Source organism: Aporhodopirellula rubra (assembly GCF_014192335.1).
GTDB classification, from domain to species: Bacteria; Planctomycetota; Planctomycetia; order Pirellulales; family Pirellulaceae; genus Rhodopirellula; species Rhodopirellula rubra.
Window position 1 is genome coordinate 57672 of record NZ_JACHXU010000005.1, and the last position, 57671, is coordinate 115342.

General features: G+C 57.1%; 40 protein-coding genes (2 of these 40 cut by a window edge). 25 read left to right on the forward strand and 15 right to left on the reverse strand.

The annotated features are described in order from the left end of the window. On the reverse strand, positions 1-1027 hold the 5' portion of the coding sequence (locus tag FHS27_RS08320) for a LamG-like jellyroll fold domain-containing protein (RefSeq protein ID WP_184304075.1). The gene continues 677 nt to the left of window position 1, outside the view; the window shows 1027 of its 1704 coding nt (coding positions 1-1027); its start codon is at positions 1025-1027; the stop codon falls past the left edge of the window. Continuing rightward, positions 1017-1586, reverse strand: a complete 570-nt coding sequence (locus FHS27_RS08325; RefSeq protein WP_184304077.1) for a sigma-70 family RNA polymerase sigma factor — start codon at positions 1584-1586, stop codon at positions 1017-1019. Before FHS27_RS08325 ends, FHS27_RS08320 begins: the two co-directional genes overlap by 11 nt. Before the next feature lie 429 nt (positions 1587-2015). Here FHS27_RS08325 and FHS27_RS08330 point away from each other — a divergent pair, with 429 nt between their 5' ends. Both FHS27_RS08330 and FHS27_RS08335 read left to right on the forward strand, forming a co-directional pair. Continuing rightward, a complete protein-coding gene (locus FHS27_RS08330) occupies positions 2016-5075 on the forward strand; it encodes a DUF1553 domain-containing protein (RefSeq protein WP_246419290.1) in 3060 nt (1019 codons plus the stop codon). 40 nt (positions 5076-5115) lie between these two features. Next, positions 5116-6498 (forward strand): DUF1501 domain-containing protein, encoded by a 1383-nt coding sequence (locus FHS27_RS08335; RefSeq protein ID WP_184304517.1) that lies wholly within the window; start codon positions 5116-5118, stop codon positions 6496-6498. Between the two features lie 330 nt (positions 6499-6828). On the opposite strand, the gene FHS27_RS08340 is transcribed toward FHS27_RS08335, so the two are convergent. The 3 genes from FHS27_RS08340 to FHS27_RS08350 all read right to left on the reverse strand — a co-directional run bounded on the left by FHS27_RS08340 (position 6829) and on the right by FHS27_RS08350 (position 10984). After that, positions 6829-8331 (reverse strand): mannitol dehydrogenase family protein, encoded by a 1503-nt coding sequence (locus tag FHS27_RS08340; protein ID WP_184304081.1) that lies wholly within the window; start codon positions 8329-8331, stop codon positions 6829-6831. 93 nt (positions 8332-8424) lie between these two features. Further along, a complete protein-coding gene (locus FHS27_RS08345) occupies positions 8425-10143 on the reverse strand; it encodes a purine-cytosine permease family protein (protein WP_184304083.1) in 1719 nt (572 codons plus the stop codon). Between the two features lie 277 nt (positions 10144-10420). Next, entirely contained in the window at positions 10421-10984 is a 564-nt protein-coding gene (locus FHS27_RS08350; RefSeq protein ID WP_315854498.1) for a carbohydrate porin, read from the reverse strand. Positions 10985-11529: 545 nt separating this feature from the next. On the opposite strand from FHS27_RS08350, the gene FHS27_RS08355 reads away from it, so the two are divergent. Beyond that, the gene (locus FHS27_RS08355) at positions 11530-12819 is read left to right on the forward strand and encodes a GspE/PulE family protein (protein ID WP_184304085.1); all 1290 of its coding nucleotides are present in this window, start codon (positions 11530-11532) and stop codon (positions 12817-12819) included. A gap of 103 nt (positions 12820-12922) precedes the next feature. Here FHS27_RS08355 and FHS27_RS08360 read toward each other — a convergent pair whose 3' ends face one another. Both FHS27_RS08360 and FHS27_RS08365 read right to left on the reverse strand, forming a co-directional pair. Then, complete coding sequence (locus FHS27_RS08360; protein ID WP_044250780.1) at positions 12923-13759, reverse strand: EcsC family protein; 837 nt, start codon at positions 13757-13759, stop codon at positions 12923-12925. A 151-nt stretch (positions 13760-13910) separates the two neighbouring features. After that, on the reverse strand, positions 13911-14915 hold the full coding sequence (locus tag FHS27_RS08365) for a rhomboid family intramembrane serine protease (protein ID WP_184304096.1): 1005 nt from the start codon (positions 14913-14915) through the stop codon (positions 13911-13913). 24 nt (positions 14916-14939) lie between these two features. Here FHS27_RS08365 and FHS27_RS08370 point away from each other — a divergent pair, with 24 nt between their 5' ends. From FHS27_RS08370 to ccoS, 13 genes are all read left to right on the forward strand, one after another. Beyond that, the gene (locus tag FHS27_RS08370) at positions 14940-18392 is read left to right on the forward strand and encodes a PVC-type heme-binding CxxCH protein (RefSeq protein ID WP_184304098.1); all 3453 of its coding nucleotides are present in this window, start codon (positions 14940-14942) and stop codon (positions 18390-18392) included. A gap of 106 nt (positions 18393-18498) precedes the next feature. Next, positions 18499-19398: a prephenate dehydrogenase gene (locus FHS27_RS08375; protein WP_184304100.1), complete on the forward strand. Its 900-nt coding sequence runs from the start codon at positions 18499-18501 to the stop codon at positions 19396-19398. A gap of 49 nt (positions 19399-19447) precedes the next feature. Further along, entirely contained in the window at positions 19448-22474 is a 3027-nt protein-coding gene (gene purL / locus FHS27_RS08380) for a phosphoribosylformylglycinamidine synthase subunit PurL (RefSeq protein ID WP_184304102.1), read from the forward strand. Positions 22475-22494: 20 nt separating this feature from the next. Then, on the forward strand, positions 22495-23202 hold the full coding sequence (locus tag FHS27_RS08385) for an RsmD family RNA methyltransferase (protein WP_044250662.1): 708 nt from the start codon (positions 22495-22497) through the stop codon (positions 23200-23202). Positions 23203-23268: 66 nt separating this feature from the next. Then, a complete protein-coding gene (locus FHS27_RS08390) occupies positions 23269-23706 on the forward strand; it encodes a hypothetical protein (protein WP_184304104.1) in 438 nt (145 codons plus the stop codon). 572 nt (positions 23707-24278) lie between these two features. Further along, on the forward strand, positions 24279-26648 hold the full coding sequence (ccoN, locus tag FHS27_RS08395) for a cytochrome-c oxidase, cbb3-type subunit I (RefSeq protein WP_184304106.1): 2370 nt from the start codon (positions 24279-24281) through the stop codon (positions 26646-26648). A gap of 59 nt (positions 26649-26707) precedes the next feature. Continuing rightward, a complete protein-coding gene (locus tag FHS27_RS08400) occupies positions 26708-26926 on the forward strand; it encodes a hypothetical protein (RefSeq protein WP_221224997.1) in 219 nt (72 codons plus the stop codon). Beyond that, positions 26923-27567, forward strand: coding sequence for a cbb3-type cytochrome c oxidase N-terminal domain-containing protein (locus tag FHS27_RS08405; RefSeq protein WP_184304110.1), 645 nt, complete (start codon positions 26923-26925; stop codon positions 27565-27567). The genes FHS27_RS08400 and FHS27_RS08405 overlap by 4 nt, the downstream gene beginning before the upstream one ends. A gap of 72 nt (positions 27568-27639) precedes the next feature. After that, positions 27640-29199, forward strand: a complete 1560-nt coding sequence (gene ccoG, locus FHS27_RS08410) for a cytochrome c oxidase accessory protein CcoG (RefSeq protein WP_184304113.1) — start codon at positions 27640-27642, stop codon at positions 29197-29199. Positions 29200-29258: 59 nt separating this feature from the next. Further along, positions 29259-29774 (forward strand): FixH family protein, encoded by a 516-nt coding sequence (locus FHS27_RS08415; RefSeq protein ID WP_246419296.1) that lies wholly within the window; start codon positions 29259-29261, stop codon positions 29772-29774. A gap of 252 nt (positions 29775-30026) precedes the next feature. Beyond that, entirely contained in the window at positions 30027-30980 is a 954-nt protein-coding gene (locus FHS27_RS08420) for a sulfite exporter TauE/SafE family protein (RefSeq protein ID WP_184304114.1), read from the forward strand. Beyond that, positions 30977-33535, forward strand: coding sequence for a heavy metal translocating P-type ATPase (locus FHS27_RS08425; protein ID WP_184304116.1), 2559 nt, complete (start codon positions 30977-30979; stop codon positions 33533-33535). The genes FHS27_RS08420 and FHS27_RS08425 overlap by 4 nt, the downstream gene beginning before the upstream one ends. After that, the gene (gene ccoS, locus FHS27_RS08430; protein WP_184304118.1) at positions 33532-33684 is read left to right on the forward strand and encodes a cbb3-type cytochrome oxidase assembly protein CcoS; all 153 of its coding nucleotides are present in this window, start codon (positions 33532-33534) and stop codon (positions 33682-33684) included. The genes FHS27_RS08425 and ccoS overlap by 4 nt, the downstream gene beginning before the upstream one ends. 10 nt (positions 33685-33694) lie before the next feature. Here the strand turns inward: ccoS and FHS27_RS08435 are convergent, their stop codons facing one another. From FHS27_RS08435 to FHS27_RS08455, 5 genes are all read right to left on the reverse strand, one after another. Then, positions 33695-35272 (reverse strand): protein kinase domain-containing protein, encoded by a 1578-nt coding sequence (locus FHS27_RS08435; protein WP_184304120.1) that lies wholly within the window; start codon positions 35270-35272, stop codon positions 33695-33697. Positions 35273-35519: 247 nt separating this feature from the next. Then, the gene (locus FHS27_RS08440) at positions 35520-35900 is read right to left on the reverse strand and encodes a translation initiation factor (RefSeq protein WP_184304122.1); all 381 of its coding nucleotides are present in this window, start codon (positions 35898-35900) and stop codon (positions 35520-35522) included. Positions 35901-36060: 160 nt separating this feature from the next. Then, positions 36061-36411, reverse strand: coding sequence for a hypothetical protein (locus tag FHS27_RS08445; RefSeq protein WP_184304125.1), 351 nt, complete (start codon positions 36409-36411; stop codon positions 36061-36063). Positions 36412-36422: 11 nt separating this feature from the next. Continuing rightward, positions 36423-39161: a type I DNA topoisomerase gene (gene topA, locus FHS27_RS08450; RefSeq protein ID WP_184304127.1), complete on the reverse strand. Its 2739-nt coding sequence runs from the start codon at positions 39159-39161 to the stop codon at positions 36423-36425. Positions 39162-39360: 199 nt separating this feature from the next. Next, the gene (locus FHS27_RS08455) at positions 39361-40188 is read right to left on the reverse strand and encodes an enoyl-ACP reductase FabI (protein ID WP_184304129.1); all 828 of its coding nucleotides are present in this window, start codon (positions 40186-40188) and stop codon (positions 39361-39363) included. 180 nt (positions 40189-40368) lie between these two features. On the opposite strand from FHS27_RS08455, the gene FHS27_RS08460 reads away from it, so the two are divergent. The 5 genes from FHS27_RS08460 (at position 40369) to FHS27_RS08480 (ending at position 49869) form a co-directional block, all read left to right on the forward strand. Next, the gene (locus FHS27_RS08460) at positions 40369-42408 is read left to right on the forward strand and encodes a sigma-54-dependent Fis family transcriptional regulator (RefSeq protein WP_184304131.1); all 2040 of its coding nucleotides are present in this window, start codon (positions 40369-40371) and stop codon (positions 42406-42408) included. A gap of 45 nt (positions 42409-42453) precedes the next feature. After that, on the forward strand, positions 42454-43227 hold the full coding sequence (locus FHS27_RS08465; protein ID WP_184304133.1) for an alpha/beta hydrolase: 774 nt from the start codon (positions 42454-42456) through the stop codon (positions 43225-43227). Further along, a complete protein-coding gene (locus FHS27_RS08470; protein ID WP_184304135.1) occupies positions 43224-46058 on the forward strand; it encodes a BatA domain-containing protein in 2835 nt (944 codons plus the stop codon). The genes FHS27_RS08465 and FHS27_RS08470 overlap by 4 nt, the downstream gene beginning before the upstream one ends. Further along, the gene (locus FHS27_RS08475; RefSeq protein WP_246419299.1) at positions 46055-48592 is read left to right on the forward strand and encodes a hypothetical protein; all 2538 of its coding nucleotides are present in this window, start codon (positions 46055-46057) and stop codon (positions 48590-48592) included. The genes FHS27_RS08470 and FHS27_RS08475 overlap by 4 nt, the downstream gene beginning before the upstream one ends. An 86-nt stretch (positions 48593-48678) precedes the next feature. Next, entirely contained in the window at positions 48679-49869 is a 1191-nt protein-coding gene (locus FHS27_RS08480; protein WP_184304138.1) for an iron-containing alcohol dehydrogenase, read from the forward strand. A gap of 89 nt (positions 49870-49958) precedes the next feature. Here the strand turns inward: FHS27_RS08480 and pssA are convergent, their stop codons facing one another. Continuing rightward, the gene (gene pssA, locus FHS27_RS08485) at positions 49959-50912 is read right to left on the reverse strand and encodes a CDP-diacylglycerol--serine O-phosphatidyltransferase (protein ID WP_184304140.1); all 954 of its coding nucleotides are present in this window, start codon (positions 50910-50912) and stop codon (positions 49959-49961) included. 5 nt (positions 50913-50917) lie between these two features. After that, positions 50918-51913 (reverse strand): phosphatidylserine decarboxylase family protein, encoded by a 996-nt coding sequence (locus tag FHS27_RS08490; protein WP_246419302.1) that lies wholly within the window; start codon positions 51911-51913, stop codon positions 50918-50920. A gap of 73 nt (positions 51914-51986) precedes the next feature. On the opposite strand from FHS27_RS08490, the gene nadB reads away from it, so the two are divergent. From nadB to FHS27_RS08505, 3 genes are all read left to right on the forward strand, one after another. Continuing rightward, the gene (gene nadB, locus FHS27_RS08495; protein ID WP_009093950.1) at positions 51987-53663 is read left to right on the forward strand and encodes an L-aspartate oxidase; all 1677 of its coding nucleotides are present in this window, start codon (positions 51987-51989) and stop codon (positions 53661-53663) included. 63 nt (positions 53664-53726) lie between these two features. Beyond that, the gene (purQ, locus tag FHS27_RS08500) at positions 53727-54605 is read left to right on the forward strand and encodes a phosphoribosylformylglycinamidine synthase I (protein WP_184304141.1); all 879 of its coding nucleotides are present in this window, start codon (positions 53727-53729) and stop codon (positions 54603-54605) included. Further along, positions 54605-55507, forward strand: a complete 903-nt coding sequence (locus tag FHS27_RS08505; protein ID WP_184304143.1) for a class I SAM-dependent methyltransferase — start codon at positions 54605-54607, stop codon at positions 55505-55507. Before purQ ends, FHS27_RS08505 begins: the two co-directional genes overlap by 1 nt. Before the next feature lie 76 nt (positions 55508-55583). Here the strand turns inward: FHS27_RS08505 and rho are convergent, their stop codons facing one another. Further along, positions 55584-56999: a transcription termination factor Rho gene (gene rho / locus FHS27_RS08510; RefSeq protein ID WP_184304145.1), complete on the reverse strand. Its 1416-nt coding sequence runs from the start codon at positions 56997-56999 to the stop codon at positions 55584-55586. 621 nt (positions 57000-57620) lie between these two features. On the opposite strand from rho, the gene FHS27_RS08515 reads away from it, so the two are divergent. Next, positions 57621-57671: the start of a hypothetical protein gene (locus FHS27_RS08515; protein WP_184304147.1), read on the forward strand. It continues 1182 nt past the right edge of the window; the window shows 51 of its 1233 coding nt (coding positions 1-51); its start codon is at positions 57621-57623; its stop codon lies off the right edge, out of view.

Genomic DNA, 57671 nt, shown 5'->3' on the forward strand with positions numbered 1-57671 from the left:
TATTCGCCGCGTTGCCGACCGCGCGAGCTCTGAGCGTATTTGTGATCGGGTAATACGCGAGCAAACGTTCGTCACGTTCCAATTGTTTCGCATGCACCTGCCATCGCACGAGACGTTGTTGCTCCACATCGTCGCGTCGACGCTGCAACTTTGAAAGATCGCTCGGTTGAGCAAAATCGCGAGTTGAGTTTGCCGTACCGATCCATCGCTGTTCACCGGAAAAGAGATGCTCACCGTCATGTTCACCACCGCGCATCGCAACCTCTCCATCGAGAACTTCGACGCGAGCACTGTTCCCGACAACGTCCATTGAAAACTCCGTTCCCAAATCAACAACCTCGCAATCAGCCGCCTTCACGACGAAGCCACGTGCCGCGGGCGGGACGGTCGCTCGCAGACGTCCCTCGGCGACGGTCACCGACCAGTCTGAGTCGATTTGCAACGAAGCCGGTCCCTCGACGGTGAGAGTCGCGCCGCAGAAAAAGTCGATCTCGGCGAGTCCTTTGTCAAATCGAAGCAAACCTTCGGATATCACATCACCGTCACGATAGTTAAGAGTATTGGCGCTCCATTGGACGTCGACCGAACGCCGCAGCATCGCGTGACCTGCAATCGTCTGTTCCAGTGGTTCGTTTGCGGATTGGTTTGGCGAGTTTTTTTGCGCAACGTCCTCTCCAAGTCCTCCGATCCAATATCCCGATAGGCCGACGACGATCAGAAGACAAGCCGCGATGGCGAGTCCAAACCAGGAAAACCATGGCGACACGGAAGTCCGCACGTTGTCCAACCCACCGACGTCAGCAACCGATTGCTTCACGATCTCACCCGCAAGCGTGTCGACGTAAAGGTCGCCCGGATATATCGCGCACAGAGCCTCATGATTATCGAGTAGCTCGTGATAGCGAGCGACCGCCGCGGGCGATTCCAGCAAGAATCGCTGCAGTTGCTCGGATTCTGATTTCGTCAACGTGCCATCGATCAAAGATGACACGAGCACGTCAAGACGTTCGGTCGATTCAGATGTCATATTCGGGCTCCTGCATGATCCCTTTGCTCACGCACTCGGCAAGTTGTCGCCGGATGCGTGAGAGTTGCATGCCGAGCGCGTCAACCGATTTCGATAACGATTCCGCAATCAGTCCGAGCGAATCGCCGTCGCGGTAACGACGCTGAATGAGCCCTCGATCATGTTCTCTCAAACGATCCAAACATTGTTGCAGTTGCGGAATTCGTTCGTCCACCGACGCGATCTCATCCACCGCCGACCGGTCAATCAGTTCGCAAACTTGGTCCGTGAACACGACTCGACTGCGTCCCTCATTCTTTCGCCACGCCATGACTTGAAATCGAGCAATCGTGAACGCCCACGCGATGAAGCTAGAACCGTGTTGAAAGTCAGCGGATTTTTCACAAAGAACGAGATTGGTTCGCTGCAGAAGCTCGAGAGTCTGCTCGCGGTCCGCCAATCGCTTTAATATAAACCCGTACAACCGAGGCTGAATCGCAGCGATCTCGGCAGCAAACTCTTGGCTGGGTGAAAGATCTCGCATGGGCAAGCGGTCGTTATTCGGTTCGCTGTTCGTCATAGTAGAGATAATAGAACTCGCACGACAAACCTAACAACATTCTTTCGTTTTTCTTGATGCACCCAGAATTCCACCGACATCGCCCTTCGGATCGGTCCGAACGAAATCCACGAGCTTCCTTCTGCCGACCGAACCCAAACCTATAGGCTTGGCATTCTCAACGCACTCCCACATTTGGTCTGTTAGGATAATTGTTCGCGATGGCAACGCGGCCCAACCACTTCGGCCAACGACGACAAAAAGGGATGGACCGAATCGCAGATCAGCAGTTCACTGAACCAGCGGTCGCGATTTCGCCATCCGATCTCTGCCCGCCCCCGCTCGCCTCCCCACCTCATACATCCCCACGTTATCGTGCAGCGTCTTTCCTCACTGCCTCGTCATGTTCTGTTTTGGTGCTGGGTCGTCTTGCAATCGACGAGCGTCAGCATGGCGGACGAATTCCGATTCAACCGAGACATTCGACCGCTGTTTTCAGACACTTGCTTTCAATGCCATGGCCCCGATTCCAACACACGGGAAGCCGGACTGCGACTCGACCAGCGTGATGCCGCGATTGATGATTTGGGAGGATATGCGGCGATCGTCCCTGGCAACGCATCGGCAAGTGAAGTGGTGCAACGGATCAATAGTGAGGATCCCGATCTGCTGATGCCGCCTCCCGAATCAGGATTGGTGCTGAGGGAGAAACAAAAACAGAAACTGGCCGATTGGATCGACCAAGGCGCAGCTTACGAACGTCACTGGGCTTTCGAACCGATCATTCGCCCCGATCTTCCAAAAAGCTCGCGTGCGCACGAACCGATCGACGCGTTCATCCTCGATGCGTTATCAACCGCGAATCTGAAACCACTTGGCCTCGCAACACCTCGAACACAATTGCGGCGAGTATCGCTCGACTTGACAGGCCTGCCACCGACCCTGGAAGAGATGAGCGTTTTCCTGACCGATGTCGATTCCGACGGCATCGAGATCGCTTTCGAAAACGCCGTCGACCGGCTTTTGCAATCGCCACGCTACGGCGAACGCATGGCGTGGCAATGGATGGAAGCGGCACGCTATGCCGACACCGACGGCTACCAGAATGACGGGCCTCGTGAAATGTGGCGTTGGCGAGATTGGGTCATCGACGCCTACAACGCAAATCTCCCGTTTGATGATTTCACAATCCTTCAATTGGCCGGTGACCAGTTTCCCGATCCGAGCGAACAAGACCTCATCGCGACCGGATTCAATCGAAACAACCGATACAATTCAGAAGAGGGAATCCCGATCGATGAATTCCTGCTCGAAAACGCGGTTGATCGTGTCGACACCACCGCCACCGTTTGGATGGGGATCACGGTCGGTTGTGCACGTTGCCATGACCACAAATACGATCCGTTTAGCCAGCGGGAATACTATCAACTGATCGACTATTTCAATGATGTTGCCGAGAGCGGTCGCGCGATCAAACTGGTGAACTCAGAACCGTGGATTAAAACTCCGACAGACGCGCAGCGTACGAAACTCGAAAAGCTCGATCGGCGTGTTGCGACCTGCCTCGACAACATGCACGACGCTGAGGAAGAAATCGCCGAGGCCCAGCAAATTTGGGAAACGCCGTTGGATCCCCCGTCACTGTCTCCCATCATGATCCATGGGCTCGATCACTACTTTCATTTTGACGCGTCCAACGAACGAGTTGCCATTAAGAGGGCGGACGGAATCCATCCGGCCCCGTCCACAAGTCCGTTCGGCAACTCTGCAGTCGTATCTGGAAACGATCACTACAACCTAGGAAAAATTCCTGGACTGATCGGAAACGGCCGGTTCTCGATCGCGTTTTGGATGTCGCCGGGCCAAACCAATACTGGTGTCGTTTTGTCGAACGAACAAGCCAACACGAAGCGTGAGGGAATCTTCATCGAGTTCGTTGACGGGCACCTCCGTTGGAACATCAACAGCCGCTGGATCTCGGGTGTGTCGACGATTCAAACAAAACGAACATTCGAAATCGGAAAATGGATGCACATCGCTCTGACCAATGACGGGACACAGCGAGCTCGCGGCATGAAAATTCATGTCGATGGCGAACCACAAGACGTCGAGGTCATTCGAAACACAAACAGCAACAGGCCCAAACGCAATCACGGCGCGGACATGCTGATTGGTTTCAGCAAACATGTCGGTCATTGGAAAGGTCAACTAGACGAACTCCGCTTCTACTCGAGCCGAACATTGTCAGCGGACGAAGTGGAGCTGATCGCGTGTGCCGAGACTCCGGAATCCATTGCGACCGTACCACCGGCGCAACGCACGGAACGTCAAGCTCGCGTGATGCGTGCGGCCTATCTCGCCAACACCGATAAAGCCGAGCACGAACGTTTGCTCACCGAGTTACAAAACGCCCAAACGGAGCGAACCAAATTCTGGGATTCGCTACCCACCACGATGATCATGCAAGATTTGCCCGAAGGCCGACCGTCCTTTGTTCGAACGCGCGGCGTGTACGATCAATTGGGCGAACCCGCACCCGCAGGCGTACCGGCTGTTTTGACGACGGCACAACCGACCAATCGACTCGAGTTTGCACGATGGTTAGTGGACGGCCAACATCCACTAACGGCCAGAGTGACCGTCAATCGTTATTGGCAGATGTTGTTTGGTCGCGGACTCGTCAATACACCCGAGGACTTCGGTTCCCAAGGTGACCTCCCCACCCATCCGGAAATGCTCGATTGGTTAGCGTCCGACTTCATGGATCGCGGTTGGGACATTAAGGCAACACTTAAACAAATGGTCATGAGCGATGCCTATCGCCGCAGTTCGAACGTCACGAAGTCGCATTTAGAAAGAGATCCTGACAATTTGTTCTACGCTCGCGCGAGCCGAAAGAGATTACCAGGCAACGTCCTGCGTGACCAAGCCCTGATGGTTTCCGGACTGCTGGTGGAAGAGAGAGGTGGACCTAGTGTTAACCCGTACCAGCCTGCGGGATTGTGGAAGGAGGCCAGCAATTTCACTTACAAAGTTGGCAAAGGCGATGAGTTGTATCGGCGCAGTCTCTACACGTATTGGAAACGCACGCTCTCGCCACCGAACATGGCGTTGTTGGATACTGCCGACCGGGAATGGTGTTCGGTCAAACCACGGCAAACCAACACGCCGCTGCAATCGCTGACACTCCTCAATGATGAGACATTCGCAGAAGCGGCACGTAAATTCGGCGAACTGATTCTCTCGAGATCAACAAACGACGATGAACGGATCGCTTACGCGTTTCACCGATTGTTAGGACGAGCCCCCACCGACGATGAGGCGAGTATCTTAACCGACGCGTTTGCAAGTTACCGCGATACGTTCACTCGATCTCCGGAACAGGCCAAAGCGGTTCTCTCGATCGGTCAATCCGAATCCGATGATGATCATTCGGTCGTCGACCGGGCCGCCGCGACCGTGTTAGCCAACGTCCTATTCAATTTGGAAGAGGCGACGACTCGTGACTGATGAACTGATTCCCTCCCCATTGTTCAACCGCCGCGATTTGATGGCGTCCGCTTCGGCAACCCTGGGCGGTGCAACGTTGGCGTCGCTTTTAGACCCGACATCATCGTTCGCCTCAACGCCTGGACCGAACGGCCTGCATTTCACACCACGCGCTAAACGCGTCATCTATCTGTTTCAATCCGGTGGACCTCCTCAGCACGACCTGCTGGATTACAAACCGCACTTGAACACGGTCCACGGCGAAGAAACGCCTGAGTCCGTTTTCAAAGGCCAACGATTGACCGGCATGACGGCGGGGCAATCTTCGTTTCCCGTTGCCAAATCCATCTTCGATTTCAAGCAACATGGCGAAAGCGGCACGTGGGTCAGCGAGGTGCTTCCCCACACGGCCAAAATCGTAGACGACCTTTGCATTATCAAGTCAATGCATACCGAGGCGATTAATCACGATCCCGCAATCACGTTTTTGCAAACAGGCTTTCAAATCGCGGGGCGGCCCAGCATTGGTGCCTGGATGAGCTATGGGTTAGGAAGCGAAAACGAGAACCTACCCGCGTTTGTCGCAATGCTGTCAGGCAACGGAGGACAACCTCTCTACGATCGGTTGTGGGGCAGTGGATTTTTGCCCTCGGTACATCAAGGCGTTCGTTTTCGCAGCGGCAAGTCGCCCGTTTTGTACTTGAACAACCCGCCGGGAATCACCGCTGACGTGCGTCGCGACACGCTCGACCGGCTCTCCGAGTTAAACCATCTTCGTGCCGAGGAAGTCGGCGATCCCGAAATCGTGTCGCGGATCGAGCAGTACGAGATGGCTTATCGGATGCAAACTTCGGTGCCTGAACTGACCGATGTTTCCGATGAGCCCGAGAGCACGTTTGAACTCTACGGCGACGACGCACGCAAGCCGGGCACGTATGCTCACAACGCATTGATCGCACGGCGTCTCAGCGAACGGGGCGTGCGTTTCATTCAATTGTTCCATCGTGGATGGGACACACACAATGGACTGCCCAAACAACTGAAGGCTCGCTGCAAGGAAACCGATCAAGCGACGGCAGCGTTAGTCACCGACTTGAAGAACCGTGGACTACTCGACGACACGTTGGTCGTTTGGGGCGGCGAGTTTGGACGGACGGTATATTGCCAGGGTGATTTGCAGGCGGCGAACTATGGTCGCGATCATCATCCACGTTGTTTCACGATGTGGATGGCAGGTGGCGGCGTCAAACCAGGTGTGTCGCACGGCATCACAGATGAGTACGGATACAACATCGTGGAATCCCCTGTCAGCGTGCACGACTTGCACGCCACGATCCTTCACCAACTCGGCGTCGATCACGAAAAGCTAACGTTCAAATTCCAAGGTCGACGCTATCGATTGACCGATGTGCACGGTGAAGTCGTCCAGTCACTGTTAGCTTAAACGGTTCGGCAGTCCGATTTCGTTGAACGGGCGTGTACCGAGATTGAGAGTGCGCCGATCCACGAGTGTTCCTGTCCAAGCTCGAAAACATTTTCGCAGCCCAGTGCTTTAGTGGCAATGAATCGGAGGACGAGACGGGACTGGTCGAGCACTGCACAAGGGAAGGTTGCCCCCCTCCAATTACCTCATGCTTTGCGGTGATGACCGCGAGCGGTTGCCATGAACCCCGATACGATTGCTGAGCCTCTGAACTCGCTGTTCTTGCCATCACCAGATGGCGTCGACGATTGAAACGTTGTTGCCGGTTCTCAAGTGCCAGGGAAAATCGATTCACGGAGTGATCGGACCGTGCACGATGGCCTGCATGTGTTCCCTGACATCGGGTGTGCCATAAACTCTGTCGATCATTTCAACGTAGACCTTCGTAAATCGCGATTCGCTCGCGAGATCACCGAAAACCTGTTTTATGTTTAGGAACGACAGACGATCTTTGCTGGTCGCTTTCGCCGCCTCGTGCAGTTCGTCTTTCAAAGCGTCCGCCACTTCGAGCGGTTGACCATGGCGATCGGCGTGCTTGTCGCTGTAGTAGCACCACGCCGCGATCACGAGCGCCGCGTAGCGAATGCTGCCACCACTGGCTAGGTTTTTGCGGAGCGTTGGAATCAGGAACACAGGCAATTTGCTGGAACTCTCCAGACAGATTCTGGCCAGATTATCCCGGATACTTGGATTGCCAAACCGCTCGATCAGTGTCGCCTTGTAAGCATCCAGGTCGATCCCTTCCACCGCATCGAGCACGGGTGTTGCCTCGATGTCGAAGAACTTGCGGAGGTATTCACGGAACAGTTCGTCATGCACACACTCGCCGATCGTTTGGTAACCAAACACGCTGCCGAGAATCCCCAGCACGGAGTGACCGGCGTTCAGCAATCGCAGCTTCATTTCTTCGTAGGGCTTCACATCATCGACGAACTGCGCGCCAGAGTTTTGCCAGTCGGGACGTCCCACGCAAAAACTGTCTTCGATCACCCACTGGTGGAACGGTTCGCAGACAGCTGGCCATTGATCATCCAAATTGAATTCGGTACGTAAATATTCGATGTCCGATTCGGAGGTGACGGGGGCGATTCGATCGACCATTGCGTTAGGAAAGCAAACTTCTTTGTCAATCCATTCCGCCAAATCAGCATCCTGCAGGCGTGCAAACGCAACCAGCATCTTCCGGATCAGGTTGCCGTTGTGTTGGACGTTGTCACACGACTGGACCGTAAACGCGGGCAAGCCAGCCTCGCGTCGCTTCTTCAGTGCCGCAGTCAAATACCCGAACACGAGTCGGGGTGTTGAAGGATTTTCGACGTCGTATTGGGCATCGGGATTCGAAATATCGAACTCTCCCGTTTCAACGTCCACGTTGTATCCGCCTTCGGTAATCGTCAACGAAACAATTTTCGTCGCTGGATCGGCCATTCGATCGATGACGGACGCGGGATCGTCGCATCCCAACAGAAAATCGACGATCGATCCGATCACTTTTGTTTCCACGTTGCCATCGGGATGTTTGACGATCAGCGTGTAAAGATAGTCTTGTTCTTTTAGGATCGTTGCCATTCGGCGATCAGCCTCACGCAGGCCAACGCCACAAATCCCCCACTGCGTAACGTCTTCGGACTGAAGGAGTAGATCGGTGTAGAAAGCCTCGTGAGCCCGATGGAACCCACCCACTCCGACGTGGACGATTCCCGTGGTCAATCGACTGCGGTCATAAGTCGGACGCGCGAGGTCGGGAGGGAGTTGCGAAAGGTTGTCTTGGTTTAACTTGATTGGGTTATTCATGAGTGTGTTTGGTTTTCGTACCGCTGCGGAACTCGTCGGGCGTTTGGGTCACGGGAGGAATCGAAAGTCTGAACGACTTCCGCTACATCAAGGTCATACTTGAACTCGGTTGAGTTTCTTGGTGCGTTGCAATGCCCAGTACGAGGAACCGAAATAGACGATCGTCATCACGAATCCCCAAGTGTAGAACACGCCAACATTGCGTTCGTACGCCGCCATATCGCCACTGGCGAACATCACGACCAAGGCCAGCACCAAGGTTACCGTCAATGCGATCCAGGCGATGCCGTGTAGAACCTTCGACATCAGCGAATCGTCGTGAATCGGCTCGCCTTCCGTAACGGCTTGCTTCGATTGAAATTCCTTGATGGCGGCGTTTAATTCATTTTCAGCTGCTTCCTCCACTGGATAACTTTCCGCAGCCCCGAATCGGCTAGCCAGGAACGTGTACAGGACGATCGTGAATGCCCATGTCGGAAGGAAAAGATAGAAGAACGACATGACTTGCAAGTAGTTCAGTCCAAACCCGAACACCAACCCGATGGCCCACGAAGCGATCGCGGGAGTGCTCCACTCAAGTTTGCGATACTTCAACCAATATCGGGTCAGCCCGATCCGAGGAAAGATGAAGTGTTCCGCAAAGACGATTCCGCCGACGGGAACGACCAACAGTCCCGCGTAAGTCAACAGCGGCAGAATCTGCCTGTAGACAAACGGGAAGCAAGCGATCACGACGGTCACGACGCCGACCGCGAAGGTAACTTGTTTTCGCGAATGATTGTGGAAGATGGCTTGGGCGGCTAAACCGGCGCGGTACAGGTTCGCGTTGGCCGTCGTCCATCCGGCAACGATCACAATGACGTAGCCCGACAATCCCAACGCCCGGTAGGCGACATCGCCGGGGTCAAGTTCAACGATCGTTGATTTCAACAACACCGCCGTGCCAGCGCCCATGATGCCCGCGGCGATCCACGCGATGTAGTGGCCGAACAACATACCGGCACTCGTGCAGAGTCCGTAGACCGTTTTACGGGCGTACCGCAGCAATGCCATGTCGATCAGTCCGAAGTGGGTGATCGTGTTGGCGGCCCAAGCGAACCCGATCACTTCCAACAATCCGATCCCCGGCTCGCCTGCGCTATTGACGCCCGTCCAAATGGATTGGTCTCCGATGGTGATGAAATCGGAAAAACTGGTTAGCTGTGTCTGCCCGATGACTGCATTAGCGAGCGCTGGAAACAGAGCAAGAGCACCACTAGTGAACATGACGATTAGCCACGGACCGCATAGCCCCGAGAACTCGGCCACGGCGTTGAACCCGTACATCGCCACCAGCACAACGATCATGCCGACGCCAAGAACGACCAACACAAACAAACTATTGTTGGGATACCACTCCAACTGTGCGGGGATATTGAATAGCAATCGAACCGCCGTACATGACACCGTAATCATCGCGGCGGAAATCACCGTGAAGATCAACACGTTGGCCGCGTTGTACAAATCGCTCATCGTGTCGCCCGCGATCTTGTGCAGGTACGTGTAGAGACTCAAACGAGTTTGCACGGCAATCGGCGTGGTGATTAGAGTCCAGCTCAAGATCGCAAGAATGTTTCCGATCAGCAGCCCCACCAAAATATCGACCGTCGTCGCTCCTAACGCGACAAACGTGGCGCCGATAACGAACTCCGTTGCCGCCACATGTTCCCCCGCATACAACCCCGCGAAGTGCGTCCAGCCGTGCAATTTGTTCTCCGGAATGGGCAACTGTTCCGGATTCATTTCGGCAATCGCAGGCGGGTTGGATTTCATGGATTTCTTCAATTCGCGTTGTGGTTGCTTCGGCGTGGGGTCATCAAGGAACGTCGCACAGTTTCGGCCTATTGTAACCCTCACCTCACTATAAGAGCAGTTTCAATGCCGCTATGCCACAGTCAGTAAGAGGCTCATGATTTTTTTCACTGGTCTCCGCCTCGAGTGCCTAGGCGAAGAAACACACGTGAATCGTTCTTTACTTGACTTGCTTGTATCGTGGATGCTTTCTGCGAACCGCTGCGTTCAAATGCCCCGCTTACCTCTATCAATCACTTTAGAACGGGGCACCGCCCCACGCGCCCAGTACTGTGCGGTTCGCAATATTACCGGTGCCACTTGGATTCACGATGTACCGCAACGCGGGCTGAACGTAGGCGGCAGGAAGGAGTTGGAACCGGTGCCCGCGTTCGTAGACAATTTCGTGGTCGACCTCTTCGCCGATCGAGTCGCCATCGTCATCACTGAGTTCACCATAGGTCGCAAAGCACATCGTGTGGTCATCGGCACGTCCAGGACACATCCCCTTGCCATTGATTCCGCAACTGATCTGCACAAGCGTTTTGACGACTTCATCGTGTTCTGAATTGGAGGCGAAGCAGAAAACTGTCAGATTACGGGCAACTTCGACGTCAACATGCCCGTAAATGCGCAGTACGCGGGGTAGACGAAAACACCTGTTGCCGCGAGGAGTCTGTGTCGGCTCAAGCTCAACGTAATGGACGACATCGCACAAGAGGTTTGGACCGTCCGGGCAAACTGCCAGTCTTGCTGATCTCATCGATTCAGAAGTGGGATTGAGTCGGCAGCATCTGGTGCGTGTCTCCTGTGATCGCGTCATGTTGTTACGACCGTGGCAGCGGTGTTGAGCAACATGGCATCATTGATGAGATGACGACCGACATCATCAAACCGGATCGGTCAACAAGGACGCCCCGTTGGTTTGAACTCTGTCCGTCGCTTTCGGAAGCTTCGCTAACAATGAACGATTGACGAGAATGCAACCCGAGAGGATCAATGGCCCTTACCCAAACGAAGACGTATCGATGCTGAGGGATGACAGACCGAGCGACGGGCAACCGGGCGACGCACCTGAGTTCGGTTGCATCCCAAAAACGACCGTGCATGCGAATCCCAGGCATCCGCTGGCACGCCGCCGCCGGGTGGCCCAGGCACACCCCACGCATTGTTAACGAACAACATTGGTCAGAACAGACCCCGTATCCTATTAGAAGCATCAGCCGTAGCCGGATGAACCGGCTTCACTGACCGATGCTTGCATGCCTGCACTTTTTGGATGCCCGCGTGCAAATCCTTCGCCGTTGGGATTGTGAGTATTACTCTCAATCGAGATCCCAACGCCTCTTATCTCAAAGGTATTTTGCAATGTCTGATCATGATTCAGCCATGGAGCATCAGGATGATGAACCCATCCATTTCATCGACACGGACGAACCTCTTCAGGACGCGATCGAACCCGAACTCAATTCTCCCGAATCGTTCGCACGGGCACTTTTGGAAGTCGCGACGAACCAGAAGGCGAGCGACGTTTTCATCTCCGACGAACAACACTCCACGGTCGTGCGCGTTCGGCGAATGGGACGACTCAAAGTTGTCCGCCGCCTCCAACGCTCGTACGGTCGCCGACTTCTGAATCATTACCGAGCACTCGCGGGCATCGACATTGCTGATCTTTCACGCCCCGCGGACGGACGCGTACGATTCGATCTGGATAACGACCACGAGGTTGACGTTCGTTTTTCGGTCATGCCGACTGCGTTCGGCCAGGACATGGCGATGCGGTTGTTTGATCACAGCATTGGCTTGATCAAAATTGACGACATTGGTTTTCTCGAACAAGAGTCGAAAGTCGTGCGCCGTATGCTGACGTCGCCGAGCGGATTGATTCTGGTCGCGGGCTCCACCGGCAGCGGCAAGACCAACTCCCTGTACGCGTTCTTGAACCATCTCAATAACGGACAGCGAAAGATTCATACGTTGGAAGAACCGATCGAATACACATTGCCTGGGATCTTGCAATCACAAGTGAACGCGCGGGCTGGCTGCGACTTTGCGGATCTGTTGTATGGATGCATGCGGCAAAGCCCCGACGTCATCATGGTCGGTGAAATTCGTGACAAACGAACGGCCGAAACGGCGATCCGTGCCGGGATGAGCGGACACCTGGTGTTAGCAACCGTCCACGCACAAGCCGCAACGACGGCGGTGCAGAACCTGTTGTCGTTCGAAGTCAATCGGCACTTTTTATCCGACGCGTTGATCGGTGTTCTGAATCAAACACTCGTTCGCCAGCTTTGCACGGAATGTCGCGTGCGGGTCGAAATCCCAGAGTCGTCGCAACACTACTACTCGGCGGGACAGTGCGATCAATGTGGCCATGAAGGCTTCACACGAATGACCTGTTTGCCCGAAATCCTAGACGTCACCAAGCGTTTGACGACCTCGATCGCACGAGGTGACTCGGCCGATGAACTCGAGCAGATTGCCATCGAGGATGGCATGATGACTCTCGCGGACGCGGCGCTCAAACGCATCGAGTCAGGCATCATTACCCCCGAAGACGCGGCCATGGTGATGAGCGATCATCGAATTCGCGAACTCGCGACTCACGCAATTGCGGCAGGCGAAGAGTGCGGCCAGGTCAGTGCAGCCTGACGTTGCAGCAAACCACAATTTCATCCTGCAAATGACCGACCGCGTTTGCAGGGACACCGACGAGAAGTATCGCTCGCGATTCGAACCTCGTGAGTTTGAACGGTTAAGCGTCCGCGTCGATGCGTTGGTACGCCTCTTCGACGAGTAGGTGTCCGTATTCACGTTCGAGTCTGCGGACCGTGAAGTGAGCACGGGCGAGGTCTTGATAGTGGTCGATAAAGTAGCTGTTAATCAGAGCCCCGCCGACGGCACCGATTACCGGGATCGCTTGCGCGGCAAGCTTTTCACTGACCACCATTCCGAACCGCTTGCCAATCAGTTGCAGCAGTTTGACCAGCGGCGGGGCAGCCGTTTCGCTGACGCCGTGCTTCATCACGTATTTCGATGCGTCGGCGACCTGTTTGCTCATCGCCGCCCGCACGGCGAAGTAACCGATTTCAGTTTCGTCGTTGATGTCGCCACCTTTTTCGTCGTCGCGTTTCCCCCCATCGATCGCGAAGACTTCCAAACAGGCGAGTTGCGTTTGGACATCGGTAAGATCTTCGCCTTGAGACCGCGCGATGTCGGCAACACTGCGGAGGATCAATACCGTCGAGACCGGCAGTTCGAGAGCCACGGTCGAAAGCCCGAACGCGCCCCCCGCTGCTCCGGACAAACCGGCCATCAATTTGTGGCTGATGAGTTTCGGCTTTCCGCCCTTGGTTTCTTCACCTAGCGTGCGAAGGGCAACTTTCAATGCCGTTTGCAGTGATTTGTCGACCGCGGCGTTGAGAGCATCTTCGGCGATGTTCGGCAACATCCTGATCGATGCGGTGATCGGTGCGCCAATCAATTCAGTCAGCCGATCGGCGAGACCGTGATGTTCGAGTGTCGCCTTTGCTTCACGGAGTTCCGCGACGATGTCTTCGGGAAGTTCACCTTCGATCAGTTCGTTGGACATGGAGAGATCTCGCGAATCGGTGTTGGTTAATAAACGGAAAACAATCTTAAAGTGATGCAGCGAGTCGACGCGGCTAATCGACACCGCCGAGCAGCCTCAACGACAGACGATGGGCGTCGACGACAATCCGTGCGGTTTTGAGATGAAACAACTAGAAGCGTGGGGGAGCGACCGCAGCGACGATCATGCCCGCGATCAGCCCGCCGACGTGTGCTCCGTTCGCGATCCCGGGAATGATGGGGGTGAAACACAGCACGAGAAAGCCGAGCATGAACTTGACGTTAAACGACGGGATTTCGACCGGGTAACTGGCTTGCATTTTGGGGCGGATCCAGACGAACCCGAACACCCCAAACACCGCTCCGGAGGCCCCGATCGCGAGAGGCGGTTCGAGCCAATCGGGCAAGGCGATTTGCGTCGTCGTCGCAATCGCCTGACACGCCAGCAGAAGAAACAAATAGAACCAACTGCCGTGAATGCGTTCCACGACACCGCCGAGGATGTAAAGGTTGATCATGTTGAACGCGAGGTGCATCATGCTGCCGTGAAGCAACATCGGCGAGAACAACCGCCACACCTGGCCGCTCTTGATCGACGCGAACGCGTCGCCCGTCGCGTAGTAGGTCGGGAAGTCGACACAAGTCAGCGCGTTGTAGACCGCCCAATCAGCACCGTCTCTGCTGCCATCTGGATTCATAGGTACACGATTGAAATTCGTCGTGAACTCTGTTGCGAATCCGATGATCGTCGCCAACACGATGACCGCGATCGTGACCGGAATGGTCGCTGGTGTTTGCCCGGGACCGCCCAGGCCTCCCGAGAAACCGCGTCCACCGGTGGCTCGATTGAGACGCATTTGCGATTTTTTCTGAGCGGCAATCTTTTGTGCGATTTGCTCAGATCGCTGCTTCCTCATCCGCGCAGCTTCGGCGGATACGTCATACTCACTCGACGTCGGGTCGGATTGAAACCGCGAAAACAGTTCACGCGCCTTCTCGACGTCCTGTTCGTGACGAATCCAGATATCATGGTCCGTTGTCGCGGGCGGCGCGGATTCATCGCTTGAGCTGCTTTTGGCGTCGATCGATTGAGTTTGTAGGTAGTCGCAGAAGCGGTTTGCTTGCGTCTCGCTCGGTAGGTTGCCGATTCGCCGCATCAGAAAAGTTCCCAATTTCGTCAGATGATTGCTGTTTTGGATATGTTCTACGCACTTCGGGCTCTTGTTGCACGACCGGTTGACGCTCGACGGGTTCACACCGTCACGAAAATGGCGTTCGCCGGCGGCAGGTTTCAGTGGATCAGCGGTGCGTTGATCTGGTTTGCGGTCGCGTCACCTGGGTTCTCAGCCCCGCCTAGTGCGAATTCAACGCCAAATCCGCCCCCAACTCTCCCGGCCGGATCCTCCGATTCAAGGGAGTCGTCGTTTCCGACGCCCGACGACACCGAGCCGTTGGCGGCGACGCATCCGCAGCTTAGCCCCACGGACAGTGCCGCGGCGATCCGTTTGCCAGACGGATTTTCCGCCACCGTGTTCGCGGCCGAACCGGACGTGCAAAACCCGATCGACCTGGCGTGGGACCACCGGGGACGGATGTGGGTTGCCGAAAATTACACGTACGCAAAATCCGGTGTCCGATTTCGCGATGATTTGCGAGACCGCGTTGTGGTTTTCACCGATGCCAATTGCGATGGAGCCCCGGAACAACGAACCGTATTTTTAGACACGCTCTCCCGATTGACGAGCGTCGAAGTCGGCCCGGGGCGAGTATCGGCGTTAGGTTCATCAGCGACACCAAACACCAACAACACACCGGCGAACGTCAATGGCGTGTGGTTGATGTGTCCACCGCAATTGCTGTTCGTTCCTGATGCGAATCACGATCTCGTTCCTGACAGCGGCCCGCGCGTTGTCTTAGATGGATTCGACGTCGCCAAACAGAACTACCATAACTTTGCCAACGGATTGCGTTTCGGCCCGGATGGATGGTTGTACGGGCGATGCGGAGGATCGTGTCCGGGACAGGTCGGCCCGCCCGGCACACCGGAAGAACAACGCGTTGCACTGGAAGGAGGCTTTTGGCGATTCGATGTCCGCGAAGAACGATTCGAAGTCCTTTCACATGGGACGACGAATCCGTGGGGCCATGACTTCAATGAGTTTGGCGAGCCATTTTTCATCAACACCGTCAACGGGCATCTGTGGCACAGCATTCACGGTGCTCACTTCAACCGGCCCTTCACGCTCGATCCCAATCCTAGCGTGTACGCGACCATCGATCAGCATGCAGACCACTATCACTTTGACACCGGTCAACATTGGACCAAATCTCGCGACGGTGCGGCGAATGATTTTGGGGGCGGCCACGCTCATTGCGGCCTGATGATCTATCAAGAGTCGACGTGGCCTGAGTCATATCGTGGATCATTGATGACGCTGAACTTCCACGGCCGACGGGCAAACCGCGAAAACTTGGTTCGACGTGGCAGCGGCTACGTCGGGACGCACGGAGAAGACTTTTTTCTCAGTAGCGACGAGTGGTTCCGCGGGATGGAATTGTCGGCCGGCCCCGACGGAAACGTTTTCGTGCTCGACTGGAGCGATCTCGGCGAATGCCACGAACACACCGGAGTTCACCGAAATAGCGGGCGAGTCTACAAAATCACGGCCCGGCAAAGCGATTCCGAACGTGAGTCGGCCAAACAATCTCGCGAGGCAAAGATGCAACAGCTCGCCGATGGGACCGTCTCGGAATTAGTCGAAATGATCAGCGGCGAAGACCGATGGTTCAGCCATCAGGCAGCACTGCGTCTGCGAGAGGTCCACGATCGCGGCGAGGATATTTCTGCCGCGATTGAAAACATGAGAGCGGCCTTCGCTCAAACTCAACAATCGCAAGACAATAACGATGCAGCCCAGCGATGTCGGCTGCTGTGGTCGTTGGATTCCCTTGGCGGATTGACTCAATCGGGCCAGGAGCCAGCGTTCGACGACTACCTCCCGTTCCTGAATGACGCTTCCGAGCACGTACGGGCCGCCGCAATCCGCTCGCTAACGCAGCGTTGGCCGATTGACGATGTCTATGGCCCGAACGCATCCGGACGGACCGCATGGCCGGAGATCGATGCATCCGCAAAAGAGCTAATCGGGCAGTTTGATCAACTCGGCGGCAATGACTCAGCGTTGGTTCGTTTGACGCTGGCCTCGACGCTGCAGCGTTTACCGATCGACTTGCGAGCCGATGCGGCAACGAAGCTGTTGCAGATTAGTGGCGATCAAGACACCGGCGACCACAACATGGCAAAGATGATTTGGTATGGCGTGATGAGTCGTGCCGAAACGCATCCTGGCGAGATGATCGAAGTCGCCGCGGTATCGAGTTTGCCTGAGCTGACCATGTATGTTTCTCGCAGCATCGCGGAGCAAATCGAAACGTCCCCCGACGCTTTTGGTGGGTTGGCAGAAACGGCTCTAGAGAAACTGAAGACGACCGCTCCCGAATCGGCGCGTCCGTGGTGTGAGGCAATGTTCAGGGGTGTCGCACAAGGACTGGTGGGTATTCGTCGCGCGGTGATGCCGGAGGCTTGGCCGGAACTGAAAAAGACATTAGCCAACGCCGGGATCGACACGGGCGACGCCATCGGTCAACTCGACACGATTTTCGGCGACGGGCTGAGCCCCGAGCGGATGCTGGCGATCCTGAATGATAAGGATGTCGACCTGACGAAGAGACTCAACGCGTTCGAGGGGTTAGTGGCGACGTGGCACGATCCAAAATCGAAAGGCGGACTATCCGCCGACGTCCTTATCAAGTCCTCGCGTCCCCTGATCGCGAGCCCTCACGTGAACCTCGCCGCCGCGGAATCTCTCGCGACGATCGAGCATGACGCGGTCGCCGACATCTTGCTGGACAACTACCGGCGATTCCGAGCCCCCTTACGCCCGAACGTGATCGCATTGTTGTGTTCGCGAGAAACGTTTGCGGCCGCGTTGGTCAAACGACTCGAACAAGGTGGACTGCCCAAGGACGCCCTCGACGCGTCCCATGTCCGTGGCTTGGTCGCCCTCGGTAACGAAGATTTAACCCGACGTTTGGAATCGGTTTGGGGCAGGGTCCGCGAAACTCCGGGTGAAAGGATCGCGGAAATCGAGCGATTAAAAACGATGCTGACGTCCGACCGGCTTCACAACGCGAACGTGCCGGCGGGGCGAGCCCTGTATGATCGGGCGTGTGCGTCCTGCCACCGGTTGTTCGGAAACGGCGAGCAGGTCGGACCGGATTTGACCGGATCGCAGCGTGGCAGTTTGGAATACCTGCTCAGCAACATTGTCGACCCCGACGCGGTCGTCGGCGTGGATTTCCGGGCGACGAAAGTTCTGACGGTCGACGGACGTTTACTCGTAGGACTGGTGACTCAGCGAACACGCCGAACCTTGACGATCGCGTCGGCAACACGAACCGAAACGATCGGGCTCGACGAGGTGGAGGACGAATTCCCGACCGAGAACTCGCCGATGCCGAGCGGTCTGCTGCAACCGCTCGACGACGAGGCAATCGTGAACCTGATCGCGTACCTGCAATCTCCCGTTCAGGTCATTCCTCCGGGCGGCGAAACCGAGGGCGGGGGTCGATAGAGCAGGCTCCTTCTAGCGAGTAAATCGTTCAGGAAATCGGCCCCGTTGGTCCGCCGCCGGGCTATCCCACTTAGCAGACCGGAGGCGATGCGATATTCTGCCGCTTGTGAATACGTCTGCCCCCCACACCGACTTCTCCGAAGCCTCGATTCGCACGATTGCCGTGGTCGGATTGGGGTTGCTCGGCGGGAGCGTGGCGAAAGCAGTACGCGGCCAGAGCGGCGACGCTGCGGTTCGCGTGATCGGGTGTGCCCGGCGTGCCGAAACCCGAGAATTTGCCGTCAAACACGGGTTCGTTGACGATGTCACCGATGATCCGGTGGAGGCGGCCGCTCAGGCGGATCTGGTTCTGATCGCCACGCCGGTCGACCGGATTGCCGACTACGTGATCAACATCGCGGCGAAATGCCCACAGGTATTGATGACCGATGTGGGCAGCACCAAATTTCGAATCGTCGAGGCCGTCAAGGCGGCTCCCGAAGCGGCCGCCCGGTTCGTCGCCGCTCACCCGATCGCGGGCAGCGAAAAAACAGGCCTGCAACACGCCTGCGGAGACCTGTTTCAAGACAAACCGATCGTCATCACCGCGTCGGGCGACGAATCCCCCGGAGCGATCGAGGCGGTCACCCGATTTTGGGAATCCACCGGCGGACGGGTCGTGCATCTGACACCGCGGCGTCACGACGACCTGTTGGCGATTTCATCGCACATGCCGCACCTGATGTCGTCTCTCGTTGCCAATCAATTGCCCGGTGAAGCGATCCCGATGGTCGGCACCGGATGGCTCGACACGACTCGGATCGCCGCGGGCGACGAAGGTTTGTGGACGGCAATCGTCTCGGAGAATCGCGACGCAATCCTCAGTGCCCTCGAACAAACCGCCGGCAATCTCGGTGACCTGATCGACGTGATCCGCTCCCGAGACGACGAATCGTTGACGGGCTTCCTCCGGGAAGCTCGCGAGAAACGTGAGGCGGCCCGCCCCACGCGACTGCCCACCCCATAACCTCAATTCAAATTTTCCACCGTAAACCCCTCGCAGAGAGTTTCCAGCCATGCCGCTTTGGCAAATCGACATTCATCCGGCTCCTGAGCAAATCGACCGGATGGGCCTGCAGACCGCTGACGAAATCCATCAACTCGGACTCGGTGACGACCTGACCGTCGCCGCCGCTCGCGGATACCTCGTCGAAGGCGAAATCAGTGACGAGCAAGCCGAACAGATCGCGGCAACGTTGTTGGCCGACGCGGTCACCGAACGCACCGTGGTCGGACGCCTCTCAGCGAGCGGCACGAACGGTTCGCTCGGCGACGATCTGTCCGATCCACCCGAGTCGTTAATGGAAAACCTCGCCGAACGCGGTATCGAAGACCAACCGCATTTGGTTCACGTGATGAGCAAACCGGGCGTGATGGACCCCGTCGCGGCGAGCACGCAAGGGGCACTCGCGGACAGCGGCCTGGACGCCGACGCGGTGAAAACGTTTCGCAAGTATTGGATTTCAGGCGTCGACGAAAGCGGTTTGGAAGCGATTTGCCGCCGCGCGTTGTCGAACGACTCGATCGAAACCTACGTCGTCGGCCCCCTCCATATGGACCGCCTTGGCGTCGGTTCGCAGGGTGAATTTGAATTGGTGCGTGTCCCCATTCGCGAACTCGACGACGCCGGATTGGAAAAGCTCTCCAAAGACGGCCAACTATATCTGACGCTCGTCGAAATGCAGACGATTCGAGATCACTTCGTCGCACTCGATCGTGATCCCACCGACATCGAACTCGAGTCCGTCGCCCAAACGTGGTCGGAACACTGCAGCCACAAAACGCTCGCCGGACGGATCCATTACCGCGGCCCTTCCGTCGACGGAACTCCCGGCGGCGACGAACGCCAATACGACAACATGCTCAAAGAGACCATCTTTGAAGCCACGCAAACGATCCGCCGAACCCTCGGCGAGAACGATTGGTGTGTCAGTGTGTTTAAGGACAACGCCGGTGTCGTCACGTTCGACGAACAAGACCACGTTTGTTTCAAAGTCGAAACACACAATCACCCTTCGGCACTCGAACCTTACGGCGGCGCCAATACCGGTATCGGTGGTGTCATCCGCGACCCGATGGGCACCGGAATGGGTGCGAAACCGATTTGCAACACAGACGTGTTCTGTTTCGCGCAGCCAGACATTGCACCCGAGGAACTGCCCCCCGGCGTGTTGCACCCGCGGCGGGTGATTCAAGGTGTCGTTTCGGGAGTTCGTGATTACGGGAACCGGATGGGCATCCCGACCGTCAACGGAGCCGTGTATTTCGACCGCCGTTATCTCGGCAACCCGTTGGTTTATTGCGGGAACGTCGGAATCATCCCCGTCGGCATGGAAGAAAAGGAAGTCAAAGCGAATGACTTGATCGTCGCCATCGGTGGTCGAACCGGACGCGACGGAATCCACGGGGCAACCTTCAGCAGTGCCGAACTGACCAGCGAATCGGAGTCTTTATCAGGCGGTGCGGTTCAGATCGGTAACGCGATCACCGAGAAGATGGTGCTCGACGTGCTGCTCCAAGCACGTGACCGGGGCCTGTACAACGCCGTGACGGACTGTGGGGCCGGTGGCTTCAGTAGTGCCGTTGGCGAGATGGGTGAAGAACTCGGCGCCGAAGTTTGGCTCGATAAGGCTCCGCTGAAATATGACGGATTGACCTATACCGAAATCTGGATCTCCGAAGCTCAAGAACGCATGGTGTTCGCGGTTCCCGAATCGAAGTGGGACGAACTGCGAGAACTTTGCGAGAGCGAAGGCGTCGAAGCGGCCGCGATCGGACGATTCGTACCGACCGGGCGGCTGAAACTGACCTACCAAGGCGAAACAGTCGGTGACATTTCGATGTCATTCCTGCACGATGGCCGACCGCCCGTGATCCGCGACGCCGTCTACGATCCGCCCAAAACAACGCCACTCACCATCGGTGCACGCGACGCGGCCGCAAACGGCCAAACCCTGTTCGGCATCCTCGGCAGCTACAACGTTGCGAGTAAGCACTGGGTGATCCGCCAATACGATCACGAAGTCCAAGCAGGCAGCGTCGTCAAACCTCTCGTAGGCCCGCAATGCGATGGCCCCGGAGACGCCGCCGTCGTACGCCCCAAACTCGACAGCCACCGTGGACTCGTAATTTCGTGCGGCATGAACCCACATTACGGCGACTTTGACACCTACCACATGGCGACGTCCGCCATCGACGAAGCGATGCGTAACGCGGTCGCCGTGGGGGCGGATCCGTCCAAAGTGGCCATCCTCGACAACTTCTGCTGGGGCTATACCGACCGTCCCGAAACACTCGGCTCGCTCGTCCGAAGTGCGATCGCCTGCCAAGACATGGCGGTGGTATTGCAAACGCCATTCGTCAGCGGCAAGGACAGCCTGAACAATGAGTTCAGCTACTTCAACGACGACGGCGACAAACAAACCATCGCGATCCCGCCGAGCCTGTTGATCAGCGCGATGGGACAAATCGACGACGTCCGTTCCGCCGTCACGATGGACCTCAAGGAAGCCGGCAACGTGCTGCTGCTGGTCGGCCGCACCCGACGCGAATTCGGCGGATCGCATTACTGTCTCGTCGAGAACGAAAACGGTGGCGAAGTCCCGCAGGTCGATCCTGTCTACGCCAAAAACGTATTCGAGACGATTCACGCGTCGATGAAAGAACGCCAAATCCGATCCTGTCACGACTTGAGCGAAGGAGGCTTTGCCGTGTCCGCGACCGAAATGGCCCTAGCCGGCGGACTCGGATTAGATATCGCGATCGACGCCGTGCCACGCGACGACGCCGGTTCCGACACCGGACCACTGAGCAGCACGGAACTGTTATTCAGCGAGTCAAACACGCGGTTCTTGATCGAAGTGGAACCGGACAACGTCGACGCGATCCTTTCGCGTTTCGCCGCCGCCGGCGTTCCCGTGACACGTCTCGGGGAAGTCACTTCCACCGAAAACGTTTGCATACGCGACGGATCGGAAACCGTCCTCGATGTCAGCATCGCGGAAGCGAAATCTGCGTGGCAAGCGCCACTGGATTGGCATTGATCCCTACTCCCAAAGCCACCATGAAATCAAAACCAAAGTCGAAATCGAAGCCCAAGGCGAACGCAAAAGCCTCGGGCAAAGCGGGAGCGAAAGCGGGCTCCAAAACCAAACCGACGAAATTGCGAATCATTGGTGGTGATATGGGCGGTCGCACCGTCACCTATCACGGTGAGGAGTTCACGCGACCGATGCGCGACAGCGTTCGCGAGAACCTGTTCAACATTCTCGGACGAGGCGTGCGTGGCACGACCGCGTTCGATTTGTTCGCGGGCACCGGAGTGCTCGCGTTTGAAGCGATCAGCCGAGGTGCCGTCCGCGCCGTGGCCGTCGAACCGATGCGCCAAGCGGCGGATCAAATTCGCAAAACGGTCGAACACCTCGACCTCGAGTCGAAGTTCACGCTCCTGACCGCAGACGCGTTTGCCGTTGCCGATCGTTTGTTGACCGTGTCCGATGACGACGACACGCCTTGGGTGGTGTTTCTCAGTCCTCCGTACCGGTTCTGGACCGATCCAGAATTCTTCCCGAAACTCTGTGCGATCATCACGCGAGTGCAGCGACACGCACCACCGGGCAGCATTCTCGTGGCGGAAACGGACTACACATTCGATACCGATCGATTACCGCCGGGCGATTGGGACATCCGCGCCTACGGCATCACTCGATTGGCATTCATCGAACCCGGCAACCACTGTGGATTGAACCTCCCTGATTCGCTGGAACTGTAACGACACCGGCATGAATGCGTGCCAACGACTTCTCCACCGACCGGTTTCAACGAAAGACAACGACTCATGTTTCTCATCGATACCATTTCCCGCATTGTGCACGTCGCCACCGCGATCACGTTGGTCGGTGGCAGCGTTTTCACGCTGTTCGTGCTCCTGCCGTCTGCCAAAACGCTTTCCAGCGAAGCGCACAAGCAACTCGCTGAGGCGATCAACGGCCGGTGGAAACGATTCATTCACGGCGGAATCACGTTGTTTTTGATCAGCGGTTTCTACAATTACTTCCGCGCGATCCCGAATCATAAAGGCGACGGGCTGTATCACGGCCTGCTGGGCGCCAAGATGCTGATGGCTTTCGTCATCTTCTTCTTCGCCTCGGCACTCGTCGGCCGAAGCCCTCGCTTCGACGGCATGCGAGCCAACAAATCGAAATGGCTCGGGCTCATTGTCCTGCTTGCGACCATCATCGTCTGCTTATCAGGCTTTCTAAAAATCCGCGGCTAATCTCGTCGAACCGCAAAGCTTGCTGCGTCGGGATTGATACGACGTACCGTTGGATGCATGTTGAATTCGTTGCCGCGAACATCTCTTTTTATCCGTTACCGATGCGAGCACGATCGCAGCGGTGAGCAAACGACCCAACCTAGGCAGATTCACGCGAGCCTACGATCTGCGCATTTCGTGATGCTTTAATGTCGCGATCACGTGCGACGAAATGACTCTGCGACTTCCTTTCCCATTGAAGTCAGGTATCTTCTGCTCAGGTGTCCCTAGGGGACCATACCTTCGCTTAAGAGCGTGCATAATCGCACAACACAGGCCACGACGTGCGTATCCGCTCGCACGATCGAATCGACTTTGATGTGCGATTATTACACCTAAAAACACGTATACACGTGCGTTTTGTCTCAAACGTTGGATGGCAACTCGAAGGCGGGGTACAATCTCGCCGTTTGGCACCGCGATTGTTGTAGACGTTGCGAGCAACCAAGCGAGCACGCAACCGTCGTATTTGCACACACCGTTCTCGGGCGTCTAAGTGGACGCCATTTTTCGTACCGATTCAGAGGAAAAAGATGGCGACAGTGACGTCGACCGATGCACCGCAGGGCGGGGCAGTCGAAAGCCATGGCGCGACCGATTCAGGTCGCATGGAACAATTCAGCTATGACGATTCGATCGTGCGGATGTTTGCTACGGCGACCATCGTATGGGCGATCGTGGCGACTCTCGCGGGACTGATCGTTGCCGTGTTGTTGATTCTTCCGGGGTTAGCAGGAGGGTTGGAATACTTCAGCTTCGCACGCCTGCGTCCGCTGCACACTAACGCGGCGATCTTCGCGTTCGCGGGCAACGCGATCTTTGCGGCGGTCTATTACAGCACGCAGCGACTGTGCAAAGCTCGGATGTGGAGCGACGCTCTCAGCCGGATGCACTTTTGGGGCTGGCAACTGATCATCGTGTTGGCCGCGATCACGCTGCCACTGGGGATCACACAAAGTAAAGAGTACGCCGAACTGCAATGGCCGATCGACATTCTGATTGCCGTTGTATGGTTGTTCATCTTCGGCGGCAACTTCCTGATGACGCTGATCCATCGTCGCGAACGTCACATGTACGTCGCACTTTGGTTTTACATCGCAACGATTGTGACCGTCGCGTTGCTGCACGTATTTAACAACTTGGTGGTGCCGATCGGATTGTTCGCGAGCATTCCGGTTTACGCCGGAGTTCAAGACGCGTTCATGCAGTGGTGGTACGGACACAACGCGGTGGCGTTCTTCTTGACCACGCCGTTTCTCGGGTTGATGTATTACTTCTTGCCCAAGGCGGCCGACCGTCCGGTCTTCAGTTACCGACTGAGCATCATCCACTTCTGGTCGTTGGTGTTCATTTACATCTGGGCTGGTCCTCACCACTTGCACTACACATCGCTGCCCGAATGGGCCAGCACACTAGGCATGCTGTTCAGTTTGATGCTGTGGATGCCGAGTTGGGGTGGGATGATCAATGGTCTGCTCACACTGCGCGGGGCGTGGCACAAGGTCGCCGCCGACCCCGTGCTGAAGTTCTTCGTCGTCGGCGTCACGTTCTACGGCATGAGCACGTTTGAAGGGCCGATGTTGTCCGTGAAAGCGATCAACGCGTTTACTCACTACACCGACTGGACCATCGCTCACGTTCACTCCGGTGCACTGGGTTGGAACGGATTCATGGCGTTCGGCATGCTGTACTGGATGCTGCCACGCATTTTCCAAACGAAAATCTGGAGCGATAAACTCGTCAGCCTGCACTTTTGGATCGGAACGCTCGGCATTCTCCTGTACATCATTCCGATCTACGCCGCGGGCCTGATGCAGGGCTGGATGTGGCGTGCGATGGACGACACCGGACACCTGATGTATCCGGACTTCATTGAAACCACTCAATCGATCGTTCCACTTTGGTGGCTCCGCGTCGTCGGAGGTCTGTTGTATGTCAGCGGCACGTTGATGCTCGGGCTCAACGCGTTGATGACGTGGATGAGTCGTCCCGCGGAATACGAAGTGCCTGTCATTTCGGCGCCGCGTTTGACGAAAGAATACAACGTTACCGAGCCGAAATCAAAGAGCCATCTCGAAGGTGCTCCCGTACTCGAACTGAGCAAGAAGCTCGATATCTTCGGACGCATGGGATGGCACCGATCATGGGAACGATTGCCGGTGAAGTTCACCGTGCTCGTGACTCTCGCGGTGATCGTCGCGACGTTGTTTGAGGCGATTCCGACGTTTTTGATCCGTACGAATGTGCCGACCATCGCGACGGTGAAACCATACACACCGTTGGAGTTGGCCGGTCGTCACATTTTCGTTTCCGAAGGCTGTTACAACTGTCACTCGCAAATGATCCGCCCAATGGTTTCGGAAACGAAACGGTATGGCGAATACAGCAAACCGGGCGAATCGATTTACGACCGTCCGTTCCAATGGGGCAGTCGCCGGATCGGTCCTGACCTCGCACGCGAGGGTGGCAAGCAGAGCAGTTTCTGGCATTGGACGCACTTCGAAAACCCCGAAAACGTGTCACCGGGTTCGGTCATGCCGAGCTACGGGTATTTGTTAACCGAGGACATGAAGTACGACGCGATTGCCCCCCACGTTCAAGCGGCCGCGTACCTCGGTGCCGAATACTCCGACGACGAACTCAACAACACTGCCGAAGTCGCGATGGCTCAAGCCGAACGAATCGCCGCCGAAATTGTTGAGCAAGGTGGGCCTGCGAAAACCTACGAAAAGCAAGCCGTAGCGTTGATCGCGTACCTGCAACGCGTCGGCATCGACTTGTTCGCCGAAGAAGCACCTGCCGAAACCGTTCCCGCTGAAGGCACTCCGGAAGACGAATCGGCACCTGCCGAAGAGCCCGCCGGAGTTGCGATGTTGAATGCGAACGAATCGCAAATCGACTGACCACGGTCCATTCATTTCACGATCCCGGGTTCAGTTCGACACCGAAACGAGCCCGGGAGATGCCAAACCAACCAATTCCTCTCGAACGAGAATCAAAACGGATGATTAAAGATTTAGTTAGTGCGTTGGATTATTCAGCGTGTGCCGAATGGGCACTTGCGTTGTTCGTGGTCGCGTTTGCCACGATCACGTACGGAACGATGAAGCTCAGCCAGAATGCGTCGGATCGTTTTGCGTCGATTCCGCTGACCGATCAAGTGGAGGATTCCCGCCAATGAGTTCGACAGCACCCAACAACAAACCGGTCGTCGACGACGCGCCGAAAACGGATCACGCCTACGACGGCATTGAAGAGTTTGACAATCCGTTGCCGGGTTGGTGGAAGTGGTTGTTCATCGCGTCGATCGCGTTCTGCCCTCCCTATTGGTTGTATTACCACGGTGGCACGCCCGGTCGATCGATCGAAGACGGCTATGGCGTTGCGCTCGCAGCCAACACTCGCTTGCAGTTCGAAGAGATCGGTGAACTGAAACCCGACGCCGCGACACTGGTTGAGTACATGGAAAAGGACAACTGGCTTCGCGTCGGTAAGATCGTTTTCCAAACCCACTGCGTGTCGTGTCACGACCGGGAAGGACAAGGCAAAGTCGGTCCTAACCTGACGGACGAGTATTTCAAGAACATCAACACGATCGAAGACATCGCGAAGGTCATCAACAACGGCGCCGCCGCGGGTGCCATGCCCAAGTGGTCCAACCGCTTGCACCCAAACGAAGTCGTTTTGGTTTCAGCGTACGTGGCCAGTATGCGAGGCGAAAACCTCGACGGTCCACGTGGTGCCGAAGGCAAAACGATCCCGCCGTGGCCTGAGCCCACGGCCAACACCGAGGATACGGCGGAGTCCGATTCCTCGGAATAAGGTAAGCACGAAGGAAACGCGGGAGTTAACCTCCCGCGTGCCTTCTCCGTTTTTTGCGAGATTTGCAATCCAATGAGTGATGCGTTTTCCCTCCCTATCGGCCCCGGGGACGGTAGTCTGTCGAGTCATGCGGGTGGATGCGGAAAGTGCGAAAACTGTTCTTGCGACGACCAGTCGCATTCACACGGTGACCATCACGAACACTCGCATGCGTCCGAAGCGGCGTCGCCTGAGCAACCCGCGTCCAACAACGACGCGTTGCTGACACCTGAGGAACACGTCCTCAGCACGCTGGAGCGAGACGGTAGCCGTCGTTGGCTGCGTCCTAAATTGTCGATGGGCGATTGGTGGAAAAAACGGCGCGTCGTCGCATACGTGCTGATGGTCGTGTTCGTAGCGATCCCACACCTTCGAATTGGTGGGAAGCCCATCATTTTGATGGATCTGGTATCGCGTCAGCTAACCGTTCTTGGCAAGACGTTCTATCCGACAGACACGCTGATCCTGGCATTTGGAATGCTGTCGGTTTTCATCACGATCGTCCTGATCACGGCGGTGGCCGGTCGGGCGTGGTGCGGTTGGGCGTGTCCTCAAACCGTTTACATGGAATTCCTGTTTCGGCCAATTGACCGGCTCTTTGAAGGAACGGTCGGCAAAGGAGGCAAACCCAAGGCCGGTATGGGTGGGCTTCGCGCGGTCGCGAGAATCGCCGTCTACGTTGTGCTGTGCATGTTTCTAGCGCACACGTTCTTGGCGTACTTTGTCGGCACTGATCGTTTGGCCGAGTGGGTACGCTTGTCTCCGCTCGAACACCCCTCCGCGTTCCTCGTGATGGCAGCGGTCACCGGGTTGATGCTGTTTGACTTTTTGATTTTCCGAGAACAACTCTGTTTGATCGCGTGCCCGTACGGTCGCTTTCAATCAGTAATGCTCGATGAACAATCAAAGATCGTCGCCTACGATCCTGTTCGAGGTGAACCTCGCGCCAAAGGAAAACGCCCCTCGGCAAAACCCGCTGGCGATTGTGTCGACTGCAACCAATGTGTCGTCGTTTGCCCAACCGGAATCGACATCCGCGATGGACTGCAAATGGAATGCATCAACTGCACTCAGTGCATCGACGCTTGCAACAACGTGATGGCAAAGGTCGGATTGCCGGCCGGTTTGATCCGATACAGTTCACAAGACGAAATCGCGAGGAAACCGAAGAAACTGTTCCGCGCCCGCACGATCGTCTATCCGATTATTTTGCTCGCCGTGATGAGCGGATTCGCCTACGCGGTTTCCAGCAAAGTGGGCTTCGACGCACGTCTATTGCGAGGAAAAGGGGCACCGTTTTCGATTACGAATACCGGATCGGTCAATAACTCGTTCAAATTACGGTTAGTCAATCGGACCCAACAAGACCAGAATTACACGCTAACGATCGACACTCCTGAAGGCGTGACACTGGAGGTGATCCAGCAAGAACTACTATCGCTGCCTCCGGGTGGAAACGTGCTCGTGCCTCTGAGTGTTGAGTTCAAACCGGTTCTCACACGCGGAAAAGGGAACACACAGGCGACCTTAGTCGTGAACGACGAAACCGACCATCAACACGAGATTGATTTCAAAATCCTGGGACCTCGTTAGTCTGACGATCCACCGCGCTCGCCACGAACGTGGTCTCAACACTTTTATTGGACGACACATTGAATCAAAAAACGGAAACGGAAGTGAAAGCCGAACGCAGTGCCAAACGGTTCTACACCGGATTGGTGCTGTTGTTGTTTGCCATCCAGTGCACCATCCTGGGGACGGCTCTCAAACTCGCGGTAGGCGACCCGGCACTCGCGGTCGTACCGGACTATCATCAAGCGGCACTCAACTGGGACGCGAGCCACGCGGCCAACGGTGAGGCGGCACGGATGGGATGGAACGTTCAACTCGAGATGTCGAATATTGCCGACGGTCGTGGAATGCGAGCGATGCAGCTTCACGTGTCTGACCGCGATGGGAACCCCGTTTCTGATCTCAACGTGCTCGCGAAAGTCTACCATCACGCGTCAGCGGATCAGGTGGACCGATTCGAGTTAGACAACGTCGGCGAAGGCCGTTACATGGCACTTCCCGCGATGGGCCGCAACGGACTCTGGCAGGTGGAACTCGACCTCCAGAACGCAGGCAAACCGATGACGCTCGTGAAGACGTTCGATTTCAAGAGCTAGAGGATGTTAACTAAAGACGTAGCCCATTAACCGGTAACCCATTACGGGCAGCTACGTTCGCCAGGACGTGGTCCACCGTCGAGCGACGTTGGCTCCGTCAAACAACGTAGACACGGTACAGTTCGCCAAAGCGCTCCTTCACCGAGTGCTCGAGCGGCATTCAGCATGAGAACAAGACCGAATGGCTCACGCCTGTTCCCCGCGACCTGATTCACGCCAACCCCACCTCGCCCCATTCAAGCGACTCAATCCATGTGGATCCTAATCACCGCCGTCGTCACCGCCAGCCTGATGGGCAGCATGCACTGCGTTGGCATGTGCGGACCGCTCGCGATCTGGGCCAGTGGGGCAGGCGAACGCGCTTCACGGATGCAAATCGTTACGTCCACGTCGCTGTATCACGTCGGTCGCTTGATCACCTACACCATCGCCGGGCTGATCGCGGGTGGCATCGGCAGCCTGGTTGACGTCGGAGGACAAACGCTCGGGTTTCAGCTCGCCGCCGCACGCGTGGTCGGGTCGTTGATGGTGATCATTGGCGTGTGGAAATTGGGAACAATGTTATTCGCGAGTAAAATCACCGCGTCCACCGGACCGTCTCCGTCGCGAATCGGCGGTCTGCTCGTGAAACTTCGGCCCTTTATTTTTGCACTCCCGCCGAGCGGTCGCGCATTGTCAGTCGGAATGCTAACGACGCTGCTGCCCTGCGGGTGGTTGTATCTTTTCGCCCTGGTCGCCGCCGGAACGGGAAGTGTCTTGATGGGTGGCGTCACGATGGCGGCGTTTTGGGTCGGCACGGTCCCCGCCTTAACAGCGCTCATCGCAGGAACGCAAACATTGTCTCATGAGTTCGTGAAAGTCGTCCCGATGGTCACAGCCATTTTGCTCATCGTCACCGGCGGCATCACGGCGTCAGGTCGAGGCTTCGCCGAACTGAACTCGCTCACCGACATCGCCCCCGCGATCTCAATCGACCTGGCTCACGCAGGTGAATCGGATGCAAACGCGACCACGTGTGCGGGTGGGTGTGCGTGTTCCGATGGTGGCCCATGTGCGCGCGGGACAACGGGCGATACATGCCAGTGTTCCACGCCGACCAACTCGATTGCCGATCAAATCGGCGCTTTGTCGAAGACTCCTCTGCCGTGCTGTGCCGGCAAAACCTCCGGGGACGGATCTGACGCCGATTCGTCAAGCACACCGTGATCGACGAGCAACAAGCCCCGGACGCCATCCGGCAAAGGATGATGCGGCCCTGCATCCATTGCGGGGAACCGAGCGACAGCTACGCGGAACAACCCGCCGATGAAGTCTTCTGCTGCAACGGCTGCAAAGGAGCCTATGAACTGATCCACGGATGGGGCCTGGAATCATTTTATGGCCTCCGTGATCAGCTCGGCAGCGGCACGGCCACGCGTGTCAAAGATCAATCGTCACGGTATGACGTTTTCGACAACGATGAGTTCTTAGGGCCATCAAAACCGGAACCGCAAGACGACGGATTGATGTGCACCGAACTCGCGGTGCACGGCCTGCACTGTGCCGCGTGTGCGTGGCTGATCGAGAACGCGGCTCTACGCACACCCGGATGGAACGTCGCACGGGTGAAGATGAGTGATCACACTCTGAGAATTGTATTCGACCCAACGGCCACGACACTGAGCAAGATCGCACAGTTGCTCGATCGCCTCGGCTACGAACTGGCGCCGATGTCGACCGAACGCGATGATCATTTTCAAAATGAGAATCGTCGGCATTTAATCCAGATCGCTTTGGCCGGATTTTGTGCAGCCAACGCAATGTGGATCGCCGTCGCGTTGTACGCGGGAGAAGCCTATGGGGTGGCGGCGGATCATCGCTTTTTCATGCGAATGATCGGCACAGGCCTAGGCGTGGCAGCGGTGCTTTTTCCTGGCCGAACATTCTTCACCGGAGCGTTCGCTTCATTGAAAACCCGTGTTCCCCACATGGACCTGCCTGTCGCGTTGGGTCTGGCCGTCGGTACGGTTGTGGGAACCGTCAATGCGATCACCGGCGTCGGACATCTCTACTTCGATTCACTCGCGGTCCTCGTCTTTTTGCTACTGATCGGGCGATGGATTCAATTCCACCAACAACACCGGGCGGCCAAAGCGGTCGATCTGTTGCTGAGGATCACGCCGCGACATGCCACTCGCGTGAATCCGGACGAGACGACCGACACGGTTCTGGTTGATGCGTTGCAAACCGGTGATGTGGTACGCGTGGGCGCAGGGGAGAACATCCCCGTCGATGGCGAGATCGTCCATGGACAAACGTCCGTCGACCGATCGCTGCTGACCGGAGAGAGCCTGCCGGTCGATGCGGGCGAGGGCGAGGAGGTGTCCGCGGGCACCCTGAATCTGCAACAACCGATCGACGTTCGCGTGATCGCAACGGGCCGCGACAGTCGCATCGGCAAAGTCATGCAGTCCGTGGAAGACGCGACGAGCGAGAAGATTCCCATCGTGCAATTCGCCGACTCGGTAGGCGGTGTTTTTGTGGTGGTCGTCTCACTGCTGGCGGTGGGTTCGTTTTTATGGTGGTTACCTCAGGGTTGGTCGTTGGCAGCCTCGCATGCGACCGCGTTGTTGATTGTCGCGTGCCCGTGTGCGTTGGCTCTGGCGACACCGCTCGCGATCGCCGTCTCGCTGGGCCGCGCCGCCAAACACAAAGTACTGATTCGAGACGGGAACACGTTCGGACAACTCGCACGCGGCGGAACGATTTGGTTTGACAAAACCGGAACGCTCACCAGTGGGCGTCCAGACGCGAGGCTGGTTTGGGGATCACAAACCGCAGTTGTGTTGGCTGCGGCGGTCGAGCAACAATGCAATCACCCGGTCGCTCAAGCTCTTGTACGGATGGCTGGCATCTGGGGCAAAAACCTCCCCTCCGACGCGACACTGCAACGGGTCGATCGTCAGGGTGTGACGGGTAGCGTCCAGGGATGCGAGATCATGGCGGGTAGCGCTGATTTCTTCCGCGGACAAGGCTTCGGACTCGGCCGCGTCGTTTTGGACGGGATCGACGAATGCACGCGAACGTCTGCCAGCCCGATTCTGATCTCGTTGGGGGGCGTCATCGAAGCGGTGATCGGCATTTCTGATCCACTTAAACCCGAAGCTCGTCAAACGATTGCGACCCTTCAAGAAAAAGGATGGCGGGTCGGAATCCTTTCGGGAGACCACCCCAAAATCGTTCAACATGTCGCTGACCAAATTGGCATCGACTCCGGAGAAGCCTTCGGAGGCCTCAGTCCCGAAGACAAATTGGCGGCCGTACGAGGTGATTCGCGATTCAGCAACCCCCAAGCATCGACACCCGAAAATCAACCGTGCCCGAATGAAACGGCACCCCGAAGCGAACGCCCGCACACGACTGTGATGATTGGTGATGGCGCGAACGACGCAGCGGCATTGGCGGCTGCGGATGTCGGAATCGCCGTGCGCGGCGGTGCGGAAGTCAGTTTGCAAGCGGCGCCGGTGTTTATCGCATCGGGTGACTTAGCGAGTATCACTGATTTAATCAGCGCGTCGAAACGTACCGATTGGTTGATCAAGACTGCTCTCGCCGTTTCGTTGGCTTATAATTTGATAGCAGTGGGACTCGCCATGTTCGGCAAAATCAGTCCGCTGATCGCTGCCGTCCTGATGCCAATTAGCAGCGTTAGCGTGCTCGCGTTGACACTTGCATGGCCTACTTATCCAGAACGTTCATTGCCACCGGAGACGAAATCGTGAGTGTCCTTTTCGTTGCACTTCCCATCGCCTTAATTCTCGGTGGCGGCGGTGTGCTCGCGTGCATCCTCTGTATACGCGGGGGCCAATACGACGACCTGGACACGCCGTCGGTGCGAGTGTTAATCGATGACGAAAAACCGAAAAAATAGCGTTCAACCTCTACTCCGTAATCCATTCGGTGACCGGTTTCGACCATGAGCAAATGAGTTCGTGAGGCCACTCGCGATCAGCCGGTTCATAACACAACGCACCTTCGAGGATGTTTCGTAACTCATCACTGATGGTCATATCACGTGGGAGGTCACGAGGCTCGAAACGTTCTTTTTGAATCAGCAGTGACATCCAATCCTTGCGGTCGAACAACTTCTTCCCGCTCAACATCTCGTAGGTCATGCACGCGAGAGCGTACCAGTCACCACGGGGACACACATGGTCACCTCGCAATTGTTCAGGAGGCATGTACGCGGGAGTGCCCATCACGGTATCCCCCATGACGTCCTGACCAATCACGTTACACAAACCAAAGTCAGCGATCGCGGCGGTTCCGTCACAATTCATCAGAATGTTGGCTGGTTTGAGATCCAAATGCACGATTTGATTTTGGTGAGCGTATTCTAAACCTGCCGTGATTTGACCGAGCAACGCTCTCACGCAGTTTTCGTCCAGTTTCCCATGACGGCGAAGCAACCTTGCCAAATCGTGGCTGTCGCACATCGGCATCACCAAAAACCGCGTCCGATAGTCGACAAAGGCATCCAAGACCGAAACGATATTGGGATGGCTGAGGTTGCGGAGCACATCGGATTCTCGCTCGAAATTCTCGATCGCTTGAGGCTCGTGGATGAACTCATGACGTAGCATTTTCAATGCAAGCGGTTGCCCCGGATGCGAGTCGCTCCGGCATTCATAGACCACGCCCATCCCTCCTCGGCTGAGACAACGGCTCAATCGATATCCGTGAATAGTTCGTCCACACAACGCGTCCACTTCACGACTTCCCAACCGATCACTGATCAACTGACTCAGTGCGATTTCAATTTCGGGATAGGCCGTCGTGAGTTCTTTGTAGCGATCGACATCCAAACGCAGTGCCACGAGCGGGGAGATCGCCTTCACCGTCGCGGTGCAACGTTTCCCCGTCAACAAAGACATCTCGCCGACGACGCTACCGGCGTTGCACTGGGCAAATTTCACATCGGCAGAGCGGACTTTCTTTGAAACTTCGAGCTGCCCGCTGACGATCACAAACAAGCCACCAGCAGTTTGGCCTTGTTTCAGCAAAACATCACCTGGGGCAAACTCAACCGATTGCAAACCGTCGTTGAGTGCGCTGGCCGCTTGTTCGGAAATCCCGGCCAACGTCGGACACTTCAACAGCGAACGTCGGGCCTGATCGACGACGCCGTCATCTCGCCCCGCCAACGCCTTCTCGATGAATCCGTCGAGTGAATCGAAATCCACGGTCTCATCGCTCACCGGCACTGAATCCGCGACGTCGAACGGGCAAAGTTCGCTGAGCGACAACCTCGATAAACTTTCGACGTGCGACGACCGCAAATTTCCGTCCAGGGTCAGCAACTCCGCGAACAATCGTGGGCGCAGCCTCTCGGGGGCTTTTTCGACCCAGGTCTGCAATTTCGTTCCCTGAGGACTCCGATGCCACGCGATCTCATATTCCTGACACCGCTCACGGACTTCGGCCAGATCGTGAGGCGATAATTCAGTGACGGAATTCACGACGACTATCCGGGAATTTAGGCAAGAGAAAAGTTTGCAACCGGGAAACTCATTGCCTGTATGCTACCGCACCGATCGTCAGGAGACACGCGTCGCACTGTCACGAACTCCGTATCGATCCTTAAGGGAGCACTCTCGGCCGCCACAAGCGACTTTGGACGTTCACTGCAAGCGTCCACCACGCCCCATTGCGGCAACCGACCGTTCGTTGACGTCCCGCGTCTCAAAGGTCACCGTGCCCCAAGGGCTACCTAATGCGAAATCCGATTTTGCTGAGACACTCTCGGGCAGCGGTTGTGTGATCGCCTTGCAGCTCGATCAGATCTTCTTTCGCCTTCACCGTCCCACCCGTGCCGCATGCGGTTTGCAACTGCGACAACAGAGCAGACAGGTCGTTGGCCTTCGCGGTTAATCCGTTAATCACCGTTGCCGTTCGGCCGCCTTTACGTTTCTCCGTAGTAATCCGCGCGGTTTGCTTTTCCGGCGGAATGCGGTCGGCCTCGCGTTGACGCTTTGCCTCCGCTTCAGCTTTATCGTCCGGCGTGCACTTACAATCGGTTTCGGGGAGTCCGCAAAGATCACACTCAGGTGGAATGTCAAACGGAGTCCCGGCAAAGAGTCGTGTCATGAAATTTGAAGGCGTCGAGGGTTGAACGCCAAGTCCTCAGATACGTCTGGGTGCGAAATGGGTGTTGAGGAAGTCTATCAATTACGTTTGATCAAACGAGAACAGTCGACGAAACCAAGATAGGCACGTCCGCAAACGCCGACAGATTGCGAGCGATCGATTAGAGCAACAAACGGTACAGTTCGAGCCGCTCAGTCCCGAGCTCGAACGCGTTGGTTTCTTGAATGCGTTTTAGGATCACATCACTGCCGACACCACGCTGGTCGAGCAGATCACGGCACTGCTGCCATGTCGGCAACCACACCATCGATTCCACCAACCGCTCGATCGTCTTGCTTCGACGCAGAAAGTGTTTCAGGTCGAGGATGAAGAAGACCCGATCGTGAAAAGGCGAATCGTGCTCAATCAACGGCTCGCCATCCCATACGAAATGCCCCGGCTGCGGCTGCCACGGCAAGCCGGCGGCTTTGAGTTCGTGAGCGAGCCGGATTTCGTCGGTGGAAAATCGCATGGGTTCTCGTCCTAAGACTTCTTAATGATGCCCTTCTTCTTAGTCGCCTTTTTAGCTGCTTTCTTCACCGCTTTTTTCTTTGCGGCCTTCTTCTTGGTCGCCTTCTTCTTAGCAGTTTTCTTCTTCACTGCTTTCTTCTTTTTCTTCTTCGAAGGGCCCTTCGCAGCTCGTTCGGCGAGCAGATCCAAAGCGGCTTCGAATGTCACCTCTTTGGCATCAGTGCCTCGTGGAATCGACGCATTGGTCTCACCGTCGGTCGCGTAGGGGCCAAACCGGCCTTCGAGGATCTTAACTTCTTGATCCGTAACCGGGCTTTTCTTCTCGAAGGCAACGATCGGTTCCTTCGGCGCGGCGCGGCCACGTGTTTTAGGTTGCTTCAGCAGCGCGATCGCTTCGTCGAAGGTCACTTCGAGTGGTGACATTCCGGCGGGCAGTGATCGGGTTTCCTTTTCACATTTCACGTACGGACCATAGCGTCCATCGTGTGCCATGATCGGTTCGTTGTTCTCGGGGTTGTTCCCCAAGTTCCGAGGCAACTGCAACAGTTTGCACGCGATTTCGAAGTTCACGTCTTCGGGCGCGATGCTCTTTGGAATCGACTGATTGCGTTTCTCTTCGTCATCCTTCTCACCGAGTTGGATGTACTGACCGAAGCGTCCTGCTTTGATGTAAACGTTTTTGCCCGTTTCAGGATGCACGCCGAGCGGTTCGTCTTCGCGTGCCGCCGCCTCGAACATCTCCATCGCTTTCGCGAGGGTCATTTCGTCGGGAGCCATGCCATCGAGGATGGAGGCCTTGCGATCGCCTTGTTCCAAGAACGGACCGTATTTGCCAACACGCACGAAGACCTCTTCACGATTCTCACCCTCGGTCGGAATACCGAGCGAAAACATCGCGGTGACGCGAGGATCGATTTCTTCGATCTTCTCTTCGAGTCGCTTTTTCAAACCGACTGCGGCTTTGTGATCGGCGGGAAATTCCAAGCCTTCTTGATCACCAAAGTAGAAGCCTTTGAGATAGGCGAGCGACTCGGCTTCCTGGCGACTGATCGTGTCGAGGAAGTCTTCCATTTGGGCCGTAAAGTCGTAATCGACGAGGGCCTCGAAGTGAGTTTCCATCAGACGGATCACGCTGAACGCGGTCCAACTCGGAACCAGCGCGCTGCCCTTCTTGTAAACGTAATCGCGTTTTTGGATCGTTTCGATAATCGACGCGTACGTACTCGGCCGTCCGATGCCTTTCTCTTCCAACGTTCGCGTCAGCGAGGCTTCACTGAATCGCGCGGGCGGTTGAGTGGTGTGACTCTTAGGATCCATCTCGGCAACATCGAGTGGATCACTTTCGCTGACCGGTGGCAGCAAACGTTCTTTATCGGCGAGTTCCGCTTCGGGGTCGTCGCTGCCTTCGACATAGGCACGTAGGAAACCTTCGAACAGGATACTCGTTCCCGATGCGGCGAAGGAACAATCACCACCTTCGATCGTGACACTGATGCGTTGTTTCTTCGCGTCGGCCATTTGGCAAGCGACGGTGCGTTTCCAAATCAGTTCGAACAATCGGAATTGATCACGATCGAGCTCGGACTGAACCGCGGCGGGGACACGGAACGGGGTACCGGCAGGTCGGATGGCCTCGTGAGCCTCCTGCGCGTTCTTCACTTTGCCTTTGTAGGTCCGCACGGTTTCGTGCAGGAACTGTTCACCGTATTCGGTTCGCACCAGATCCCGCGCCGCGTTGACGGCTTCCTTCGACAGCGTCGTCGAGTCGGTACGCATGTAAGTGATGTAACCGTTCTCATAAAGTCGCTGTGCCGCCTGCATGCAGCGTCTCGCCGTCATGCCGAGTTTGCGGTTCGCCTCCTGCTGCAATGTACTGGTCGTGAAGGGCGCCTTGGGCCGTTCGACAAACGGTTTGACTTCCACCTTCGTGACTTGGAAATCGGAACTCCGCAGACGACTGGCGAGTTCCGACGACGCGGCCTCGTCCATCTGCAACAGATCCGTGTTGATCAGTTTTCCGGTATCAGGATCAAAGTCTTTCCCCGACGGGATCTTCCGTCCCGAGACCGCATTCAGCGTCGCGGGTAGGGAGTCGCCGTCCTTGGTTGTGAAGATCGCTTCGAGATCCCAGTACGTCGCATCATGGAAGGCGATGCGTTCACGTTCGCGTTCAACGATCAAACGCACCGCGACGCTTTGGACGCGGCCGGCCGACAAACCGGGGCCGACTTTACGCCACAACAACTGCGAGACGTCGTAACCGTAAAGCCGGTCGAGGATCCGACGAGTTTCTTGAGCCCGGACGAGTCCGTCGTCGATTTCGCGAGGCGTATCGAGGGCGTGTTGAATCGCGTCCTTCGTGATTTCGTGGAACACCAATCGGTGAACCGGCACGGTTGGTTTCAACAATTCATACAGGTGCCAACTGATCGCTTCTCCCTCGCGGTCTTCGTCCGTCGCGAGATAGAGGCTGTCGGCATCTTTGAGAGCTTCTTTGAGCTTATCAACTTGTTTTTTCTTGTCCGCCGGCACGATATAGACCGGTTCGAAGTCCTTTTCGACGTTGACGCCGAGATAAGCCCACGGCTCTTTCTTGTACTTTTTCGGGATGTCTTTCGTTCCGCCAGGCAAATCGCGAACGTGTCCCACACTGGCTTCGACCTGGTATCCACTGCCCAAAAACTTCGAAATCGTGCGGGCTTTTGCGGGCGATTCGACGATCACCAAACTCTTGCTGGTCGATTTAGCCATGAATGGGCGGGGCGTTTGGGAAAGGGGAGGACGGTGCGGACTAGAAACGTGAATTGAGGCGTTGTGACGGAAACTCACGCAGCCGTCAACATGAGGTGACGGTTAGCCGCCACATCCTCACCATCTTGCCAGCGAGCTGATCTCGACACCCGCTCCGGCATTTACGACAATTTCGCCACGGGGGCGATATTCGCCCGAATCAGGCTTCTTGGGCTTTCTTGATTTCATCGAGCAAGCGACCTGGGCTGCCCATCGCGTTGTATCCGCCGTCAACATGGAGGATTTCGCCAGTGATCCCATTACTATCGTCGCTGAGCAAGAAGGCACCGGTGCGTCCGACCTCTTCGTGGGTCACGTTGCGACCCAGCGGTGCCATGTGCTCATACATTTTGAGCATGTCTTCGACGCCTGCGGCACGTCCTGCGAGCGTACGGATCGGACCTGCAGAGAGGGCATTAACCCGCACATCTCGGGCCCCCATGTCGAACGCGAGGTATCGCATCGATGCTTCCAGAGCGGCTTTGCAGACGCCCATCACGTTGTACCCGGGGACACACTTTTCGCCCCCGTAGTAGGTCATCGTCAAAACGGAGCCGCCCGGCTTCAGAATCGGCTCAGCCGCAGCGGTGACCGCCAAAAGCGAGAAAACACTGGCTTCCATCGCAATTTTGAAACCTTTACGCGACGTGTGCAGCGTTTCACGACCGAGGTCATCCCTGTCGGCGAAGGCAATCGAATGAAGGAGGAAATCGATTTTCCCGAAAGTTTTTTCGGTGTGATCCATCACAGTGCGGATGTCATCATCATTATTCGCGTCCATAGGTAGAAGGAACTCGGCGCCCTCATATTGATCCGTCAATTTGGCAACTCGGCGCCGATTTTTCTTCTTTTCATCATCGGCGCGGTCTGGAAGGTGGGTAAACCCGCACTTGCCACCGCTTTCAAGGATTTGCTGAGCGATTGCCCAGGCGATCGAATGATCGTTGGCGACACCGACGATGAGTCCCTTTTTTCCTTCAAATTGCATTTTTTACCTTTTCGAGCGGTTGTTTTCTGTCGGGGTTTTGCTGTTGGGGCGACCATCATCGTCACACGCGTCCACCCTCACAAGGCATCCTTGCGGAACGTTTTGGAATTTACCGTGATTGGATCACCTTCGCATCGTCTACCAGGCAACGAGCACCGCCCCAACAAACCAGGTCCCCACATGTCGTCGCCAGTCAATCACGCCGGGCCAGCGCCAGGAGGGCAATTGTCTGATGACGAGATCATCGTGCAGAAAATGCCTCTCCTGCTCGGCTTACTAGCGGGTGCCAAAGCCGGCAACTTAGGCGACATCCGATGCGGAGTAGTCAGTCAAAATGCGGATCGCTGGCAAACCAGTTTCTGGACCGGAGACGAACTTCCGACGGCTCATTCATTAGCCAGCGAAGCGATCGACCGTGGTGAAATCATCACTCAAGATGCGTTCTCTGCCGTCGAAGTCGAGTCGCTCGGTATCCAACAATCGTTGACCGGCGGCGAGAACAGTCGCGTGTCATCAGGAAATGTCACTCGCGAACGATCGTCCGCCATCGACGACAGCGTCGCCCCGGGAACACCGAACGTCGCGCTGATGTTGTCGATCGGCAACGCCCCCGCTCCTCCCGCGTTGCTGCGGACGTTGGCGGTGACACTCGGACGATTCCTCGTCTTGCATCGCGACCGGCAGAACGACACTCGCCGATTGTGGCAAACATCGACCATGCTGCAAAACGCCGCTCAATGGCAACAACTCGATGACGACGACGAGTTGCTCGAGTCCGTCGCCCAGTGTGCGTGCGAAGTGCTGTCCTGTGAACGAGCGACCATCTTCCTGTGGGACAAATCTCGCCGCCGGTTGATCGGACGCCCCGCGATCGGGATTGAAGGCGGTGTGCTCGAAGTAGAAGACGATGCCGGCATCGTGGGCGAAGTCCTCCAGAGCGGCAGCCCCCGGTGGTGGTCGGCGGGCGGCAACGACGGAGGACGCGTGAACCGCCGGATCGACCAAGCCCAGAACTTCAACACGCATTCGCTGCTCGCCGTGCCGATGGTCAACTCCCGCGACCAAATCATCGGTGTCTTCGAAGCGATCAATGCCAATCCGGACGACCATCGCAGCGGCGCGTTCGACGCTCCGGACGTGCGTACACTCTCGGAGTTAGCTCTTCACGCCGTCGTGGCAATCGACTCGCAGCGGACGCGGGTCAACCTGACTCGAACGCGAGACCGTTTGGTTTCCCAAGCCGCTGAATCGAATCCATTGATCGGCAATCATGAGTCGATCCGCGAACTCCGAACGAACGCAACCAAAGTCGCCCCGACCGACTTGAGTGTATTGGTGTTGGGGCAAAACGGGACAGGCAAAGAGGTTCTGGCTCAACACATTCATTACCAAAGCGAACGCCGAAACGGCCCCTTCGTCGCCGTTAACTGCGCGGCATTAGTCGAGTCATTACTCGAGAGTGAACTGTTCGGTCACGAGAAAGGTGCCTACACGGATGCCTCGAGTGCACGACAAGGCAAATTCGAATTGGCCAACGGCGGGACGTTGTTCCTGGACGAGGTCGGCGACATGAGCCCAGGCGGACAAGCCAAATTGCTGCGTGTGTTGGAAGAACGTGTCGTCGTCCGTGTGGGCGGGTCTCAACCGATCCCCGTCGACACCCGCGTGATCGCGGCGACCAATCAACCGCTACAAGACTTGATCGCGGCCAAACGTTTTCGAGAAGACCTGTTCTTCCGGCTCAATGTGGTTTCATTGACGTTGCCACCTCTGTCCAGCCGCGGCAGTGATGTGATGTTGCTCGCGGAACATTTCCTCGATCATTTCTGTCGGCAGATCGGCCGAGCGGTACCGAAATTCGACGAGACCTCACGCCGTGCGATGATCATGCATCCATGGCCGGGTAACGTTCGTGAACTTCGTAACACGATCGAAAGAGTCTGCTACCTCACCACGAGCGACATCATCCATGAAGAAGATTTGATGCTGCGACCAATCGAGGGAGGGATTCCAGAGTTTCCCGCCAATGCAATGCGTCACACTTCCGGTGGCACGATTATTAACCTGAACGAGGCGACCCGTGAGTTTCAGATTGCCCATATTGAAGCGGCGATCATGGCCTGCGGCGGAAACATGACCGACGCGGCGAGCAAACTCGGTCTTCATCGCTCGAATCTCTACCGGAAAATGCGGCAACTGGGCATGTCGACTTCTGAATAACGAGGCGTCTGGCAATGACGGTTACGTTTCGCGTAACCTAGTGGGATGAACAATCCCAACTACTCCGCCGACGGCTACGCTGCTCGGCCGCGCGTCGAAACTATCGGCCCTCTTCGTTGTCTCGTCGTGGACGGATCGGAGGATGCTCGCATCCCGGTAATCTTGTGCCACGGCTACGGTGCTCCCGGCGACGATCTCGCGTCGCTGACTCCTCATTTGATCGAATGGATCGGCACCGACTCGGGTGCACTTCGATTCATCTACCCTGAGGCTCCGCATGATTTGTCGGACATCGGCATGCCGGAAGGACGAGCTTGGTGGCCGCTGAATATGATGGCCCTCCAAGAACTTTTGCAAACTAATCGCTTTGACGAACTGCACGATCAAGTCCCACCGGGAATTGACGAGGCCCGTGCCGCACTCGAGGAAACCGTCACTCAGGTGCTCGCGGATGTTCCCGAGGGCACACCTTATGTTCTCGGTGGTTTTTCGCAGGGTGCGATGTTGACGATGGATCTCGCACTTCGCGGCAGCGTTCGACCGCCGAATATTCTTGTTCAGTTCTCCGGAACGCTCGTTTGCGAATCGTTATGGAAAAGCAAACTGGATCGCCTCGCCGACACGCACGTTCTGCAATCACACGGTCGCATCGACCCGATTCTTCCGTTCTCGAGTGCCGAAGCACTGCGTGACATGCTTCGCGGCGGAAACACGGAAGTCGAATTCATGGCGTTCCAAGGACCACACACGATTGAAACGGACACGCTGTTTCGGTTGGTCGAACGACTGCGTCTGTTGGCGGTCTCAACCAAGCAATGAGTTTTCTCAGTGCAACGTTGCTGTTGGGGACGTTAGCGGCAGGAATTCCTGTCGCGTTGCACTTGTTGGCTCGTCAACCACCGCGACGGGTTGTCTTTCCGAGCGTTGCATTTTTACAGCGGCAACTGACGACGCAAACGAGCCGCCTGAAGGTTCGCCGTTGGTGGCTGCTCGCGTTACGCATTCTTGCGATCATCGCGTTCGCCGTTGTCCTGGCCCGACCGCATATTGACTCGGCGATGTCGTCGACGTGGACGACGGTGGGGCTGATCGCAATCGCCAGCGTCGGTCTGTTGGCATTGGCTTCAGTCGCCTTCTCTCGCGGTTTAGGGCGATCGATGGCGTGGTCGCTGCTCGGTGCCGCGTTGATCACAGGTTTGATCGCGGGAATCGGAGCCATCCGCGCGATCGCAACTGGGAACGCTCCCGATTTTCGAGTCGACCGACCGATGGCGATCGCGATCGTGATCGACAACTCACCCTCATCTGCATGGAGCGTCGTTGAAGATTTTGGAGGCGGTGACATTGGCGGAGATGCGTTCAGTGGTGGCGGCGAAAATGAATCTTCCGCGTCGAACGCATCGCCAGCGTCAAACACACCGAGCAGGCTCTTCGCCACGGCACGTCCGGGGACTCGGCTGGCTGTTGCGATCGCACGGGCGGGAGAACTCATCGACCGTTTACCGTCGGGCAGCCGCGTCGCGATCGTTGATCGCTCTTCGTCACCGGTCGGTTTTTCACTTGACATCGCGGCCGCGCGCTCGCGACTCGCTCGATTGAGCCCCACAGCCTCACCCGCTTCAATCATTCGGAGAACCGAATCCGCAGTGGAACTGGTTCGCACGAGCGACCTCACCGAACGACATGTCGTCGTGGTATCCGACATGGCCGAACCTAGCTGGGAAAAAAACATTCCCGCGTCGCTGGCCCGTTCGCCTCTGGGTCCCGCCGAACACGAAGACGTTCCAATCCATGTGCTTAACGTTCACGAATCGGCCTCATTGCAGGCGGATGCCGGCTCAGACGACGAGACATCGGGTGCAGGCGGAGCGAGCGTTCCCGCGATCAATCCTTGGATCTCGCTACCGCTCGTCGCCGACGTTGCTCCACCACCGGGCGTCGCAATTCCGATCCGCTTTGACGTCGGCGTTTGGCGTGACCCGTCCGACACACGTCTCTCTGGCGTAAGTGTTGGCAACGCATCGAGCATGGGCTCAAACTTAACAGCGACAGTGCAACTGAGTTTGTACGAACGAGATCCGTCGCTGCCCGTGGTTCGCGACGGACGTCTCGTGCTGCCACCGCTTCGATCTGTCGACCGTGCTTCGATCGAGTTAACAGGCGGGGCACTCAACAGCCGCGATGAAGTCTTGCTAACGCTTCCGCCCTTGGAACGTGGAACGTATCACGCGGTCATCGAATTGATCGGGGACGATCGATTCATGTGGGACAATTGGCGATTCGTCACGGTTGATATCCCAACACCTCCAAACGTTTTAATCGTAGGAAACGACACCGACGAAACCGGAGTGATGGCCGCGGCGATGACGGCGCCACACTCACCCGATGATCCATCGGCCAGCTATCAGATCCAAACGGTCGGCTACCGCGACTTGGCGGCCGTGGATTGGAAACCGTTTGACCTAGTGGTTTTGATCGACCCACCGCTGCGTTACTCGGCCGAACAGAATCAAATTGTTGGCTCCAACGGAGGACTCAGCTCCGCAATGCTGGATCAGATCGCGGGCGTTGTCACGCGAGGCGGCGGTTTGATGATCAGTCTTGGTCCGGCAACCGAGGTGCTGCCCAAGGAAACGGGAACCGGTCCGGGCGGCAGTCAATCCGCCGGCAATGAATCCACATCGCGATGGCTTGTCCCGCCTTTAGTGCGATCATGGCGTGTGCCGAGCCCCGGAACGTTCTGGCGAGTGACGGCGAGTTCGCATCCGATCTTCAGTTCGGTGATGCGTCCGTCATCAATGCCCAACTGGAGCGACTTCCGCGTGCAGAGGTATTGGCAAGTTAATGCCGAGCAGACTCCTAATACGAATCCCTCCGTCGCAACAGAAAGCCTTCCCTCGACACCCTGGCAGGTGATCGCACGTTACGCGGTGGCAAAGGACGGCCCGGCGACGGGACAACCTGCCGTGATGACGCGGCAAATGGGAGGCGGCCGGATCGCCGTCACGACCACTCCGTTGCCAGCACTCGGCGCAGCGACGCGAAAGTGGAATGAGCTATTTACCGCATCGGACGCGTGGCCCGCATTCATGACCGTTCGCGGATTGGCGGCCTACTTATCCGGCATCGATCGACGTGACGCGACCGTCCTGGTCGGACAAACAGCCGTCGTGTCGCCCGACGCTGCCACCTTCGCACGTGACGACGAACGCAATCGCGACCTCCCCGAGAAACTCAATAACGAGTCAACCACAAACTCGCCAATGTCACTGGAGCTTTACGCACCGGGACAAGACACGGGAAGAACGATCCCGTGGGCGAGTTCCGAGGTAACCATCCGCGAAACCGAAACACCGGGGACCTATTTTCTTCGAGGAGCAGAATTGTGGAGCGGATTTTCGGCGAACCTCTCGCCCGAATGGTCCCGCGGAGAAACGACCACGCTCACCGCACTGCGTGGATGGTTCGGTGACGAAAACTGGTCCATCACCAACGACGTCGAGGCCTTGTCGCTGACGGGAGGGGGTGGCGGGTCCGTCGCGGTCTCGCTGCACGCACCGTTGACGCTGCTGGTGGTACTCATATTTCTGGCAGAACAACTCTTGAGCAATCGCTTCTATCGTGCCGCTCGTGACCCGGGGACCGCATGATGCGATTGAGCTACGACCCGATCTACAATTCAGGTTTGGCCGGCGTGCTTTTGACGGCCGTCGTGATTGTACTGCTGTTCGTGATCACACCGAGCGGAGTGACTCGTCCGCGGCGCATGATGTTGTTCGCGTTGCGTGGTATCGCGGCGTTGGCTCTCGTGCTGACGATGCTACGACCTTCGCTTGTGAAGACCGATAACCGGCCCGCTGCTGCAACGCTCGCGATTGCAATGGACACGTCACGTAGCATGACGCTCGCCTCCGGAGACGAATCCGCCGCGACTGCCACAAACAACACCGAAGAGGCCGCAGATACACGATGGCAGCAACAGCAGCGGATACTCAATACGTTGGCCCAAAATCTTTCAGGCCAAGACGAACAACTGAATATCACGTTGTACCGCTACGATCGTCGAGGTGACCAAGTCGCCAACGGTCGGGCTAGCGAACTGAGTGATGCCTTGGCGGCGACAAAACAGATCCAACCAGACGGCGTGCTGACGGACTTGTCTGTCCCCTTGGAGTCGGCGGTTGCCGCGTCGCGAGGAATGCCACTCGCAGGCATCGTTCTATTAAGTGACGGAACACAAACGGTTGTGCCGGAATCACGATCGAGCGGAAACTCAGGAACTCAACCCACCTCACAAAACGGCGATGGGCTGCAAGGTGGACGCAGGCTTGATCCCGTTTCGTCGGCCAGATTGGTGGCGGCAATTGGTGTCCCCCTGTGGACCGTTGCACTCGGACCTCGGGCAGAGACGAGCCGTGTTCAAGACGTCTCAGTGCAGTCACTTCCCGAGACGTACCGCATGTTCACGGGTAACGAAACGGAAGTCTCATTCGAGGTCGTTTCGCAAGGCTACCCAGGAACCCCGATCACGCTGTCACTGGAGTGGATCGACAATAACGGGAATTCACGAAGCGCCGCGACTCGCACCATGATGAGCGATCAAACGTCCCACACAGAAGCGTTTCGGATACCAATCGTTGCACCGGATCCGGGACAGTATCAGTTGGTCGTCCGGGCTCGTCCGCCCGCCGGCGAACCCAACGCATCAAATGATTTCCAACTCGCTTTCGTCGACGTCCGGCCCGGTGGCGGACGCGTGTTGTATCTCGAAGGAACACCGCGTCTGGAACAGATGTACCTACGCAAAGCGTTAGGGCGATTCCCCGATTTGGAACTCACGTATCGCTGGATCCCACGGGACACCGCCCCACGATGGCCGGCGAGCCTCGCGGACGATTTACAATCAGGACGCTTCGATGTCGTCATCCTCGGCGACTTACACTCGGCCGCCCTCGGCGACCAACAACTCGAACAACTGGCCGAGTCAGTTGCCGCCGGTACCGCGTTGGTGACGCTCGGCGGTGAACGCGCCTACGGCCCCGGCGGCTATGCCGATTCACCATTGGCAAAGGTGTTGCCAATAAAGATGAACGGATCAATCGCGATTCCGCCCGGTCGCGAAATAGAAGAGTCATTACTCGGTCAACTCCCCGGCCCGATCACGCTTAAAACATCTCGACCGCACCCGATCACGACCATCAACGCAGGCGACCGCAATTTAGATTGGTCGACGCTGCCTCCGATGCCCGGCGCGAACGCGTTCCCCGGAGTCAAAGCATCTCCGGGCGTGCAGGTGTTGCTCGAAGACGATCGTTCCGATCCGATGCTGATCGTCGGCGAGTACGGACAAGGCCGCGTAGCCTCACTGGCATTCGATTCGACTTGGGTTTGGTGGCGAGGCGGCTCGAGCGAATTCCATCGGCGTTTCTGGCGACAACTGATGCTTTGGTTACTTTCGCGAGAAGAAGACAACGACACCGAGCTGCAACTCGAGATGACACGGCGTCGGTTCAACACGTCCGAGAGCAGCCTCCTGAGCGGAACGATCGTCTTGAACGAAAACATGAACCAGCAAACCGGTGCCTGGTCCGCGGATGTCGTGTTGGAATCGGGTGACGTTCGACCGCTGGGAATCTCAACGAACACCCGAGCATTTGGTGACCAACGTGAAGCTGTAATCTCGGCCGAAGTTTTTGGCGACGCGGCCGGACCGGAAACACCACAACAACAAAACACTGAATTGTCCGACGTGACTGCGTCAAACGATTCGTCGCCGACGGAGTCTCCGCAAACCAACGCCCCGCTGAGCAACACTTCCTCAATGCCACCGGGAATTCACCGCGTGCGGGTACGCCTCGGTGATGCGGCGAACCCGATCGTTTCGGCAGAACTGCCGTTTCAAATCATCGATGACACACGAGAGCTGTCCGCAATCGCGGCGGACCATGCATTGCTGGACCGGATGGCGGCGATCACGGCCACGTCCGGAGGCGAGTCATTTCGACCGGACCAACTGGATTCGCTGATCGAACGTATATCGACCCAGCGTCGACGGGCGGAGCGGGCCGTGATTGAGAAATGGCGACTCGGCGATGGCCCGATCAGCGGTTGGATCGTGTTCGTGCTGTTTGCCGGCTGCCTATGCTCGGAGTGGACGTTGCGCCGACGTTGGGGGCTGGCGTGATCGGCCAGCCTTTGGGCATTATCTGTTTAAGTCAATTTGTCTGAGTCGCTGCGTTTTCCATTTTCAGATCCCCGAAGAAAGATGATATGACCACGCATGCCGAAACTGTCGATTTCTCGTCCCAGGCTTCATTCGATATCCAGCCGAGGACGCGATTAATCTTTGGGCCAGGATCTTCGGCCCAAATCGCTGAACTGGCGGCTTCGCTGGGAGCCACTCGGGTGATGGTCGTCAGCGACGAGGGAATTGTTGCGGCGGGGCATTTCGAACACGTCGCCGATCGACTCCGAAACGCCGGCCTGCAAGTCGGCTCGTTTCACGAATTTGCTGAAAACCCGACCTCCACCATGGTCGACGCCGGTGTCGCTGCGGCCGCGGAGTTCCAACCTGACCTGCTGATCGGACTAGGCGGTGGCAGCAGCCTGGATTGCTGCAAAGGGATGAACTTCGTTTACAGTTGCGGCGGTTCCATCCATGACTACCACGGCGTCGGCAAAGCGACCGCAGACCTCCTCCCGATGATCGCAATCCCCACGACCGCGGGCACCGGAAGCGAGACCCAGAGCTTCGCATTAATCAGCGATGCGGACACCCACGTGAAGATGGCATGCGGCGACCCTCGTGCCGCGTGCCGAATCGCAGTCCTGGATCCCGAACTAACACTGACCATGCCGCAGAGCGTCACCAGCCTGACGGGCATCGACGCGATTTCACACGCGGTGGAAACCTACGTCACACGCCGGCGTAACGCGATCTCAACCACCTACAGTCGCCGCGCGTTCGGATTGCTCGCGAGATCGTTTTCGAAAGTCCTGCGATCACCAGATGACTTGAACGCACGGGGTGAAATGCAGTTGGGTGCATCGCTCGCGGGAATGGCGATTGAGACGTCCATGCTCGGTGCCGCTCACGCGACAGCCAACCCGCTCACCGCTCGGCATAACATCGTGCACGGCCAAGCCGTCGGGCTGATGTTGCCTGCGGTGATACGGTTCAACGGGACGCAGCATGCAACCTGGTACGCGGAACTGCTGCGAGAGATCGATCCGGCGGGCACCGACTCGATCTCGATCGACGAGGCCCCCGACCGCTTGGCCGAGATGGTTCAGGACTGGGTGCAATCAGCGGGAATGGCGACTTCGCTCGACGAGTTGTCGATACCGTCCTCGGACATCGGCATGTTTGTCGACGACGCGTTGCAGCAATGGACGGGAACCTTCAATCCGATCGCACTGGACGAGGACTCCACGCGGGCTTTGTACCGCGAAGTAGCGTGAAGAAGATAACGGGCCCGCTCACAGTAGCTGGCTTCGCCCGAACTGAGTCCCCGATGTCTGACGACCTCGACGACGTCTTCAAAAATGCGTTAAGCCTTCGTTTCCGTCGGGTTGCGATATTGCTTGATCATCGATCGCAGCGGTGACCCGAAACTGTAGTAGCAGAACACCAACGGCAACGCGACCCAGTGCAGTAGGAACATCCCCACGACTGCAAACATCGCTTGCCCGATCTGGTTCGGTGCCCGCCGACCTCGCACCAACTGCGCAAAAACGTGTGGATAGCTGAACCGCGACACCATCAGAAACGCCAAGACGAGCGCCAGCACCGGAATGAAGTAGTGCGAGGCTTGCAGCGACCAATCACTCACGGCCCAAACCCATTCGGGATAGTTCTCCGCCGTCGCAAAGTCTTTCAGGTCGGGAATGGCGATCGCAAACGCGGCCAACGTTCCCGCGGCGGCTGGACTGGGCAAGCCTTCGAAACCTTCGTGATCGTCGTCCTCTGTCGTTTCCACGTTGAAGCGAGCTAATCGGATCAGAACGCAGACCGCGAACAACACACCGATAGCCCAGGTCAGTCGCTGTGGCAACGCGTCACTGATCCGCCACACAATCACCGCCGGCGCGACACCGAACGTCACGGCGTCACAGAGGCTGTCGAGCTCGGCACCGAACTGACTCGCCTGACCAGTCAGCCGAGCGGCCGAACCGTCCAACGCGTCGAACAGCATCCCGCCAAAAATCAACAGCCCGGCGGCAAACAGTTTGGTCTCGAGTTCCCACGCGAGCGTATCGGTACTGACCGCGATCGCGATCGCGGCCAAACCGCAGACGCCGTTACCGAGCGTCAACACGGTAGGCAGAACCGCGAGGGTTAACCGTCGCCGCTCGCCACGCGGACGCTTTCGACGACGACGTCGCCTGCCTCCCTCCTCGGGAATCTCCTGCTCCAATTCCGATCCGTCATCGGTCAAATCCTGAGGATCTGAATCGGCGTCCGTCCACTCGGAAAGTGGCAACCGTGGTTTGAGTTCACTCATGGAGGTTAGGCGTCGGATTCAATGGATACATCGGATTGGTAACGGGCCATCACGGTCGAGCCGGCGAAAATCTTCTCACCGATCTTCGCGACAATCGAAAGCGCGTCGTCGCGAGGGATCACCAGCTCGGTGCGAGACCCCAGCTTAATCATTCCGTACATTTCGCCACGGGCAAAAACATCATCCACCCGTGCCCAGCAAACAATTCGCCTCGCAAATTGTCCCGTAATCTGCCGAATCCGGATAACCCGCCCATCCAGATCACCGCTCTCGAGCTCGATATCGAGTTTCTCGTTCTCGCGAGCCGACTCGGGACGAAGTGCATTGAGAAATTTGCCCGGCCGGTAACGGACCGAAACAACGCGTCCCGGCAGCGAAACTCGGTTCGCGTGAACATTAAATATGGACAAAAAGATACCGAACCGGATCGCAGGGCCGATCACAGGGTCGTCGATCTCAACAATTTCAACCAGTTTGCCGTCAGCGGGCGAGACCACCGTTCCCGTACCGCTGGGAACGGCGCGACGAGGACTGCGGAAAAACCACACGACCAGGATGAAGAGCATGAACGGGGGCAGGAATAAGGGCCACCAAAACAGCGCCATCACAACCGAAATTAGCAACGCCGCTCCGCCAAGCACGAGCAGCTCCGCCAGCCCCACCCGAACAAACGGAAGAGCGTCACGCCAAAGGAAGGGATCGTCGGCGTCCGCCCACCAATAACTTCCTTGGTTACGGTAGTACTTCATGTCACGAGAGTCGACGGGATCGAAGGTCAAGTCCCCGCGTTCTCCTTGTCGTCGGTCGGCCATTCGAGACACGTAGCCGGGGCGAAATTTTCTCAGATACGCACGCCTGGCCCGCCCCCACGCTAATTCCATTGCCATCACCACGCCACCGCCCGGCTGAATCGACTTCACCGCCGGGTCCATTGCCGGAACGGCATCGGTTCTCGGCCGATTCGATCGCGGCGGCATAATGGATTCGGTCGGGGTGCTCATGGAGGACAAGCGTAGCGGCTACAATAACCCTTTGTCGATAAGACGTCCGCTATTTGCCATTCATCCAGACGACATGATCACGCCTCGTTACCTTCTCCCATTTGATTCGCGTCGGGCGATTCACCGATTCACCGACGTCCTCGTTATTGGTGGGGGATTGGCGGGTCTCCGGGCAGCCAACGCCGTTGAACCGAACCTCTCAGTGCTCGTCGTGACGAAGGATCACTTGCGGGAATCCAACAGCAACTACGCCCAAGGCGGGATCGCCGGAGTGCTCGACCCCGAAGACTGCTTCGACGACCACATCCGCGACACGCTGATTGCGGGCGCCAACCTGTGTGACCGAGACGTCGTCGACCGTGTCATCCGAGAAGGACCGCGGCGGATCGAAGAACTCATCCGTTGGGGCACGCAGTTTGACACCAACGCCGGCGAACTCGCCCTCGGCCGGGAAGGCGGGCACTCCCACGAACGGATCGTCCACGCGATGGGTGATGCGACGGGACGTGAGGTCATGCGAGCGGTCATCGACCGTAGTCGCGAGGCGCCGAACATCGATATCTGGGAAAACGCCTTCACCGTGGACCTGCTGACGCTCGAAGGACGATGCCGAGGCGCCGTGATCGTTGGACAAAACGAACGTCCCACGATGGTGTGGGCGAAAGAAACCATCCTCTGCACCGGAGGCGTCGGGCAAGTCTTCCGCGAATCAACCAATCCGTCCGTGGCAACCGGCGACGGAACCTCGATCGCCTATCGAGCCGGCGTCGAACTGCGTGACATGGAATTCATCCAGTTTCACCCGACGGTGCTGTATATCGCAGGGTCGTCGCGATCGCTGATCACCGAAGCGGTGCGTGGTGAAGGCGCTCACCTGCTCGATTCGCACGGCGATCGGTTCATGCCTAACTACGACGACCGCGCCGAACTCGCCCCTCGCGATATCGTGAGCCAATCGATCGTCAGCCAAATGAGCGTGACGTCGCACCCGTGCGTGTATCTCAGCCTCGCTCATCTCGATCCGAAACTCGTTCTCAGCCGTTTTCCCGGCATCGCGGAAACGTGCAAACAGTTCGGCCTGGACATCACGACCGATCGCATCCCGGTGCGTCCTGGGGCTCACTACATGATCGGCGGTGTGACCGTCGATAGCCAAGGACGCACGAGCCTTCCGGGATTATGGGCCGCCGGCGAGGCCACCAGCTCCGGATTGCACGGCGCCAACCGGTTGGCCAGCAACAGTTTGCTCGAGGGGCTCGTGTACGGAGCACACGCGGGCGAGGCCGCGAGCCGTGCCGCCGCGGAAGGACCGCATAAAATGATCGCCTACCGAATCCAACAAACCGCAAGGCAACAAACCCAATCGTTCGATATCGCGGACGTTCGCGTTTCACTCAAAAGCCTGATGGGACGACTCGTCGGGGTGCAGCGAGACGCCGAAGGACTGTCTCAAGCCAACGAACAGATTCGGTCGCTATCGGCGTACGTCATGTCGCATCAATTCGAAAGCGTCGAGGGCTGGGAACTGCAGAATCTATTGCTCACCGCATCCGCGATGACGTCTGCCGCTCTCGCCCGCCGGGAATCCCGGGGGGTTCACTTCCGCAGCGATTTCCCCGAAGTCGACAACGAAAACTGGCGGTGCCACCAAACCCAACAGATCGACGTCGACGGCGGCTACCCGCTCCGTGGCGAACTGATCACCCGGCCCACTTCCGACCACGTTGCCCCGCAATCGATGAACGACTAAGTTTTTGAGTGCACTGCGTTTCTCTTCTTTTCAATTCGAAATCCCAACGTCAAACTTCCCAACATGGCTGCTCCACGCGTTCTCGTACTCCGCGCCCCCGGCACCAACTGTGATGTCGAAACCGCCCACGCGTTCGAGCTAGCCGGAGCGACGGCAGAGCGAATTCACGTCGGACGGCTGACCGAAAACCCGGCCCTGCACAAACGTTATCAAATCCTCTGCATCCCCGGCGGATTCAGCTACGGAGACGACATCGCGGCGGGACGGATTCTCGCCACCCGGATGCGTCACCACCTCGACGAAATGATCCACCACTTCGTCGACAGCGGCGACAATCTCGTTCTCGGAATCTGCAACGGGATGCAAGTTCTCATGAGATTGGGCGTCCTGACCACCGGCGTAAAAACTCCCCAATTGGCCGAGGCTACCGCAGAAGACGCCGTGGCCAGCCCAAGCGACCAAAATTGGGGAAGCGAAACAAACACACCAGAATTCGAAATTCCTCCGGCGACCCTCACCTGGAACAACCACGGACGATTTGAAGATCGGTGGGTGCACCTCGCCGTCGACAAAACCCCGTGCGTTTTCCTGAAAGATATCGACCAAATGTATTTGCCGATGGCACATGCCGAAGGCAAATTCGTCGCTCGCGACGCCGACGCGTTGGAACAACTGCGAGCGGCCGGACGATTGGCGATTCGATATTGCGATACCGACGGCCAAATCCAATCCGAAACGTTGCCGTTTCCGATCAACCCCAACGGCGGTGATGCCAACGTGGCGGGCGTGTGCGACGCCTCAGGACGCGTCTTCGGATTGATGCCGCACCCCGAGCGTCACATCGATGCCACCCAGCATCCGTTCTGGACTCGACGCAAGGTTCAACCCGAACATGGCGACGGACTGCAAATGTTCCGCAACGCCGTGCAGTGGTTCGCGTAGTGCCCGACGCAGTCGATCCCAGCGAAACACGATTCGCGTTCGGCAAGAATTGGTCGGCGTTCTTAAAACAAGTCGACTCCCACCGAATCGAGCAAGCGGTTGCCTCCCTTCGAGGCCTCTTGCTGCTCGATCCTGACGAACCTGAACCGCTTTCAGGAAAACGCTTCCTCGATATCGGTTCGGGCAGCGGCCTGTTCTCGCTGGCTGCGATCTCTCTCGGTGCAACGGCCGTCTCCGTCGATATCGACCGTGACAGCTTTGAATGCACCCGAACGCTACGCGATCAGTTCAACGCGTCCGTCAAGCCAAGCACAAAAGACACGCCTGACGCCTCCTGGGATGTCCATCATCTCTCCGTTCTGGATACGGCGGCAATGTCTTCATTGGGTTTGTTCGACGTCGTGTACAGTTGGGGCGTGCTGCATCACACAGGCAAGATGACGCTCGCGATCGAAACCGCGTCTGCTCGCGTTGCAGCCGACGGATGGCTAGCGATCGCAATCTATAACGATCAGGGCGGAGCCAGTCGTCGATGGCATTTGATCAAACGAGGCTACCACGGCCTGCCGTCGACCCTACGCCCGATCTATGTCGCTGCGGTCGCAGGTGTCTACGAAACCAAATTCGCGATCGCACGTTTGGCCCGAGGGCGCAATCCGCTGCCATTCTCCGATTGGCGGAGTAAACGTGACGATCGAGGCATGAGCGTCTGGCACGATTGGGTCGACTGGATCGGAGGCCTGCCGTTCGAAGTCGCCACCCCCGAGGCAATTATCCTGCCGCTCCGCCGTCGCGGCTTCGTGCTCGAAAACCTCCGGACAGTTGGCTCAGGGTGGGGATGCAACGAATTCGTATTTCGACGCGAAGCCTGCCCCACCGAAGACGCTCAAAACGCGAGCTAACTCGTCGCAGAACGATCCGTACGATCGCGGATCGCCGAAACGCAACTCTTGTTACGCTTCGGCACGTTGTCGGCGACTAAGCGTCCGGAGGGATGCTCATCAGGAACTCGACGTTGTTCTGCGTCGTGGCGAGTTTCTTCGTCAGCGTCGTCATCGCATCGGTCGGCGACAACTCCGCGAGCGAACGCCGCAACGTTTGAATCCGGCGATACTCTTCATCGTCGAACAAGATCTCCTCCCGACGAGTGCCGCTGCGAGACAGGTCGATCGCTGGCCAAACGCGTCGTTGCACGAGGTCTTGATCGAGAACGATTTCCAAGTTTCCGGTACCTTTGAACTCCTCAAAGATCACGTCGTCCATGCGACTGCCGGTATCGACCAAGGCGGTCGCGAGGATCGTCAACGAACCTCCCTCTTCTACCTTGCGCGCCGAACCAAAGATCGCTTTCGGTTTCTGCATCGCACCGGCGTCGAGTCCTCCGGTCAGAATCTTGCCAGTGGCCGATTCGGTATCGCTGTTAAAGGCTCGAGCGAGGCGCGTGATCGAATCCAAAAAGATGACGACATCGGTTCCCGATTCGACCATCCGCTTTGCTTTCTCGACCACCATTTGCGCGACCTGGATATGCCGGGCCGGTGGCTCATCGAACGTGCTACTGATCACCTCACACTGGTGCGATTTGATTTCACGCTCCATCTCGGTAACTTCTTCAGGCCGCTCGTCGATCAGCAATACGAAGACGTACGCCTCCGGATAATTGGCCAACACGCCGTGGGCGAGTTGCTGCATCAGGATCGTTTTTCCCGCGCGCGGCGGGCTCACGATCAGACCGCGTTGCCCGAAACCGATCGGGGTGAACAGATCAACGACGCGCGTGCTCATCTCCTTCGCCGAATGCTCCATCACGATTCGCGTGCGAGGATGCAGCGGCGTGAGTTCGTCGAACGGAACTTGACGTCCACGACGCGACGGTTCGTGGTGGTTGATCGCTTCAATGCGCAGCAAAGCGAAGTAACGTTCGTTCTCTTTGGGCGGACGAATTTGCCCGGCGACGTGACTTCCGGTATGCAGCCCGAACCGACGAATTTGACTCGGTGAGACGTAGATATCGTCAGGGCACGAAAGGTAGTGGTACTGCGCACTTCGCAAGAACCCGAACCCGTCGGGCAGGATTTCGAGTGTGCCTTCACCGTACATCAATCCGTTGGCACTCATCTTCGCTTTGATCAAGCGAAACACCAGTTCCTGGCGAGCGAGGCCTCCGATGTCCTGCAGACCTTCTCGTTCGGCGAGGACGAGCAGATCCGGATGGGACATCTGCTGCAATTGCACGAGATTGATCGGGGACTCGTTTTCATCGGGATGCGGGATCCCAACACGACCTCCGGCTTTCGTAACCTCGCTGACAATTTCTTCGGGCAGCGACAACGGATCGCGTTCGGCATCGAGTTCACGAACGCGCTGATCGACAGCTTGGTCAGGGTGGCGCATGCGGCGAGGCCCACGACGAGAGTCGCGCGCCGACCTTGGCGGGGTGGGGGGTTCCATGATAAGGAGAACCGGTCGGGGAGGGGTGAGAAGAGAGGAGTCTGTCGACGTCTCGTTTAGATAAGACACGAGGAGTCGAGGAGGGGTTCAGCCGCTCCCTATGGAACGATGCGCTGAACAAACTCCTAGTGTAGCCAACTGGTACTCTATTGTCAGCCTTGATTCTTGATTGTCACCGGAGAGGATGCTGTTACGCCCTTGGGGGGGATTCGATGGTGTCTGATTGGCAAAGGACGCCGTTTGTGCGGAAAAATCCGCCGATATGAGAAGATAGGAAACCCAACTCGAGGATCCGGCTTCTAAGGTTTTTGGCGGATTTGCCGTTTCATCGCGTAATCCGACTAAGCCTGAGCCGACCTTGCGACCGATACTACCGGTACAACCCGATATCCATACGACACCATCCGTGGTGGACACGGAGATTCGGGCAGATTCAAGCGACCCGCAGCCACGCGGGGAAGATTCGAACTCGTTAGATCCGTTGACGTTTTGGACGTTAGCGAGTCGATCGTGGTTGATTCTCAGGGCGCTGGCAGCAACTCCTAGCATGACGGTGGAATAACGATGTCGGTACGGAAGCTGACGACGAAATTGGCGATGTTGCTGGTATTGATA

Coding starts and splice junctions, on each gene's coding strand:
- FHS27_RS08460 (WP_184304131.1), top strand. CDS start 40,369: ATGTCGTCGCCAGTCAATCACGCCGGGCCAGCGCCAGGAGGGCAATTG.
- FHS27_RS08490 (WP_246419302.1), bottom strand. CDS start 51,913: ATGAGCACCCCGACCGAATCCATTATGCCGCCGCGATCGAATCGGCCG.
- FHS27_RS08360 (WP_044250780.1), bottom strand. CDS start 13,759: ATGTCCAACGAACTGATCGAAGGTGAACTTCCCGAAGACATCGTCGCG.
- purL (WP_184304102.1), top strand. CDS start 19,448: ATGCCGCTTTGGCAAATCGACATTCATCCGGCTCCTGAGCAAATCGAC.
- ccoN (WP_184304106.1), top strand. CDS start 24,279: ATGGCGACAGTGACGTCGACCGATGCACCGCAGGGCGGGGCAGTCGAA.
- FHS27_RS08420 (WP_184304114.1), top strand. CDS start 30,027: ATGTGGATCCTAATCACCGCCGTCGTCACCGCCAGCCTGATGGGCAGC.
- FHS27_RS08470 (WP_184304135.1), top strand. CDS start 43,224: ATGAGTTTTCTCAGTGCAACGTTGCTGTTGGGGACGTTAGCGGCAGGA.
- FHS27_RS08400 (WP_221224997.1), top strand. CDS start 26,708: ATGCCAAACCAACCAATTCCTCTCGAACGAGAATCAAAACGGATGATT.
- FHS27_RS08445 (WP_184304125.1), bottom strand. CDS start 36,411: ATGCGATTTTCCACCGACGAAATCCGGCTCGCTCACGAACTCAAAGCC.
- FHS27_RS08440 (WP_184304122.1), bottom strand. CDS start 35,900: ATGACACGACTCTTTGCCGGGACTCCGTTTGACATTCCACCTGAGTGT.
- FHS27_RS08370 (WP_184304098.1), top strand. CDS start 14,940: ATGATTGCTGTTTTGGATATGTTCTACGCACTTCGGGCTCTTGTTGCA.
- purQ (WP_184304141.1), top strand. CDS start 53,727: ATGGCTGCTCCACGCGTTCTCGTACTCCGCGCCCCCGGCACCAACTGT.
- FHS27_RS08355 (WP_184304085.1), top strand. CDS start 11,530: ATGTCTGATCATGATTCAGCCATGGAGCATCAGGATGATGAACCCATC.
- nadB (WP_009093950.1), top strand. CDS start 51,987: ATGATCACGCCTCGTTACCTTCTCCCATTTGATTCGCGTCGGGCGATT.
- pssA (WP_184304140.1), bottom strand. CDS start 50,912: ATGAGTGAACTCAAACCACGGTTGCCACTTTCCGAGTGGACGGACGCC.
- FHS27_RS08390 (WP_184304104.1), top strand. CDS start 23,269: ATGTTTCTCATCGATACCATTTCCCGCATTGTGCACGTCGCCACCGCG.
- ccoG (WP_184304113.1), top strand. CDS start 27,640: ATGAGTGATGCGTTTTCCCTCCCTATCGGCCCCGGGGACGGTAGTCTG.
- FHS27_RS08365 (WP_184304096.1), bottom strand. CDS start 14,915: ATGCGGCGAATCGGCAACCTACCGAGCGAGACGCAAGCAAACCGCTTC.
- FHS27_RS08480 (WP_184304138.1), top strand. CDS start 48,679: ATGACCACGCATGCCGAAACTGTCGATTTCTCGTCCCAGGCTTCATTC.
- FHS27_RS08345 (WP_184304083.1), bottom strand. CDS start 10,143: ATGAAATCCAACCCGCCTGCGATTGCCGAAATGAATCCGGAACAGTTG.
- FHS27_RS08465 (WP_184304133.1), top strand. CDS start 42,454: ATGAACAATCCCAACTACTCCGCCGACGGCTACGCTGCTCGGCCGCGC.
- FHS27_RS08350 (WP_315854498.1), bottom strand. CDS start 10,984: ATGACGCGATCACAGGAGACACGCACCAGATGCTGCCGACTCAATCCC.
- topA (WP_184304127.1), bottom strand. CDS start 39,161: ATGGCTAAATCGACCAGCAAGAGTTTGGTGATCGTCGAATCGCCCGCA.
- FHS27_RS08455 (WP_184304129.1), bottom strand. CDS start 40,188: ATGCAATTTGAAGGAAAAAAGGGACTCATCGTCGGTGTCGCCAACGAT.
- rho (WP_184304145.1), bottom strand. CDS start 56,999: ATGCGCCACCCTGACCAAGCTGTCGATCAGCGCGTTCGTGAACTCGAT.
- FHS27_RS08475 (WP_246419299.1), top strand. CDS start 46,055: ATGATGCGATTGAGCTACGACCCGATCTACAATTCAGGTTTGGCCGGC.
- FHS27_RS08325 (WP_184304077.1), bottom strand. CDS start 1,586: ATGACGAACAGCGAACCGAATAACGACCGCTTGCCCATGCGAGATCTT.
- FHS27_RS08330 (WP_246419290.1), top strand. CDS start 2,016: ATGGCGGACGAATTCCGATTCAACCGAGACATTCGACCGCTGTTTTCA.
- FHS27_RS08385 (WP_044250662.1), top strand. CDS start 22,495: ATGAAATCAAAACCAAAGTCGAAATCGAAGCCCAAGGCGAACGCAAAA.
- FHS27_RS08340 (WP_184304081.1), bottom strand. CDS start 8,331: ATGAATAACCCAATCAAGTTAAACCAAGACAACCTTTCGCAACTCCCT.
- FHS27_RS08405 (WP_184304110.1), top strand. CDS start 26,923: ATGAGTTCGACAGCACCCAACAACAAACCGGTCGTCGACGACGCGCCG.
- FHS27_RS08335 (WP_184304517.1), top strand. CDS start 5,116: ATGGCGTCCGCTTCGGCAACCCTGGGCGGTGCAACGTTGGCGTCGCTT.